At 54.3% G+C, this 57671-nt stretch carries 49 protein-coding genes and 2 pseudogenes (2 of these 51 running past the window's edge); 29 read left to right on the top strand and 22 right to left on the bottom strand.

Annotation, left to right across the window (positions count from 1 at the left end):
- The 5 genes from kduI to ACTG2J_RS11590 all read left to right on the top strand — a co-directional run.
- Window positions 1–66, top strand: partial view of a 5-dehydro-4-deoxy-D-glucuronate isomerase gene (gene kduI / locus ACTG2J_RS11610; RefSeq protein ID WP_224969994.1) — the end only. Its footprint begins 771 nt before the window's first position; the window shows 66 of its 837 coding nt (coding positions 772–837); its start codon lies off the left edge, out of view; it ends in the stop codon at window positions 64–66.
- A 91-nt stretch (window positions 67–157) separates the two neighbouring features.
- Complete coding sequence (gene kduD / locus ACTG2J_RS11605) at window positions 158–919, top strand: 2-dehydro-3-deoxy-D-gluconate 5-dehydrogenase KduD (RefSeq protein WP_005351548.1); 762 nt, start codon at window positions 158–160, stop codon at window positions 917–919.
- 52 nt (window positions 920–971) lie between these two features.
- Window positions 972–1499, top strand: a complete 528-nt coding sequence (locus ACTG2J_RS11600; protein WP_013723795.1) for a YgjV family protein — start codon at window positions 972–974, stop codon at window positions 1497–1499.
- Window positions 1489–2454 carry a sugar kinase gene (locus ACTG2J_RS11595; RefSeq protein ID WP_439988607.1) on the top strand — a complete coding sequence of 322 codons (966 nt, stop codon included), beginning with the start codon at window positions 1489–1491 and terminating at the stop codon, window positions 2452–2454. The genes ACTG2J_RS11600 and ACTG2J_RS11595 overlap by 11 nt, the downstream gene beginning before the upstream one ends.
- A gap of 14 nt (window positions 2455–2468) precedes the next feature.
- Window positions 2469–3098, top strand: a complete 630-nt coding sequence (locus tag ACTG2J_RS11590) for a bifunctional 4-hydroxy-2-oxoglutarate aldolase/2-dehydro-3-deoxy-phosphogluconate aldolase (RefSeq protein ID WP_005351553.1) — start codon at window positions 2469–2471, stop codon at window positions 3096–3098.
- 121 nt (window positions 3099–3219) lie between these two features.
- Here ACTG2J_RS11590 and ACTG2J_RS11585 read toward each other — a convergent pair whose 3' ends face one another.
- Complete coding sequence (locus tag ACTG2J_RS11585) at window positions 3220–4137, bottom strand: IS5 family transposase (RefSeq protein ID WP_439988608.1); 918 nt, start codon at window positions 4135–4137, stop codon at window positions 3220–3222.
- A 143-nt stretch (window positions 4138–4280) separates the two neighbouring features.
- Here ACTG2J_RS11585 and ACTG2J_RS11580 point away from each other — a divergent pair, with 143 nt between their 5' ends.
- Complete coding sequence (locus ACTG2J_RS11580; RefSeq protein ID WP_439988609.1) at window positions 4281–5474, top strand: alginate lyase family protein; 1194 nt, start codon at window positions 4281–4283, stop codon at window positions 5472–5474.
- Window positions 5475–5697: 223 nt separating this feature from the next.
- On the opposite strand, the gene kup is transcribed toward ACTG2J_RS11580, so the two are convergent.
- Complete coding sequence (gene kup, locus ACTG2J_RS11575) at window positions 5698–7566, bottom strand: low affinity potassium transporter Kup (protein ID WP_216948705.1); 1869 nt, start codon at window positions 7564–7566, stop codon at window positions 5698–5700.
- A 494-nt stretch (window positions 7567–8060) separates the two neighbouring features.
- A complete protein-coding gene (locus ACTG2J_RS11570) occupies window positions 8061–9194 on the bottom strand; it encodes a hypothetical protein (RefSeq protein WP_439997508.1) in 1134 nt (377 codons plus the stop codon).
- Between the two features lie 88 nt (window positions 9195–9282).
- Between ACTG2J_RS11570 and ACTG2J_RS11565 the strand changes: the two genes are divergently transcribed.
- A complete protein-coding gene (locus ACTG2J_RS11565; protein WP_101615945.1) occupies window positions 9283–10323 on the top strand; it encodes an IS481-like element ISAs19 family transposase in 1041 nt (346 codons plus the stop codon).
- Between the two features lie 25 nt (window positions 10324–10348).
- Here the strand turns inward: ACTG2J_RS11565 and ACTG2J_RS11560 are convergent, their stop codons facing one another.
- Together ACTG2J_RS11560 and ACTG2J_RS11555 are read right to left on the bottom strand one after the other, a co-directional pair.
- Window positions 10349–10660 carry a hypothetical protein gene (locus ACTG2J_RS11560; RefSeq protein ID WP_439988611.1) on the bottom strand — a complete coding sequence of 104 codons (312 nt, stop codon included), beginning with the start codon at window positions 10658–10660 and terminating at the stop codon, window positions 10349–10351.
- Window positions 10661–10964: 304 nt separating this feature from the next.
- The gene (locus tag ACTG2J_RS11555) at window positions 10965–12698 is read right to left on the bottom strand and encodes a hypothetical protein (protein ID WP_439997507.1); all 1734 of its coding nucleotides are present in this window, start codon (window positions 12696–12698) and stop codon (window positions 10965–10967) included.
- A 488-nt stretch (window positions 12699–13186) separates the two neighbouring features.
- Between ACTG2J_RS11555 and ACTG2J_RS11550 the strand changes: the two genes are divergently transcribed.
- The 5 genes from ACTG2J_RS11550 to fdhD all read left to right on the top strand — a co-directional run bounded on the left by ACTG2J_RS11550 (window position 13187) and on the right by fdhD (window position 19901).
- Complete coding sequence (locus ACTG2J_RS11550; protein ID WP_439988613.1) at window positions 13187–13786, top strand: 4Fe-4S dicluster domain-containing protein; 600 nt, start codon at window positions 13187–13189, stop codon at window positions 13784–13786.
- Between the two features lie 46 nt (window positions 13787–13832).
- On the top strand, window positions 13833–15977 hold the full coding sequence (gene fdhF / locus ACTG2J_RS11545; RefSeq protein ID WP_439997506.1) for a formate dehydrogenase subunit alpha: 2145 nt from the start codon (window positions 13833–13835) through the stop codon (window positions 15975–15977).
- A 98-nt stretch (window positions 15978–16075) separates the two neighbouring features.
- On the top strand, window positions 16076–16474 hold the full coding sequence (locus ACTG2J_RS11540; protein ID WP_439997910.1) for a hypothetical protein: 399 nt from the start codon (window positions 16076–16078) through the stop codon (window positions 16472–16474).
- A gap of 416 nt (window positions 16475–16890) precedes the next feature.
- A complete protein-coding gene (locus ACTG2J_RS11535) occupies window positions 16891–19023 on the top strand; it encodes a sigma 54-interacting transcriptional regulator (RefSeq protein WP_042053803.1) in 2133 nt (710 codons plus the stop codon).
- Window positions 19020–19901: a formate dehydrogenase accessory sulfurtransferase FdhD gene (gene fdhD, locus ACTG2J_RS11530; RefSeq protein ID WP_235657003.1), complete on the top strand. Its 882-nt coding sequence runs from the start codon at window positions 19020–19022 to the stop codon at window positions 19899–19901. The genes ACTG2J_RS11535 and fdhD overlap by 4 nt, the downstream gene beginning before the upstream one ends.
- Before the next feature lie 105 nt (window positions 19902–20006).
- Here the strand turns inward: fdhD and asd are convergent, their stop codons facing one another.
- The 4 genes from asd to ACTG2J_RS11510 all read right to left on the bottom strand — a co-directional run bounded on the left by asd (window position 20007) and on the right by ACTG2J_RS11510 (window position 24615).
- Window positions 20007–21119, bottom strand: coding sequence for an aspartate-semialdehyde dehydrogenase (gene asd / locus ACTG2J_RS11525; RefSeq protein WP_005345266.1), 1113 nt, complete (start codon window positions 21117–21119; stop codon window positions 20007–20009).
- A 361-nt stretch (window positions 21120–21480) separates the two neighbouring features.
- The gene (locus tag ACTG2J_RS11520) at window positions 21481–22788 is read right to left on the bottom strand and encodes a D-amino acid dehydrogenase (protein ID WP_439997909.1); all 1308 of its coding nucleotides are present in this window, start codon (window positions 22786–22788) and stop codon (window positions 21481–21483) included.
- A 142-nt stretch (window positions 22789–22930) separates the two neighbouring features.
- A complete protein-coding gene (locus tag ACTG2J_RS11515) occupies window positions 22931–24451 on the bottom strand; it encodes a cryptochrome/photolyase family protein (protein WP_439997505.1) in 1521 nt (506 codons plus the stop codon).
- A complete protein-coding gene (locus ACTG2J_RS11510; RefSeq protein ID WP_368226273.1) occupies window positions 24451–24615 on the bottom strand; it encodes a DUF2256 domain-containing protein in 165 nt (54 codons plus the stop codon). The genes ACTG2J_RS11515 and ACTG2J_RS11510 overlap by 1 nt, the downstream gene beginning before the upstream one ends.
- A 460-nt stretch (window positions 24616–25075) precedes the next feature.
- Here ACTG2J_RS11510 and ACTG2J_RS11505 point away from each other — a divergent pair, with 460 nt between their 5' ends.
- A complete protein-coding gene (locus tag ACTG2J_RS11505) occupies window positions 25076–26461 on the top strand; it encodes a tryptophanase (protein ID WP_439997504.1) in 1386 nt (461 codons plus the stop codon).
- A 119-nt stretch (window positions 26462–26580) separates the two neighbouring features.
- Here ACTG2J_RS11505 and cdd read toward each other — a convergent pair whose 3' ends face one another.
- The 3 genes from cdd to ACTG2J_RS11490 all read right to left on the bottom strand — a co-directional run bounded on the left by cdd (window position 26581) and on the right by ACTG2J_RS11490 (window position 28702).
- The gene (gene cdd, locus ACTG2J_RS11500; protein ID WP_439988616.1) at window positions 26581–27465 is read right to left on the bottom strand and encodes a cytidine deaminase; all 885 of its coding nucleotides are present in this window, start codon (window positions 27463–27465) and stop codon (window positions 26581–26583) included.
- A 197-nt stretch (window positions 27466–27662) separates the two neighbouring features.
- Window positions 27663–28349, bottom strand: a complete 687-nt coding sequence (locus ACTG2J_RS11495) for an LrgB family protein (protein ID WP_043850903.1) — start codon at window positions 28347–28349, stop codon at window positions 27663–27665.
- Entirely contained in the window at window positions 28346–28702 is a 357-nt protein-coding gene (locus ACTG2J_RS11490) for a CidA/LrgA family protein (protein WP_005333279.1), read from the bottom strand. Before ACTG2J_RS11490 ends, ACTG2J_RS11495 begins: the two co-directional genes overlap by 4 nt.
- Before the next feature lie 160 nt (window positions 28703–28862).
- On the opposite strand from ACTG2J_RS11490, the gene ACTG2J_RS11485 reads away from it, so the two are divergent.
- Window positions 28863–30572, top strand: coding sequence for a glycoside hydrolase family 36 protein (locus ACTG2J_RS11485; RefSeq protein WP_439988617.1), 1710 nt, complete (start codon window positions 28863–28865; stop codon window positions 30570–30572).
- Between the two features lie 78 nt (window positions 30573–30650).
- Here the strand turns inward: ACTG2J_RS11485 and ACTG2J_RS11480 are convergent, their stop codons facing one another.
- Complete coding sequence (locus tag ACTG2J_RS11480; RefSeq protein ID WP_005360277.1) at window positions 30651–31151, bottom strand: hypothetical protein; 501 nt, start codon at window positions 31149–31151, stop codon at window positions 30651–30653.
- Between the two features lie 155 nt (window positions 31152–31306).
- Complete coding sequence (gene sbcB / locus ACTG2J_RS11475) at window positions 31307–32734, bottom strand: exodeoxyribonuclease I (protein WP_113739464.1); 1428 nt, start codon at window positions 32732–32734, stop codon at window positions 31307–31309.
- 377 nt (window positions 32735–33111) lie between these two features.
- On the opposite strand from sbcB, the gene yhfZ reads away from it, so the two are divergent.
- The 8 genes and pseudogenes from yhfZ (at window position 33112) to ACTG2J_RS11435 (ending at window position 41706) form a co-directional block, all read left to right on the top strand.
- Complete coding sequence (gene yhfZ, locus ACTG2J_RS11470) at window positions 33112–34011, top strand: GntR family transcriptional regulator YhfZ (protein WP_439997503.1); 900 nt, start codon at window positions 33112–33114, stop codon at window positions 34009–34011.
- A 58-nt stretch (window positions 34012–34069) separates the two neighbouring features.
- Window positions 34070–34402 carry a hypothetical protein gene (locus ACTG2J_RS11465; RefSeq protein WP_439997502.1) on the top strand — a complete coding sequence of 111 codons (333 nt, stop codon included), beginning with the start codon at window positions 34070–34072 and terminating at the stop codon, window positions 34400–34402.
- Between the two features lie 130 nt (window positions 34403–34532).
- Window positions 34533–35279 (top strand): annotated as a pseudogene (locus ACTG2J_RS11460) (hypothetical protein); the annotation flags it as partial.
- 14 nt (window positions 35280–35293) lie between these two features.
- On the top strand, window positions 35294–35653 hold the full coding sequence (locus ACTG2J_RS11455) for a DUF2620 domain-containing protein (RefSeq protein ID WP_029303224.1): 360 nt from the start codon (window positions 35294–35296) through the stop codon (window positions 35651–35653).
- Between the two features lie 10 nt (window positions 35654–35663).
- Window positions 35664–36965, top strand: a complete 1302-nt coding sequence (locus ACTG2J_RS11450; protein ID WP_113739467.1) for a YhfT family protein — start codon at window positions 35664–35666, stop codon at window positions 36963–36965.
- A gap of 72 nt (window positions 36966–37037) precedes the next feature.
- Entirely contained in the window at window positions 37038–38201 is a 1164-nt protein-coding gene (locus ACTG2J_RS11445; RefSeq protein WP_113739468.1) for an alanine racemase, read from the top strand.
- Between the two features lie 10 nt (window positions 38202–38211).
- Window positions 38212–39429: a phosphopentomutase gene (locus ACTG2J_RS11440; RefSeq protein ID WP_439988618.1), complete on the top strand. Its 1218-nt coding sequence runs from the start codon at window positions 38212–38214 to the stop codon at window positions 39427–39429.
- A 90-nt stretch (window positions 39430–39519) separates the two neighbouring features.
- Complete coding sequence (locus ACTG2J_RS11435; protein WP_113739470.1) at window positions 39520–41706, top strand: carbohydrate-binding protein; 2187 nt, start codon at window positions 39520–39522, stop codon at window positions 41704–41706.
- Window positions 41707–41799: 93 nt separating this feature from the next.
- Here ACTG2J_RS11435 and ACTG2J_RS11430 read toward each other — a convergent pair whose 3' ends face one another.
- Complete coding sequence (locus ACTG2J_RS11430) at window positions 41800–42177, bottom strand: hypothetical protein (protein ID WP_228023714.1); 378 nt, start codon at window positions 42175–42177, stop codon at window positions 41800–41802.
- Window positions 42178–42252: 75 nt separating this feature from the next.
- Here ACTG2J_RS11430 and ACTG2J_RS11425 point away from each other — a divergent pair, with 75 nt between their 5' ends.
- The gene (locus ACTG2J_RS11425) at window positions 42253–42510 is read left to right on the top strand and encodes an ADP-ribosylglycohydrolase (protein ID WP_113739471.1); all 258 of its coding nucleotides are present in this window, start codon (window positions 42253–42255) and stop codon (window positions 42508–42510) included.
- A gap of 38 nt (window positions 42511–42548) precedes the next feature.
- On the opposite strand, the gene ACTG2J_RS11420 is transcribed toward ACTG2J_RS11425, so the two are convergent.
- Window positions 42549–43205, bottom strand: a complete 657-nt coding sequence (locus ACTG2J_RS11420; protein WP_113739472.1) for a HEPN domain-containing protein — start codon at window positions 43203–43205, stop codon at window positions 42549–42551.
- A gap of 119 nt (window positions 43206–43324) precedes the next feature.
- Window positions 43325–43447 (bottom strand): hypothetical protein, encoded by a 123-nt coding sequence (locus tag ACTG2J_RS11415; protein ID WP_265177479.1) that lies wholly within the window; start codon window positions 43445–43447, stop codon window positions 43325–43327.
- Window positions 43448–43748: 301 nt separating this feature from the next.
- Here ACTG2J_RS11415 and ACTG2J_RS11410 point away from each other — a divergent pair, with 301 nt between their 5' ends.
- The 5 genes and pseudogenes from ACTG2J_RS11410 (at window position 43749) to rplY (ending at window position 51095) form a co-directional block, all read left to right on the top strand.
- Window positions 43749–45026 carry an HD-GYP domain-containing protein gene (locus ACTG2J_RS11410; protein ID WP_026035113.1) on the top strand — a complete coding sequence of 426 codons (1278 nt, stop codon included), beginning with the start codon at window positions 43749–43751 and terminating at the stop codon, window positions 45024–45026.
- Between the two features lie 120 nt (window positions 45027–45146).
- Window positions 45147–45569 (top strand): CBS domain-containing protein, encoded by a 423-nt coding sequence (locus ACTG2J_RS11405; RefSeq protein ID WP_005333273.1) that lies wholly within the window; start codon window positions 45147–45149, stop codon window positions 45567–45569.
- A 240-nt stretch (window positions 45570–45809) separates the two neighbouring features.
- A pseudogene (gene hrpA / locus ACTG2J_RS11400) lies at window positions 45810–49708 on the top strand (ATP-dependent RNA helicase HrpA).
- A 95-nt stretch (window positions 49709–49803) separates the two neighbouring features.
- Window positions 49804–50691: a hypothetical protein gene (locus tag ACTG2J_RS11395; RefSeq protein ID WP_274161513.1), complete on the top strand. Its 888-nt coding sequence runs from the start codon at window positions 49804–49806 to the stop codon at window positions 50689–50691.
- Window positions 50692–50807: 116 nt separating this feature from the next.
- Window positions 50808–51095 (top strand): 50S ribosomal protein L25, encoded by a 288-nt coding sequence (gene rplY / locus ACTG2J_RS11390; RefSeq protein ID WP_005333252.1) that lies wholly within the window; start codon window positions 50808–50810, stop codon window positions 51093–51095.
- Window positions 51096–51201: 106 nt separating this feature from the next.
- On the opposite strand, the gene ACTG2J_RS11385 is transcribed toward rplY, so the two are convergent.
- A complete protein-coding gene (locus ACTG2J_RS11385; RefSeq protein WP_005360322.1) occupies window positions 51202–51594 on the bottom strand; it encodes a MerR family transcriptional regulator in 393 nt (130 codons plus the stop codon).
- 122 nt (window positions 51595–51716) lie between these two features.
- Between ACTG2J_RS11385 and ACTG2J_RS11380 the strand changes: the two genes are divergently transcribed.
- Window positions 51717–52892, top strand: a complete 1176-nt coding sequence (locus tag ACTG2J_RS11380) for a thiolase family protein (RefSeq protein WP_274161514.1) — start codon at window positions 51717–51719, stop codon at window positions 52890–52892.
- On the opposite strand, the gene ACTG2J_RS11375 is transcribed toward ACTG2J_RS11380, so the two are convergent.
- The 4 genes from ACTG2J_RS11375 to ACTG2J_RS11360 all read right to left on the bottom strand — a co-directional run.
- Window positions 52889–54112, bottom strand: a complete 1224-nt coding sequence (locus tag ACTG2J_RS11375) for an EAL and HDOD domain-containing protein (protein WP_005333249.1) — start codon at window positions 54110–54112, stop codon at window positions 52889–52891. The genes ACTG2J_RS11380 and ACTG2J_RS11375 overlap by 4 nt on opposite strands.
- 115 nt (window positions 54113–54227) lie before the next feature.
- Window positions 54228–55472 (bottom strand): OmpP1/FadL family transporter, encoded by a 1245-nt coding sequence (locus tag ACTG2J_RS11370; RefSeq protein ID WP_274161515.1) that lies wholly within the window; start codon window positions 55470–55472, stop codon window positions 54228–54230.
- 252 nt (window positions 55473–55724) lie between these two features.
- On the bottom strand, window positions 55725–57041 hold the full coding sequence (locus tag ACTG2J_RS11365) for an outer membrane protein transport protein (RefSeq protein ID WP_201946388.1): 1317 nt from the start codon (window positions 57039–57041) through the stop codon (window positions 55725–55727).
- A gap of 402 nt (window positions 57042–57443) precedes the next feature.
- Window positions 57444–57671: the final stretch of a DUF3379 domain-containing protein gene (locus ACTG2J_RS11360; protein WP_088869005.1), read on the bottom strand. The gene runs 552 nt beyond the window's last position; 228 of the gene's 780 nt are visible here — the last part of the coding sequence; the start codon falls outside the window, past its right edge; its stop codon occupies window positions 57444–57446.

Below are 57671 nucleotides of genomic sequence, written 5' to 3'. Positions count from 1 at the left end.
GGTATGGTCGGTGAAAACCAGGTATTTGGTGACATGGATCATGTTGCTATCAAGGACCTGCGCTAAAACATCGTATATCCATGTTGCCGGTCGATTCGTTTCGACCGGCATCTTACTTTAAATCTGGTGCACGTAATCTCGTGCCATAGGAAATAGCATGATTCTTAACGCATTCGATCTGAAAGGTAAAGTCGCCGTCGTAACCGGTTGTGATACGGGCCTTGGACAAGGAATGGCATTGGGCTTGGCACAAGCTGGTTGTGATATTGTTGGTATCAATATTGTTGAACCAACGGACACAATGATCAAAGTTGAAGCGATTGGCCAAAAGTTTTTGAGTCTCAAGGCTGATGTCAGTAAAGTTAGCGAGCTGCCACTGTTGATTGAGCAGGCCGTATCGCATTTTGGTCACATTGATGTATTGGTTAACAATGCCGGTATTATTCGCCGTGATGATGCGATCAATTTCAGTGAAAAAGACTGGGATGAGGTGATGGACATCAATATCAAGAGCCTCTTCTTTATGTCGCAAGCGGTTGCCAAGCAGTTTATGGCACAGGGAAATGGTGGAAAAATCATCAATATCGCATCCATGCTTTCATATCAAGGCGGGATCCGCGTTCCCTCTTATACGGCTTCAAAAAGTGGAGTAATGGGACTGACCCGTTTGCTGGCCAATGAATGGGCTAGTCATGGGATCAATGTGAATGCTATTGCTCCCGGTTATATGGCAACCAATAACACCGCTGCACTGCGTGCTGATGATGATCGTAATGCTGCCATCCTGGAGCGTATTCCTGCTGGTCGATGGGGGATTCCGGATGACATGATGGGGCCAGTGGTATTTTTAGCATCATCAGCTTCAGATTATATTAATGGCTATACCCTAGCCGTGGATGGTGGCTGGCTGGCTCGTTAATGCTCAAGCATTGCTGCATTACCACCTGATAGGCGTTTTTCTGGAATACTGTATGACTAATTATGTTGAGATGTTAGCGCAATTGATCGGATTGCTGGCTTGTATGATTGGTGCGTTGGCATTTATACAACGGCAAGATATGAAACTGCGATCACTGCTTTGCCTCAATGGTGCGCTTTTATCGATACATTTTTTAATGCTGGGCGCGGTAGCTGCTGCAATTAGTTGTCTGTTATGTGCGGTGAGAACGTGGGTGTCAGGTTATTACCGTACCCAAGCAGTCATGTTGATATTCATGATTGCATCATGTGGTCTTGTAATTCCATATCTGGAACATCCCATGCAGTTTCTGACGGTGTTGGGAACAACGCTCAGTACTTACGCTTTGTTTCGGCTGGATGGTGGGCCCCTGCGGTTATGTATGCTGGCCAGCACTGTCGTTTGGTTGATCCACAATATCTGGGCGGGATCATGGGGGGGAATTTTATTGGAAGGGGGTTTTTTCCTCATCAACAGTTACACGATTTTAACGGTTTATGGGATCCGGATAAACAAGGAGAAAATCGATTATGTTGAGTAAGATTGCCCTGCTCGGGGAGTGCATGATTGAACTCAATGGCACGCCTTTTGGTGACATGCAGCAGGCATTTGGGGGCGATACCCTCAATACCGCCATCTATCTCGCGCGTGCCTCCCAACCCACCGATATTCAGGTGAGCTACCTGACCGCCATGGGCCAAGACCCTCTCAGCCAGCAAATCATCGCGCGCTGGCAACAGGCCGGGATCGACACCAGCGCGGTGCTCATCGATCAACAGCGCCATCCAGGCCTCTATCTTATCCAGCTTGATGAGCACGGCGAGCGCACCTTCCTCTACTGGCGCAATGATTCGGCTGCCCGTTATCTGATGCAGCACCGGCAGTTGCCGCAGCTCAAGCAGGCCGTCAGCAACGTGGATGCGCTCTATCTCAGCGGCATTTCGCTGGCGATCCTGCCCGCCGCAGATCGGCAGGCGCTGCTGCAGTGGCTGGCTGAGCTGCACCGGGCGGGTGTGGCGATCATCTTTGACAGCAACTATCGCCCCGCCCTGTGGCAGAGTCCGGCCGACGCCCGGGCCTGTTACCAGCAACTGCTGGCCATCACTACGCTGGCCCTGGTCACCGACGACGATGAGCAGGCCTTGTGGGGGGACGAGAATATGACCCAGACCCTGCAGCGCCTCAAGGCGGCTGGGGTGCAGCAGGCGGTGGTCAAACAGGGGGCAGCTGGCTGTTGTTACCAGGCCCTGCAAACCGGGGAACCCACCATCACTATTCCTACCCAAGCGGTCAGCAAGGTGGTGGATACCACCTCGGCCGGTGACTCCTTCAATGCCGGTTTTCTGGCTGGCTACCTGCAAGGACAGGCGATCGACGAGTGCGCCCGCATGGGCCACCGACTGGCGGGGATCGTCATTCAGCACAAGGGGGCAATTATTCCGGAAAGTGCCACCCGCAGTGTCACCGACAGCTTCATCAAACCGGCATCACACTAAACGAGGTCAACCGAATGTCATCCATTACTGAACAACTGCAAGCCCTGAAAGTGATCCCGGTGATCGCCATCGAGCAGGCTGAAGACATCATTCCACTGGGGGCGGCGCTGGCCAATAACGGCCTGCCGGTTGCCGAGATCACCTTCCGCTCCGCTGCCGCGGCCGAGGCGATCCGGCTGCTGCGCCAGAGCCAACCTGAGATGCTGATTGGCGCAGGCACCGTGCTCAACCGTGAGCAGGTGATCGCCGCCAAAGAGGCGGGCGCCACCTTTATCGTCTCCCCCGGTTTTAACCCCAATACGGTCAAGGCCTGTCAGGAGCTCGACATCCCGATCATCCCGGGGGTCAATAACCCCAGCACCATTGAAGCGGCGCTAGAGATGGGGCTGACGACCCTGAAGTTCTTCCCTGCCGAAGCATCGGGTGGTAGCGCGATGATCAAGGCGCTGCTGGCACCTTATACCCAGATCACGCTGATGCCCACCGGTGGGATCTCGCCTCACAATATCAATGAATACTTGGCGATCCCGCGGGTCATCGCGTGTGGTGGATCCTGGATGGTCGACAAGAAACTGATCGCAGAGAAACAGTGGGAAGAGATTGGCCGACTCACTCGTGAAGCGGTGGCATTTCTGTCCCAGTGATTTTATAGGGCTGACTAAGCAATGGTGGGTCACATGGTGACGAGGATGAATTTGTGGCCCATTTAGGCGTTGTTTCCCAAATCAACCATCAAGCCACAACTTCCCCAGCCCCAGGTGACAGCTACACTCGGGGCTTTCTGACAGGCAGACCAAGGGCATTCAGTTTGTTCATCGCACACACGTAGGCCATGATCTCTCCCACTTGGCCGTTGTAGTTACGCAGACTGATTTTGCCCGTCATCAACTGCTTGAACCGATACATCGCCGTCTCTGCCAGCGAGCGCCGATGATATCCCGACATCTTCTTCCAGTGCACTAGCCCCTCCTTGCGCATTACCAGCACCGCCTCATTTCTTGGATGTCCCTTTTCCCATAACCCAGCGTTTTTACGAGGCGGAATACAGGCTGTCGCCCCTTTGTGCGAGATAAGCTGATGGCTGGCTTTGCTGTCATAGGCACCATCCGCATAAACACGTCCCAGCTTGCGCCGCAGTGGGTTGAGCAAGGTCGGCAACACCTCGGCATCATGGACATTCTCCAGCGAGACTTCCGCCGCCACGATATCGTGGCTCACCGGGTCTACTGCCAGATGTAACTTGCGCCAGACCCGCCGCTTCTCAGCGCCGTGTTTTCTGACCTTCCACTCGCCTTCACCAAACACCTTCAGCCCGGTTGAGTCGATAACCAAGTCGGTAATGCGCCCCTTTGGGGGCTGTCGATAAGCGACCATCACTGTGCGTGCTCGCTTGCTGACACAGCTGTAATCGGGGGCACAAAGCGGTACGTTCATCAACTCGAACAGGGAGTCGAGTAGTCCCTGAGTGGCCCGCAGAGTGAGGTTGAAAATCCCCTTGAGCATCAGGAAGGTACAGATGGTCTGGTCAGTGTAAAGCTGGCTGCGGCCCCGCCGCCCATGATGGTCGTGGTGAAACCAGTTGCTCATGGCCTCGGCATCAACCCAGAAGGTGAGTGAACCACGGTTAATCAGAGACCTGTTGTATTTAGGCCAGTTGGTGATGGGGTGAAGCGATGTGCCCATGATGCAGACTTGAAGGGGATGGTGGTGATCAGATCACCGAGTCCTCAGTTAGTTCCATTCAAGCTGCATCGATTTGGGAAACAACGCCGCCCATTTACTGTAATTGATGAAGGATTTGTCGCGATAAAGACATTGGAGACGTTATGAAAGTAAAAAAGCTTGTTTTTGTTTTTTCATTACTCTGTGCTGCACATAATGTATTCGCTTTTGAACATCCCGGCGTATTACTTAATAAAACAGACATAGAATTTGTTAGACAAAAAGTTTCCAATGAGGTTGAACCATGGTTCTCATCATATAAAAATATGCTTGTCTCCCCATTAGCTAATCGAAGCTATTTGCCCACTGCCAAATGGGACAGCATGGCGTGTGGTGGTCCTGATGGCGAGGGAATTGCCCAACGCTGCAAAATAGAGAGAGAGGATGCTCGTGCTGCATATACCCAAGCTCTCGCCTGGTTATATAGCGGGGATAATGTGTATGCCGAAAACTCGATAAATATAATGAATGCTTGGTCTGAACAGTTTACAGGGCATCACACTGGGCAAAACCAAGCACTTCAGGCATCATGGGCTGCCGCAGTATGGGCTAGGGCTGCTGAGATAATCAAACATACATATATTATCGACGGCAGTTCAAAATGGAATTCAGATAAAATAAAGAAATTTGAGCATATGCTTAGAAGTCGTTATATTGACGATATAAATGGACAAAAAACAGATTGTCATTTTGGGAATTGGCAGGCCGTCATCACGGAAGCAAAATTAAATTCTGCAGTTTTCCTTGATGATCAAAAACTGTTCGATGAATCTTTAGAACGATTCCATAAGTATTTTCCAACATATGTTTACTTATATTCTGATGGTGGTTTGCCAAAACCAATAGCAGGCTGTTATTCCCATGATGAACTAGATAAATTCAACTCATATTGGAGTATCACTAATAAGACAACACCATTAAAACAAGGTCATGCACAAGAAACGTGTAGAGATTTGGAGCATCTGGCTTATGGAGTAGCTGGGTTTGTTAATACGGCACAAACTGCCTATGTGCAAGGTGTTGATCTATATAGTCAAGAAAAAGAGCGGTTTATCTCGGTTATGGAATTTAATGCTGCATTAGATATGGCCGGGAACCGTGATTTGCTAAACGAATGTGGCATGAATGTTCCTGTTTTAGGTGGATTGAAAGGAACTATGCACATTGCGTATAACCACTTATCTAAAATAAATGGTGTCTATCTCCCCAATACTGAAAAATGGCTCCTTGAAAATGGTAGTCAACGGCCGCAAGGTTTCTTTCATTATTTATGGGAAGAGCTAACTCATACTAAATAACATAAACGTTATGCAGGTTAATAGATGCATAACAAGGAGATGGTACGGCCTGTAAATACAGGCCGTATTTTATTACGATCATGCTACTCAGGTATCAGTTCGGGCTTGTTCTATGACCATTACGGTCTCTTTCATCGACTTCACTACGATATTTAAAACCAGGCATGAAAAGCATAGGGAATTTTAGCTGATTGACATAAGCCACTGGTGTGGCTTGCATCGCTTAAATATCAACCTGCGAACCCAGCTCGATGACCCGGTTGGGCGGGATCTCGAATTGATCCGGCGCCCGCAGGGCGTTGCGCTGCAGCAGCATAAAGAGCTTGCCGCGCAGATAGAGATACCAGGGGCGGTCTTTCATGATGAGCGACTCGTGGGCCATAAAGAACGAGGTCTCCATCATCCGGCAGCTGAGCCCCTCGGCGTTGCAGCGGTGGAAGATCTCCTCCACGTTCGGGGTCTCGCGCCAGCCGTAGCTTGCCACCACCCGCCAGAAGGTGGGGGAGAGCTGCTCGATGCAGACCCGGCGCACATTGTGGACGTAGGGCACCTCTTCCACCCGCAGGGTGAGCAGGATGATCCGCTCGTGCAGCACCTTGTTGTGCTTGAGGTTGTGCAAGAGCGCATGGGGGATCACATTGACCACCCGCGACATATAGACGGCAGTGCCGGCCACCCGGGTCGGCGGGGATTTCTCCAGCGAGGCGATCATCGGCTCAAGGGAGTTGCCGTGCTCGTTCAGGCGGCGAATAAGCTGGAAACGCTCGCTCTTCCAGCTGGTCATCACGGTGAACATCACCGCGCCCAGGGTGAGCGGCAGCCAGCCGCCGGAGAAGATCTTGGCGAGGTTGGCGGCAAAGAGCGGCACGTCGATACAGAGCAGCGCGGCAAACAGGATGGCCACCAGATACTTGTTCCAGTGCCAGCTGTTCTTGGCCACCGAGCAGGAGAGGATGGAGGTGAGCACCATGGTGCCGGTTACGGCGATGCCGTAGGCCGCAGCCAGATTGCTGGAGTGCTCGAAGCTCATGATGACGATCACCACCGAGATATAGAGCATCCAGTTGATGACCGGAATATAGATCTGGCCGGACTCCTGCTCGGAGGTATGAACGATGCGAATGGGGGAGAGATAACCGAGGCGCACCGCCTGCCGGGTCAGCGAAAAGACCCCGGAGATCACCGCCTGCGAGGCGATCACCGTCGCCATGGTTGCCAGCAGCAGCAGCGGCACCAGCGCCCATTTCGGCGCGAGCAGGAAGAAGGGGTTGGCAATGGCGGCAGGGTTGCTCAGCAGCAGCGCCCCCTGACCGAAGTAGTTGAGCACCAGCGAGGGCAGCACCACGATAAACCAGGCGAGGCGAATTGGATTCTTGCCAAAGTGGCCCATATCCGCGTAGAGCGCCTCCACCCCGGTGATGGCCAGCACCACGGCGCCGAGGGCAAAGAAGGAGGTGGTCTGGTACTGGACAAAGAAGCGCACCGCCCAGATGGGGTTGAGCGCCCCCAGCACCTCGGGGTTGTGGATGATGCCGCGCAGCCCCAGCACCGCCAACGTCATAAACCAGATCAGCATGATGGGGGCAAACAGCTTGCCCACCATGGCGGTGCCATGTTTCTGGATGGCAAACAGCAGGGTCAGCACCAGCACCGAGAGAGTGACGATATAGGGGTCGAGGGCGGGGGTGAGAATGCTCAGACCCTCGATGGCCGACATCACCGACATCGCCGGAGTGATCACCACCTCGCCATAGAAGAAGCTGCCACCAATCAGGCCGAGGATGATCAGGAGCGGTGTCCAGCGGGTGGAGGCGTTGCGGGTCGCCAGCGACATCAGGGTGAGAATGCCACCCTCGCCGGCGTTGTCGGCCCGCATCACAAAGGAGAGGTACTTGACCGACACCACCAGGATCAGCAGCCAGAAGATCAGCGAGAGAAAGCCGAGAATGGAGGCCGGCTCGACGCCGAACCCGAATTGACCTGACAGGCACTCGCGCAAGGTATAGAGCGGGCTGGTGCCGATATCGCCATAGACTACGCCAATCGCCGCCAGCATAACGCCGGGAGTGGCTTGTTGTTTATCACAGTTCATGAGTTCATCTTGTCAGTTTGATGTTTACACGTTTGCCAACGCACAGCTGCCCGACCTACCAAGAGAGTCGTGATATTTAATCGGGAGAGAATTAATGGATTGCGATGGGAAAGGGCGCTAACGGAATAGTGATCTGCTTGTCATGGAACACAGTCTGTTCATCTGTCATTAAGCTTATAATGACACACACTCTGCGGGACTATGCTCAGTTATAAATAATCAAAAGTTCAATTTGAGTAAGAGAATTAATTATCCGGCGATTGAAATAGGCCGCGACAATGCAGGCAACTGTTTGTTTTATCTAGCGAAGTGGTTTGGCCACTCTCTTTTACCAAAATGGATAATAAATAGACGATAAAGTAATCACTAATTAAATACTGGCAGGATGGCAAAGGGGAGGGGGATGAGTAGCAATGGAGTCTTTATTTGCCAGAAAGAAATAAATGTAGGGTACAATAAACTGCGCTTATTGTACCCTAATGAACTAAAAGCTATTAAGAGATTTGTTTATATGTGTCAATAATGAAATGCATAGGTATTGGTAATCGATAGTGTCTACAACCTGTGAGTATTAATGGCCAGAAGTTATGTTTATAGGCACTCATTTCATAAATTTTATTTGAGGAGGCGCATTCATCTATTAATTGTTTGATAAAATTTTCTGGTGTGTCGTCTATGCATACGTGTGATAATGTTGAGCCATGCATGGAATCATACTTATAAAAGTGTTTTTCTGAAGACTTATCTAGAAAGAAAACTTGAAAATTACAGTGAGATAAAAACTCATCTTTTATTTTTTTAACATTATCATATGGCTGAATATTATTGGTGATAATGGAAAATAAAGAAATGTATGGATATAAAACAGCTCCTTTAGTGACACTTCTTCTATATTCATTGGAGTTGTCAATAGGGTGTTCAATTAGCTCGGCATAACTCAAAATAGTAGTTGGATATGAGTCGTTTTGATGAAAAAGATGATGTATACCTTGAGTCATATACAACAACCAAGAGCTAATATCATTCCAGTGAGTGGAGTTCATATATAAGAAAAACAATGCCAAAGTTAGATCTATCGCTTGTTCATCTTTGTAAGGTGTAAAGAGTATAGGGTTGTTTACAACAAGTCTCTTTATCGCATTTTGGGTTTTTAATATCGATTCTTCAAATTCTTTCGATAACTCTGAATTAGGTTCTGAATTTGATAAAAACCAGTATAGCCAGAATCCATATAGTGAAATTCGACCTAGTAAATCGAACATTTTTAAATTGACGTCAACAGGACAAGACGGCCTAACTGCATGTGATAAAGCATATAAATTGTCTACATGTGGCAAGATCTTGTCTTCTATGTATTGACTAGATATTTGTAAATTCAGCCTGAAAATAGAGTCCAATGCATTTAATGTCTCAATTGCTATTTTGTTTTTTTTGTCAAAAGCAAACTTAGTCGCATCCCAAGAGTTTAAAATAGTGAATTCAGAAGATAAAAATGCACTCTCTAAATTATTTTGTTCCCGACACCATGAGTATAAAATCCATAAACAAAGATTAAGTTGTCTGATGCGAGTTAAAATCTGGTTAGGTTTTGACTCCTTAACATTTGTATGTATGGAGATGGTATTCACCTGACAGTTGCCCACAAAAGGGAGTGGTCATACGGCTTCAAACCGGATAACAAAACGGTACCCCTACCGTGTTATCCGGAGTCACCGTATGACCACCAACGAGAAAGTAGCACGTCGTAAACTCAGCCTGCTAGAGCTCGCCAAAGAGCTCAATAACGTCAGCAAAGCCTGCAAGCTCATCGGCTACAGCCGCCAGCAGTTCTACGAGATTCGCCGTAACTACCAGACCTATGGCGCCGAGGGCTTGCTCGACAAACTGCCCGGCTGTAAAGGGGCTCATCCCAACCGGGTCGCTCCCGAGATTGAGCAGGCCATCCTCGATTACTCCCTCACCAGGCCTACTCACGGCCCGCTGCGGGTCGCGCAAGAACTGGCTTTGCAAGGCATCAACGTCAGTGCCGGCGGCGTGCGTGGCGTGTGGCAACGTCACGATTTGCTCTCCAAACACGACCGCTTGTTACGTCTCGAGAAAACCCATCGGGAACAAACGATTGAGCTCAATGACGAGCAAATTCGCCTGCTCGAGCGATTCAGTCCCGAGTTCCGAGAACGCCAGATTGAGGTCCACTACACCGGGGAACTGGTGGCGGTCGACACCTTCTTCGTCGGCGCGCTCAAGGGGGTCGGTAAGGTGTATCTGCAAACCGTGCTGGACTGCTATAGCCGCCACGCCTGGGGGCGGCTCTACACCAGCAAGCTGCCCATCACCTCGGTCCATGTGCTCAACGAAACAGTGCTGCCATTCTTTGAAACCCACGAGGCACGGGTCTATACCATCCTGTCGGACAACGGGCGCGAGTTCTGCGGGCGCCCTGACCATCATCCCTACGAGCTGTTCCTGCAACTGGAGGGGATTGAGCACCGAACCACCAAGGTGCGCAGGCCGCAGAGCAACGGCTTTATCGAGCGGCTACATCGAACCTTGCTGGATGAACACTTCCGTATCAAGGGGAGAACGACTTGGTATGAGTCGGTGGAGCAGATGCAGACAGACCTGGATAGCTACCTGGAACACTACAACACCGAGCGGCCACATCAGGGCAGGATGATGGAGGGTCAGACCCCCTACAGCATGTTCAAGAAGGGTCTGAAATTGATACCGAAGGAAGTGCGCACTAAAGTAGCGTAAACAAGACACCGGTTTGAGGCCGGTGTCAGGTGATAACTAGATCTGTACAATTTGTAAGGCTGGCAGCCAGTATTTTGAAGTGTTTAAAAGAAATTTCTGGTTCATCTATCATTGCAAGTGACTTACGTAATAAAACACGACAGTTTTTTGGTAAAAGCTCTTCTCGCAACATGTGTTGTTCAATTAATGTAGCTAATCTGTCCCCATTCCACTCAGAGAAAGACACAGAGTCAGTTTTATGTTTTTCTAAAAACATACTAACGTTAGCTCTAACCTCTTCTTTTACTTCTCCACCAAAGCATAAACAGATTTCTATAGGCTTATCTTTGTATTCCACAGGGATTCTCGTGGGAATAAATACATCTATTATTTCTTCTATTGAGGGTCTCAAATCTTGTGGGTTTCCACTGCTCCAGTCTTTTCTATCTAGATCCCCGGATTTTACGGAAAACAAATATACTTTGCTTTCGATGTCGTCAGCAAGCCTACCAAATGCTCCAACGTCGACACCATATTGTCTGCTACCTATACCTGGTTTTAAAAAACCTCTAATCCAATTTGAGATAATAGGTCTGGTAATAATGAATCAAGTTCACCGCGCTCTTTAAGTGATGCAAGATACTGTCTTACTACTAATTTCATTAATTACATCCCTCTATTTTAAATTGAAATATCATTTTGTTTAAACCATGTGGATCAAGGTTTAGCATAGAAGCTAGCAGCATTGAGTGAGATATTTCTTGAAGAGGAATTTCTTGACGAATTTTATCTTCCCCATGTTGGATATAGTGAATAGATTTATTCCCATATAGAAGAAAAGATTCATTCCCAGAAAATATTGATGAGAAGAAAGATTTAGATCTTGCCTGCTTGATAGAGTCATCCATTAATCTATTTTGATGTCTTCTATAGGTATGACGATCTTGTTCACTAGGAATTAGTTCTTTTAAATCTGTGGCTTTCTCTACTGCATCTTGATATTTATCGAAAGATACTAATATATCTTCAGCTATCTTACGCATTCGATGGTCTGATGAGTTTTTAAGCTGACTTATGCTTTCACGCATACTTCCAGGATAACTTATGAATAAAGGGTTAAATATAATTTCATTGATTTCACCTAAAGCATCATCAGGGGCATAATACATTAACGAGGTAATAAGTCCAATTGCAATCTTGGGTCTAATAAAAAACCAGCCACATGCTCTTTTAGCTAATGTAATATAGGTTTGATGGCTAATTTTAGATAGCATTTCTTTATTGAATTTAATTGATGCATCGGACTCTCTTCTATCAAATAGATTGCTGCAATTTTTACATAGATAGTAATTGTTTGAAATTAGCCATCGTGTAATTAATGATGATAAGTAGGTTTCTGGATGATTGTGTATTTCATTGGTAAAACTATTCAGGTTTTTAATGGAAAGTTTGTACTCCGTTAATGAGAATAGCTTCTCAATATAAGAGACACATTCAGCGAATCCTCCTTGTTTTAATAAGTTCCTTAATGCATAGTCAACAATGTTTACTGTTTGTATATTTTCTGGTTTCACATGGCAGCAGATATCAAACAATACTTTTATTAACTTATCATTCAGAACTTCATAGTTATAGGCGATTATCGTAGCCGCTGTGTTAATATACAGCTCTCCAAAATTGTTAGGGTGTTTACATAGGAATTCTAAAACTAAATTTTCTAAAGAGTTATTTTGAGAATAAATGTTTATTAACGCTCTCAGTGATATTGCTAGGATTTTATCTGATGGCGTAGAAGAAGTTAAATTAATGATCTCAGTTGCAGCTAGTGTTAATAATTTATGGTCTTGATACTTTATTTTACCAAGAGAAAATAATGCTCGCTCAACAACCTTAGAGTTTTTATTCTTTAAAAGATTAATGCCCTTCTCTATATAGTCCTTCTCGTTGATGCACGCACCAGCTTGAAGCGCTATTGATAGTGAGTCAAAATCCGGATCAACATTTGATAAGGAAAAATAAAAGAGTTCATCAGGATAGCTAATGTTTTTTTTACATAGTTCAATCAAAGGATCTATAAGCATATAGGCAGCCATATCTTGGCCTGCTTCCAATGTGATTTTTTTGACACATTCGACAATATCTATGATAGAAGTATCTAAATTAGGTAAGATTTTTTCAAAAATATTCATTTTTGAAAAGAAATCATGGTTTTCCGGTATGTTTTTAAGCGTTGAAAACACTTCAATAATGTTTATCTGTTGTTTGTTATGTAACTCTGAAAGCAAATTTATTAATGACTTGGAATCATCATTATTGTGATCGTAATAATCATCGATAAAATCCAAGAGAGAACCATTTATGTAATTTTCAACTATGCTTTCTTTTAGTTTTTCCATATTACTAGCATCTCCTAGATATTTATTTTTGTACGGGTATTATATTTTTACCGTGGTCGTATTTTGTTATCTTTCTGAATGGAAACGACTTCTAACGAAATTAGTTGCCAACTGAAGCATGCTATCCAATCGGGTAGGGGCTAAAAAGGGCGATCGGTGCAAAATCTGTCCAAGATCAATAAATTAGTCATTGATTGGTTGTTATTTGTTCGCTTGAGCTGAAAGGGCAGGGTGATACGCCTTTGTCAGCCGGTGTCGAGCTCGTCACTTTTGTCGTGTCGATCACACTTCCCACCCCGTCGTCACCCTCGTCAGCGGTGATAAACAGCGCGCTACGTTTTCTGATTACTCCTTTATTTTCAGATGGTTGTGAATTTTTATCGCACCCTTGACCCGTTTTGGTCTGATAAATGCTTTGTGGGGGGCTGGCCGCCTTTTTGCCTGTCGGCGGGCGGCCCGGTGTAACGAACCATTTAGGATCCCTCTCTATGAACAGCTTCGTGATTGCAGATCCCAGTCTCTGTATTGGGTGTCGTACCTGTGAGGTGGCCTGCGCCGTTTCACACCAGTCAGGGTCTTGCAGCGGGACCCTTGAGCGGGAGGGCGGCCTGCATCTTGCCATCGAGGATGGACATCTGGTCTCCAGGGACAGCTACTTTCAGCCGCGCCTGAAGGTGATCGTGGGCAGCAAGGTGACCACGCCGGTGCTCTGCCGCCAGTGTGAAGACAAGCCGTGCGCCATGGCCTGCCCGAACAATGCCATCGTCAGCGAGGATGGTTGCGTCAAGGTGTTGCAGGAGCGCTGCATCGGCTGCAAGTCCTGCGTGGTGGCCTGTCCTTACGGCGCCATGGCGGTGGTGCTCAAAGAGGTGCCCCCGACTGCCGATTCGCTCTTCAAGCGGCAGCAGACCAAGGCGCAGGCGCTCAAGTGCGATCTCTGCCGTCACCGCGAGGCGGGCCCGGCCTGTGTCGAGGTGTGTCCGACCCAGGCGCTGCGGCTGGTCACGCCGGAGCATCTTGAAACCCTGAACCGGCAGAAACAGCTGGCCAGTGCCGAGGCACTGCTGGCGATGCTGGCGCGGGTGTGAGCGAGCTTGCCGAGCCGTTTTTCGTTAACAAACAAGAGTGTGAGTCATGAAAAAAGTCATTACCGTGTGCCCCTATTGCGGCACCGGTTGCAAAATCAACCTGCTGGTTGAAAACGACAAGGTGGTGGGGGCCGAAGGCGCCAACGGCCGGACCAACGAGGGGCAGCTCTGCCTCAAGGGCTATTACGGTTGGGATTTCCTGAACGACACCAACCTGCTGACCCCCCGTCTCAAGAGCCCGATGATCCGCCGCGAGCGAGGTGGCAAGTTCGAGGCTGTCTCCTGGGACGAAGCCATCGAGTTCGCCAGCAGCCGTCTCTCTGCCATCAAGGCGAAATATGGCCCGGACGCCATCATGACCACCGGCTCTGCCCGTGGCCCCGGCAATGAAGCCAACTATGTGATGCAGAAATTTGCCCGTGCGGTGATTGGGACGAACAACGTCGACCACTGCGCGAGGGTGTGACACGCACCCTCAGTCTCCGGTCTGGAGACAACTGTAGGCAACGGCGCCATGAGCAACGCCATTCCCGAAATTCAAGAGACCAAGTGCCTGCTGGTGTTTGGTTACAACGCTGCTGACTCTCACCCCATCGTCGCCCGCCATATCCTCAAGGCGAAGGCAAACGGGGCCAAGGTGATTGTGTGTGATCCCCGTATGGTGGAGACCGCCCGTATCGCCGATCAGTGGCTGCCGCTCAAAAACGGTTCCAACATGGCGCTGGTTAACGCTTTCGCCAACGTGTTGATCAATGAAGGGCTCTACAACAAGGCCTTTGTCGCCAACTACACCGAAGGGTTCGAGACCTTCAAGGCGACGGTGGCCAAGTACACCCCGGAATATGTGGAGGGGATCACTGGCCTGAAAGCCGCCGATATCCGCGCCGCCATTCGCACCTACGCCGAGTCGCCTGCTTCCATGATCCTGTGGGGCATGGGGGTGACCCAGTACGGTCAGGCGGTGGACGTGGTCAAGGGGCTCGCGGGTCTGGCGCTGCTGACCGGCAACTTCGGTCGCCGTGGCACCGGTTGCGGGCCTGTTCGCGGTCAGAACAACGTGCAGGGCACCTGTGACATGGGGATGCTGCCGCACCAGTTCCCGGGTTATCAGTCGGTGGCCGATCCCGCCATCAGCGCCAAGTTCGCCAAGGCGTGGGGCGTGGAGTCACTCTCCCAAAAGCCCGGCTATCGCCTGACCGAGCTTGGCCACAAGGTGGAGGAGGGCAAGTGCAAGGCCTTCTACATCTTCGGTGAAGACCCGGCCCAGACCGAGGCAGATCTCGGTCAGTTCCGTCGCACTCTGGCGGGGATGGAGCTGGTGATCGTGCAGGATATCTTCATGACCCAGACCGTCGAGATGGCCGACGTCATTCTGCCCGCCACCAGTTGGGGCGAGCATGAAGGGGTCTACAGCTCGGCGGATCGCGGCTTCCAGCGCTTCTACAAGGCGGTGACGCCCCCCGAGAACGTGAAACCGGACTGGGCCATCTTCTCGTTGATGGCGACCGCCATGGGTTATCCCATGGAGTACCACAACACCGAAGAGATCTGGGACGAGATGCGTGCGCTCTGCCCGCTCTATGCCGGGGTCAGCTACGACAAGATGGCCGATCTCAAGAGCGTGCAGTGGCCCTGTCCGACCGAGGATCACCCGGGCACCAGCACTCTGTTCGAGGGGAATGTGTTCACCACCCCGAGTGGCAAGGGTCAGCTGATCGCCTCCGAGTGGCGGCCGCCGCTGGAGCAGCCCTGTGCCGAGTACCCGCTGGTGCTCTCCACCGTGCGCGAGGTGGGTCACTACTCCTGCCGCTCCATGACCGGCAACTGCTCGGCGCTGCAGACCCTGGCCGATAAGCCCGGCTATGTGCAGATCCACCCGAGCGATGCCAAAAAGCTCGGGGTGAAGGATCAGGCGCTGGTCTGGATCTCGTCGCGCCGTGGCAAGGTGATCACCCGTGCCAACTACAACGACCGGGTCAACGCCGGGGTGGTCTACATGACCTACCAGTGGTGGATCGGGGCCTGTAACGAGCTCACCATCGAGCACGTCGATCCCGTCTCTCACACGCCGGAGTACAAGTACTGCGCGGTGAAGATCGAGCGCATCGACAATCAGCCTGAGGCGGAAGTGTACGTCCAGACTGAATACAGCGCGCTCAAGGCGAAATTGCGCAGCGCAGCCAAAGGCTGACCCGCCCTAAAAAAGGACGTTCTGCACAAATAAGGGAACCCGACTCGGATTTATCGAGTCGGGCACCCTTTTATTACCCAAAGAAAGGGGAGTAAATGATGCAACATGAAATTGGTCGCTTATTCGGACTTTTCTATATTGGCACCTATCTGGCGGCGATATTGCTGGGAATAGGTTGCTATATTTGGCGCGACGAGATGATATTTCTGCTCGGCTTCGGCTTTTTCGGCTGTTTTATGGCAGCGCGGCTCGCCATGAGCAGCGTATTTTCTGCCTTGAGTATTTCCAGTGCCTGGCTGATCGGGTTTATCTCCACCACCTTGATCAACGGCCTGCTGCTGGGGGTGCTCACCCTGCTGATCTACCTCACGCACCAGAGCGTCGCCGCCGAGCTTGCCGACAACGCCAGCTGGCTGCTGATGGCCTTCCAGAGCCTGTCGGCCCTCTTTATCTTCGGTGGCCTGAAGTGCTGCCACAGCCGGATCATCACCTCATAAACTGCCGATGGATGGGCAGCAAACGCCATCTCGAAACTCGCAGCCAGCGAAGAGGAGAGGCAGATCTGACAGTTGACGGCGGCCCACTTTTCGGGCGCCTTAATTGAGATCAAGAACTGATGAAATAACCGGTTAAATATGGCCATCAGATATATTAAATCGGATTGTAATGAAATTTGAGCTCATCTATGATAAGTCGCCATTCCAATATATCCCCCGATAACGATGTTACTTTTTGTTGTCGTTCGTTAATAACAACTCTGGAATTGCAACATGCGACAATTTTCGTCACCGCTTTTCTTATTGGCAGCCGCTTTTACGGGCTGCGGCTATTTATTTTGGTGACGAGTGCTTGTCGTGATGCGATGGCATGGACAGCCTGACTGGTGACTAAATCGATATAACGTGAGGCCGCAATGCTAAATGTGAGTGCCATCCCCCTGGACGAGATCTCTCCCATCTGGGACGACGGTTTCCTCCTGCTCTCCAAATCCCTCCTGTCGGCCGTGACGCTCGATGATTTTATCCACAAACTCAACAAGATAGATGCCAGCTTCGGCGGCGTGACCCGGGTCAACCTGATCCTCAACATGGGTGCGGACGAGGAGGCCATCTTCTATTTCATGGGACATTCCGGCCCAAAGCATCTGGTCTGCCCCAAGGCAGAGCTGCACCTCTCCCCCCGTCCGACCAAAGAGACCCCGGAACAGGCCATCATTCTCGCTGCCGCCCGCTTTGAGAATCGCTGCCCGGCGCTGGATCGCGAAGGGGTCTACGGGGGGCTGCGCTCCTACTGCCAGCTCCCCATCACCACCGCCCGCAGCCACCTTGGCGGGGTCGAGTTTATCAACACCCAGCTCGACAGCTTCACCATGGAGACCCTGGCCAAACTGACCCAGCTGGCGGCCATTATCGCCATTGCGCTGGAGAACGTGCTCGACAAGGAGCGCACCCTGGAGCAGGCCAACTCCCTGCGTCTTGAGCGCGACAGCTGCAAAATTCTGGTGGATGTGACCAATGCAGTGATCAAACTGGTGCGCATCGCCGAGCTGCCCAAGAGCCTGTTTACCATCCTGCATCACCACTTCGGCATCAGCAGCTTGTGTCTGGCGGAGTACAACGCCACCTCCGACAGCTTCAAGAGCTATCTGGTCAATCAGCACCAGAGCGAGCAGCCGGGCATCATCGATCACTCCTGTTTTGAAAAGAAGTGCCTGCAGGGGGCCCTTGGCCACAGCGAGCCGTTTTTCGTCTATCGCGAACACGGCCACGGCTGCAGCAATCGCTGTCGGTTTACCTCCCAGATCCTGCCCCCCGAGGCCGACAGCTCCTGCATTTTGCCGCTGCGTTATCGGGGCAACCTGCTGGGGGTGTTGATCCTCTCGCACCCCAACGCCGACTTCTTTGCCGATATCGATATCTCATTGCTGGAGCAAGTGGCGGCGCGCACCGCCATTGCCATGAACAACGTGCAGGCGCAGCAGGAGATCTCCAACACCAACGGTGCCAAAGAGAAGACCATTCGCATCAACGAGCCGCAGATGCAGGGGGAGTTCCCGCACATCATCTACCAGAGCGCGGTGATGGAGAGCGTGCTGGAGAAGGTGCGGCTGGTGGCCGAGAGCGACAGCACTGTGCTGATCCTCGGCGAGACCGGTACCGGCAAGGAGCTGATCGCCCAGGCCATTCACGCCCTGAGTGCCCGCCACGACCACGAGATGGTGAAGGTGAACTGCGCCGCCATCCCGACCGGCCTTATCGAGAGCGATCTCTTTGGCCACGAGAAGGGGGCCTTTACCGGCGCCCTGACCCAGCGCATCGGCCGTTTCGAGCGGGCCCACAAGGGCACCCTGTTCCTCGACGAGGTGGGGGATATGCCGCTGGACTTGCAGCCCAAACTCTTGCGGGTATTGCAGGAGCACGAGCTGGAGCGGGTGGGGAACAGCAACCCCATCGCAGTGGATGTGCGGCTGGTGGCCGCCACCAACTGCGATCTGCTCTCCATGGTCAAGAACAAGCGTTTCAGAAGCGATCTCTACTACCGCCTCAACGTCTTTCCCATCGAGCTGCCGCCCCTGCGCGAGCGGCGCGAGGATATTCCGCTGCTGGTCAATTTTTTTATCAAGAAGATCGCCAAGCGGATGCGCCGCACCATCACCTCGATCCCCGCCGATGCCATGAAAATGCTGGTGTCACTCCCTTGGTACGGCAATATCCGCGAGCTGGAGAACGTCATCGAGCGCGCCGTGGTGATGACCCGCGGCCATGTGCTCAACCTCTCGCCCGATGAGCTGATGCCCCTCAAGGGCTACCACAAGATTGAGACCCTGGTTTATGACGAACCCGCCACGCCGCTCTTTACCGAGGAGGGGCCGATTGATGAGCGTGAGGCGATCATCGCTGCCCTGCGTGACTGCAACGGCATCGTCGCTGGCGAGCGGGGGGCGGCCAACCGCCTTGGCATGAAGCGCACCACCTTGCTTTCGAAAATGAAGCGGCTCGGCATCTCAGCCAGAGATCCCGAGATCATCGATGGGGTCGCACCATGAGAGAGGTAATTGAGCTTGAGGTGCGGAGTGAGCGGAGCGAGCAAAAACAGAACGAACAGTGCGAGCAGAGAGAACAGAACGAGCTGGCCCGCTGCGCTATCCACCGCGAGGTGGTGCACTACCGCGCCGATACACTGACCTGCGACAGCGAAATGGCGCTCCCCTCCGAGACTCCGGTGGCGCTGGTCTACAACGGCATCGCCCACAGTGTGATGATGTGTTCGGCCTCCGATCTGGAGGATTTCGCCATCGGCTTTTCGCTATCCGAGGGGATTATCGACAGCCTGCTCGATATCCACGACATCGAGCAGATTGATGGCTGTCAGGGGATTGAGCTGCATATCACCCTGGCCAATCGCTGCGTCCATCGCCTCAAAGAGAAGCGGCGCACGCTGGCGGGCCGCACCGGTTGCGGCATCTGCGGCAGCGAGAGTCTGGAGCAGGTGATCCGCACCCAGCCAAGCTTGCCCGACAGCCAGCGTCTGGCGGTGGGTCATATCGACAAGGTATTGACCGCGCTGCGCCCGCTTCAGCAGCTGGGCCAGCGCACCGGCGCCACCCATGCGGCTGTGCATCTGGACGGGGAAGGCAACATTCTCGCCATTCGCGAGGATGTGGGGCGCCATATTGCGCTGGATAAGCTGGTGGGCCATCTGTGCCGCACGGGTCGCCGTGACGGCGCCATTCTGGTGACCAGCCGCGCCAGCTTCGAGATGGTGCAAAAGTGCGCCAGCGCCGGAGTGGAAATATTGCTCGCCATCTCCGCTGCCACCGAGCTTGCGGTCGAGCGGGCCGAGCAGACCGGGCTCACTCTGGTGGGTTTTTGCCGCCCCGGGCGGGCCGAGATATACAGCGGCTGTCAGCGTATTCTGCTTTAAGTGACTGCAAGAGTGAGAGCCTGCTAAAGGGCTTATAAAAACTGGCAATAAAAAAGGGCGGGGAGTGTGACTCCCCGCCCTTGTTGTATCTGCTTCTGTGGCGGATTAGCGCGCCAGCAGGATACGCAGCATGCGGCGCAGCGGCTCGGCGGCGCCCCACAGCAGCTGGTCACCCACGGTAAAGGCGGCCAGATACTCAGGGCCCATATTGAGTTTGCGCAGACGACCCACCGGAATGCTGAGGGTGCCGGTAACGGCGGCCGGAGTCAGTTCGCGGGCGGTGATGTCGCGATCGTTGGGGATCACTTTTACCCAGTCGTTGTGGGCAGCCAGCAGGGCTTCGATCTCCGCCAGCGGCACATCCTTTTTCAGCTTGATGGTGAACGCCTGGCTGTGGCAGCGCAGGGCGCCGATCCGCACGCACAGACCATCCACTGGAATGACGGCGTTCTCGATACCCAAAATCTTGTTGGTCTCGGCCTGACCCTTCCACTCTTCACGGCTCTGGCCGTTGTCGAGCTTGGTGTCGATCCAGGGGATAAGGCCACCGGCCAGCGGTACGCCGAAGTTGTCCACCGGCAGGGTGCCGGAGCGGGTCTTCTCGGTGATCTTGCGCTCGATGTCGAGGATGGCGGAGGCAGGATCGGCCAGCTCAACCGCCACTTCGTCGCGCAGCATCCCCATCTGGGTGACCAGCTCGCGCATATGGCGGGCACCGCCACCGGAGGCGGCCTGATAGGTAGCCACGCTGACCCACTCCACCAGATCGGCCTTGAACAGGCCGCCGAGGGCCAGCAGCATCAGGCTGACGGTGCAGTTGCCGCCAACGAAGGTCTTGATGCCATCGTTCAGGGCCTGCTCGATGACGTCGCCGTTGACTGGATCCAGAATGATGACGGCGTCTTTCTCCATCCGCAGGGAGGAGGCGGCGTCAATCCAGTAACCCTGCCAGCCGGCGGCTTTCAGGCGCGGATAGACATCCTTGGTGTAGTCGCCGCCCTGGGCGGTGATGATGATATCCTGCTTGGCCAGCGCTTCGATATCGAAGGCGTCCTGCAGAGTACCGGCATCGACGCCGAAGTTGGGAGCGGCCTCACCGGCCTGGGAGGTGGTGAAGAATGTGGGTTGAATATGGGCGAAATCCTGCTCTTCCTGCATCCGGCTCATCAGAACCGATCCCACCATGCCACGCCAACCGACCAAACCTACTTTTTTCATATTGTCCTACCCTGGATTGCTGCTAAAGAAACTCGTGGTGATACCCGTAACCTCTTGTCTGGCGACGCCTGTTTACAAGTGGTTTACAGGCCATTTAAAAAATATGCGCTGCGAAAAATGCGTCTATCCACATTACGGATTGTGGCGGCTTGCGCAAGTCGAATTGCGCAATATTCTGTGCCGTTTGCTGCATTAACCGGCAGCCAGAATACCGCTCAGGCAGACGGGCAGGGAGAAGGTCAACATCAGACGAAAAGGCCACCGTTTATGGCGGTGGCCTGTCAATAAAGCGGTTGAGCACGTCCTCTGCTGCTGTCTGGGGGCGTAGTTGGCGAGTGAAACAATCCGACCTGTTATGCGCTTAGCCGTAACGGGCCAGAGTGAGCCCCTCATCGCTGATGGCGGGCTCGCTGCCGCCGATAAGATCGCATAGAAGCTGACCCGAGCCGGCCGCCATGGTCCAGCCCAATGTGCCGTGGCCAGTATTGAGCCAGAGGCCGGGAATGGGGCTTGGCCCCACCAGCGGGGTACCGTCCGGTGTCATGGGGCGCAGACCGGTCCAGAACTCGGCCTTGCTGATATCGCCCCCTGCGGGGAAGAGATCGCCGACCACCATTGCCAGAGTGTCGTGGCGCCTCGGATTCAAGGCAAGGTTGTAGCCCGACAGCTCCGCCATGCCGCCGACCCGGATCCGCTCGTCAAAGCGGGTGATGGCCACCTTGTAGGTTTCGTCGAGCACGGTACTGCGCGGTGCGGCCTCGGCGTTGATCATCGGCAGGGTGAGGGAGTAGCCCTTGACCGGATAGACCGGCAGCTCCAGCCCGAGCGGGCGCAGCAGCGGCCGCAAAAAGCCGGTGGCATAACTGCCGAGCGCACAGACGATGGCATCGGCGCGATAGCGCTGCTCGCTCGCCCGCACCGCCACGGCGCGGCCGCGGGCTTGCTCAATCTCGTCGATATCGCAGTTGAAGACGAACTTGACCCCGAGCTTCTCGGCTTCAAGGGCAAGGGCCTTGGTGAAGCGGAAGCAGTCGCCGGTCTCGTCGCCGGGCAGACGCAAGCCGCCGACGATTTTTCCGCGCACCCGCGCCAGTGCAGGCTCTGTAGCTTCGCAGCCGCTGGCATCGAGCGACTGGTAGGGGACGCCATACTCCTCCAACACCTCGATATCGCGCTGGCTGGCATCGAGCTGGGATTGGCTGCGAAACAGTTGCAGGGTGCCGAGCTGGCGCCCTTCGTAATCGATGTTCAGCTCGTCGCGCAGCAGCTTCATGCAGTCGCGGCTGTATTCGGCCAGACGCACCATGCGTCCCTTGTTGGTGGCATAGGCGGTCGGGGTGCAGTTGGCGAGCATTCTGAGCATCCAGCGCAGCTGGAAGGGGTCGGCAGTGGGGCGCACGGTGAAGGGGGCATGCTTTTGCAGCATCCACTTGGCGGCCTTGAGGGGAATGCCGGGGGCCGCCCAGGGGGCTGCATAACCCGGGGATATCTGCCCGGCGTTGGCATGGCTGGTTTCAAGGGCGACGCCCCCTTGTCGCTCCAGCAGGGTTACTTTGTGACCCGCTTTGGCCAGATACCAGGCGCTGGTTACCCCAATTACGCCGCCACCGAGAACCACTATCTCCATATCGTCTTTCCTTGACTGATCTCCTGATGTGGCCACCACCATAATCAGCCGCCACAGGATATTCAACTGCTCTGCGCAGGATTGGGATTTCCGTCTGCTTGTCTGTCACAAGCTGGTGTTTGGTGCGATGACGAGCCTGATTGCCAGCGCAAAGCGCTGCGCTGTTGTGAGGGGCATGGCCCGCTTACAACTGCTCCAGCTTGATCAGGTAGTGCTCCGCAGTGGCCAGAATGGTCTGCTGTTGTTCTGCGGCTTGGCCATCCCAGTTGGCATAGGGAAGGGCGAGGCGGGGATTGCCGCCCAGTTTGTCCCGATTGCGCCAAAGAAAGTGCCAGTAGAGGCTGTTGAAGGGGCAACTCCCGTCGCCGTGGCGGGCTTTGACCTGATAGTGGCACCCCTTGCAGTAGTGGCCCATCCGCTCGAGATAGGCGCCGCTGCTGGCGTAGGGCTTGCTGCCCATCAGGCCGCCATCGGCAAACTGGCTCATGCCGCGGGTGTTGGGCAGCTCCACCCACTCGATGGCATCCACATAGATGCCGAGATACCACTGATCCACCTCGTCAGGATCGATCCCCGCCAGCAGGGCAAAGTTGCCGGTCACCATCAGCCGCTGGATATGGTGGGCGTAACCGTGCTCAAGAGACTGGCGAATGGCGTGACGCACGCAGGCCATCCTGGTTTCTCCATTCCAGAAGAAAACGGGCAGCGGTCGGTTGGCCCCGAGAAAATTGGTCTGCTGGTAGTCGGGCATCTTTTCCCAGTAGAGGGCGCGGACAAACTCGCGCCAGCCGAGGATCTGGCGGATAAAACCCTCCACTTGCGCCAACGTGATGGTGGCCTGATTGGCCTGCCAGTGGGCTTCGGCGGCGCGGATCACCTCAAGCGGATGAAGCATCTTGCTGTTGAGGGAAAACGACAAACGGCTGTGAAACAGACTCCAGCCCCGCTCGCTCAGGGCATCCTGATAGCGGCCAAAGTGGGGCAGGCAGTGGGTGAGAAAATGGGCCAGCAGCTCACGACTCTGGCGCCTTGTGATGGGCCACGGCAGTTGGCTGGCATCCGCCTCGCCGATGGTGCTGACCCCGTGGCGGGTCAGCATGGCATCAATCTCGCTCACCTCGTTGGCAAAGGTGAGGGGTTCCGGGATCGGCTGACGCTCCGGCAGCTTGGCGCGGTTCTCGTCATCGAAGTTCCAGCGCCCGCCAAGGGGTTGGCCGCACTCATCGAGCAGCACTTGGTATTGCTTTCGCAGGGCGCGGTAGAAGAACTCCATCCGGCTGTGGGGGTAGCGCTGCCAGCCATCGCGGGGAGTGAGAAAATGCTCGCTCTCCACCTCGGTAGCAGGAATGGCAAGGCCAGCCGCCCAGCTTTTCAACTGGCTGGCGAGGCGCCACTCGTCCGGGCTCTGCCAGGCAAAGCTATCGGCCTGATGCGCCGCGATTTGGGCTGCCAGCAGGCTGGGCAAGTCGGGCCAGTGGGCGCTTTCATCGAGAGTCAGGTAACAGACGCGGTGGCCTGCTTTCCTGAGTGCCGCCGCGAAGGCGCGCATGGCGGCAAAGAAGGCCAACACCTTCTGACGATGGTGGTGGCAGTAGTCGGTCTCCTGACGTAGCTCTGCCATCAGATAGCAGATAGCCGGATCCGGGGTGCGAAACCAGCTGTGACCGGCGTTCAGCTGATCGCCAAGAACAAGACGCAGCTCCATCAGACTCGCTCCCCCTCAGGTTGCTGGCTGCTGTGACGAGCGTGGCGACAACGCTCGCTGCAGTAGCGAACCTCCTCCCAACTGCGTGCCCACTTGCGGCGCCAGCTGAAGGGGCGCAGGCAGACGGGGCAGATCTTCTTGGGCAGATAGGGTTTGCGATGCATGATGGCTTACGGCCTTGGCTGATGGGGGATGTGGCGTGTGGGTAGGGAGAATAACGAAGCGGGGGCGCGGGCGGATCAACCTCACTGCCAGTTTGCCGCTCAGATGCGCACTTTGTGAGCGGGCGCACAGCCCGTCGGTGCGCCCCTTGTTTGCCAATTAACCAGCCGTTAACGTGGCGAGGTTGCCCGTTGGCAGCATCCATCAATGGATCTTGTTGGCCACCGACTGTCTACAACCGATATGGAGGGGAGTGATGCCAATCATGACAGCTACGCCCCGGGCAGCTTGCCTGCTCGCCCACTGGTATACCCGGGATCCCATTCTTACCTTCGACTTTCCTCACCGCTAATTGGCGGCACCCGCCGTTTGAATTTGTCAGCCGGACGACCCTGATCGTCCCGGCCTCTTTGCCAATTCCGATTTCAAACACACTGGCCTTGCGCCGGTGAGGAGTCTTTTATGCGTCGTATACCCGAGCCGTTTCGTATCAAGATGGTCGAGCCCATCAAACAGACCACTGGCACCGAGCGCCGCGCCGCCCTCGAGGCCGCTGGCTGGAACCCCTTCCTGCTGCTGGCCGAGGATGTCTATATCGATCTGCTGACCGACAGCGGCACAGGTGCCATGTCCGACCGTCAGTGGGCCGGCATCATGATGGGAGATGAGGCCTATGCGGGCAGCCGCAACTTCGTCGAGCTGGAGCGCGCGGTGCGCGACATTTTTGGTTACCAGCATGTGATGCCCACCCACCAGGGGCGCGGGGCCGAGCAGATCCTCTTCCCCGAGCTGGTCAAGCGCTGCAAGGGCAAGGCGCCGGTCTTTATCTCCAACTACCACTTTGACACCACCAAGGCCCATGTGGAGTTGGCTGGCGCGCGGGCCATCAACCTGCTCACCCCGAAAGCCCTCGACACCACCGCCCCCTACGCTTGGAAGGGGGATTTTGATCTCCCTCGCCTGACCGACACCATCGAAACCCTGGGGGCCGACAACGTGGCCGGCATCATCATCACGGTCACCTGCAACAGCGCCGGCGGTCAGCCGGTCTCCATGGCCAATATGGAGGCAGTCTCGGCGCTGGCCCGTCGTCACCATATTCCGGTGGTGATCGACGCCGCCCGCTTTGCCGAGAACGCCTGGTTTATCAAGGAGCGGGATCCGGCTTATGCGAAGTGCAGCATCAAGGAGATAGTGCGCCAGATGTTTGCGCTGGGGGACATCTTCACCATGTCGGCTAAAAAGGACGGGCTGGTCAATATCGGTGGGCTCTGTTGCTTTAAAGAGGATCTCGACCTGTTTCGCACGGTGCAGGTGCGCTGCGTGGCGATGGAGGGGTTTGTCACCTATGGCGGCCTTGCGGGGCGGGACATGGCGGCGCTTGCCATCGGCCTGCGGGAGGGGATGGATGAGGAGTATCTCACCTACCGCATCAGTCAGGTGGCCTATCTCGGCGAGCGTCTGGCCGAGGCGGGCATCCCCATCCAGACCCCCACCGGCGGCCATGCGGTGTTTGTGGATGCCAAAAAGCTGCTGCCCCATATTCCGGCCGAGCAGTTCCCGGCCCATGCGCTCGCCTGCGAGCTCTATCTGGAAGGGGGCGTGCGCGGGGTGGAGATTGGCTCCCTGCTGCTCGGGCGCGATCCCGCCACCGGCAAGCAGGAGGCGGCGGACTTCGAGCTTTTGCGTCTCACCATTCCGCGCCGGGTCTACACCCGGGATCACATGGACTATGTGGCCGACTGCCTGATCGCAGTGAAAGCGCGGGCCAGCGACATTCGCGGGCTCACTTTTGACTACGAGCCGCCGCTGCTGCGCCACTTCACCGCGCGGCTGAAACCGGTCTGATCAGCAATCGGTTAGACGGGGTGATCAAACGGCCAAGCGCAGCCCCCGGTTAAACGGCCAAGTAAAAAGCCCCCGCACCTTGGTGCGGGGGCTTTCGTTTATCGACACAAAGCCGGGGGTCAGACCGCCTGATACTCCAGCTCGACCGAGCCCAGCGCCTTGAGGGTGGACTGGGCGGAGTCACGCTGGCTGATCTGGCCGTTTTTGTTCTCCAGCAGTACTGCGCGGCGGATGGTGGCGAGATCTTCGCCATTAAGCACCGCATGGGCGCAGGCCATCTGCATCGGCGGAAGGCTGGGGTTGAAGGCGGCGTTCTCGGCGTAGCGGCCAGAGAAGATGCGGTCATCGGCAAACTGCAGCGCCACCGCGGCATAGCCCTGACTGTAGGGGGCGTAGCTTTGACGGGCGGCGGCCAGCGCGGCCTGCCACAGCGGGTCTTCGCTTTGAAGCGATAGCTCTGCGTGATCCTGCGGGCTCATCAGCGCATCCGTGATGTCGAGATCCGCCGGCCCAAACGAGTGGGGCAGGAAGGATTGCAGGGCGCTCAGGTCATCGGGCAGAGAGACTTTCAGGATCTTGGCGGTGCTCAGCTCGTTCATGAACTGACGGCAGTGGCCACAGGGGGTGTAGTTGACGGTGATTTCAGAGATCCCGGTCTCGCCACCCAGCCAGGCGTTGGAGATGGCGGACTGCTCGGCGTGGACCGAGTGAAACAACCCTTGCCCCGCAAACTCCATGTTGGCACCGAAGTACCAGGTGCCGCTCAGGCCACAGGCGATGGCACCGACATAAAACTTGGAGATGGGCGCCACCGAGCAGGCGGCTGCCAGCGGCAACAGGGCGAGGCGCAGGGCGCGATCATCGAGACCTGTGGCGGCTTTCAGGGTGGCGACTTGCTCCGGCGTGAAGCGGGCGTTGAAGTCGGCACTATCCAGCATGGGCTGCACGGCTGCTTTGAGCGGGGCAGAGAGGGTATCGAATGGCTTGGCAAAACGGGGATGCATAGTGTGTCCTCAAAGGCCAATTGGGCGGCCATTGTAGGGAGCAAGCTCGGGTAAATGTGTGAGCAGGCTCACGCCCTGATGGGCAAACGGAGGGGGATGGTAATGGAAACGTTTGTCTTGTGCAAATTGTGCGGCAGGTCGCACCCCGAGAGGCCAGCAGGCCCCTCGGAATGGTCAACAGGTGGTCAATGGGGTCATCAGGTCAGCCAGTGATAGATGGCAAACAGCAGCGGGGCAACGGCAGCGGTGAGGATCCCGCACACCACCATCGCCAGCGATGCAAAGGCCCCCTGGGTAATCCCCTTCTCGGCGGAGGTGGCGGTGCCGATGGCGTGGGCACAGGCCCCCATGGCGAGCCCTTGGGCTTCCGGATCGGTCACTTTGAACAGTTTGAGCAGCGGGTAGCCGATCAGGGCACCGACAATCCCCACCACCACCACCACGGCGGCCGCGATGGCGGGAATGCCGCCGATGGACTGGCTGACGCTCATGGCGAGCGGGGTGGTGATGGATTTGGTGGCAAGGGAGGCGAGCAGTGCCGGATCTGTGCCCATAAAGTGACCGATCAGCAGGGTTGTGCACACCGAGATCAAGACGGAGGCGAGGGTACAGATTAGGATGGGCTTGAGCTTGGCCTGGATCTGGCGCGCCTGCTGATAGAGCGGCAGTGCCAGCGCCACTACTGCGGGCTCCAGCAGCATGGTAATGGGGCTGCTGCCGCGCTCGTACTGCTCAAGGGGCAGATCAAACCAGAGCAGCAGGCCGATGATCACCGCGGTCGGCACCAGCACAGGGTTGATGATGGGCCAGGGCAGGCGGCGATAGAGGGCGCGGGTGGCGAAATAGAGCGCCAGGGTCAGAGGGATCGCTAGCCAGAAGATCATTTGTTCATCCTCTGGTAGAGCCGACCGACGGTGGCGAGGATCAGCACGATCCCGAGCACGATGCAGAGCATGATGACGCCGAAGGATTGGCGCAGGGGCTCAAGCCAGGCCACCAGCCCGACCGCAACCGGCACGAACAAAACGCCCATGTGGCGCAGCAGCAAGCCTGCGCCCAGCTCGACCCAGTGCAGCTTGATCAGCTGCAGGGAGAGCAGCACAAACAGCAGCAGCATGCCGATGATGCTGCCGGGAAAGGCGAAAGGCAGGATGGCTGCCACGGATTTGCCTGCCAGCAGGCAGGCGACAATGACCATAAAGTCACGAAAGTACAGCAAGGCGCGTTGCGCGATCACGTGAACCTCATCGACTGGGAAGAAAAATCGCAGTTTACCAGAGAGGGCGGGTCGCGGCATTAAAACAATAACAACTGAAATCAGTTCATTTGAGGCTGATTTGATTGGCAATTTTTGAAAATTGTCTGATAGAACCCTTTTCGAACTTCAAGGAGTAGTGATGACATCCCTCTTGTCCCGCGTTCGCCAGATGGCGAACGATAATGCGTTGCCACCCCATCTGTTGCAAACCCGTCAGTGGGACGGGCCCCTGTGTCGGGTGCGACTCGACAACACCGGCGCTGATGCCACTCCGGTTGAGCGCTGGGTGCTGTTTGACGGCAAGCTTGGCCTGCCGGTGGAGAGCGCCATCTATGGCGAAGGATTCCAGATGCTGGCCCAGACCATGGGTTGCTGGCAATCACCGCAACATGTCGGCCGTTGCCCCGATGCCAGCATCTATCGCATCACCGATGACAATGGCTATCACACCATTCACAACCTGTTGCTGGTGGAGCATGGCAAGGGGTGGCTGCTGCTCGCCTTTGCCAGCTGCCACCGTTTTGGCGGGGAGTTTCGCCTCTACCCCGATGGTCGCTTGCAGATCCTGATGAATTGCGAAGGGCGAAAACTCGCGGCCGGTGAGCACTGGCAGAGCGAGGCGCTGATCTGCCTCGAAGGGCCGGAGCGCGAGGATCTGCTGGCTGAGTTGGCACGGTTGATCGAGGCCGAGCACGGCTCGCTGATCGGCAAGGTGAGTGATCGCCCGAGCGGTTGGTGCTCTTGGTATCACTACTACGCCGAGGTGAGCGCTGCCGATATTCGCGAGAACCTGCAGGTCCGTGCCGAGCGTTTCCCGGCCCTGCGATATGTGCAGATCGACGACGGCTATCAGGCCAAGATGGGCGACTGGCTTACTCCATCGGCCAAGTTCGAGCAAGGAGTGGCAACACTGGCTGCGGAGATCAAACAGGCTGGCTGCGAGCCCGCCCTCTGGGTCGCTCCCTTTATTGCCGAACCAAGCTCGCAGGTGTTTCAGGATCATCCCGACTGGTTTGTGAAGGGGGATGACGGCCTGCCGCTCCCCTCCGAGCGGGTCACCTATGGCGGTTGGCGTTGTACTCCCTGGTATGTGCTGGATGGTACCCACCCCGAGGTGCAGGTGCACCTCGAGCGGGTGTTCCGCACCCTGCGCGAGCAGTGGGGCATCCACTACTTCAAGCTCGATGCCAACTTCTGGGGCGCCATCCACGGTGGCCGTTTCCACGATCCGGCTGCCACGCGGGTTGAAGCCTATCGGCGCGGCATGGCCGCCATTCTGCGCGGTGCTGGCGATGGTGCCTTCCTGCTCGGTTGCAACGCCCCCATCTGGCCGAGCCTTGGGCTGGTGCACGGCATGCGGGTGAGCGATGACGTGGAGCGCAACGGCCACCGCTATCGCCAGATTGCTCGCGAAGCCTTCTGCCGTGCCTGGCAGAACGACAAGCTCTGGGCCCTCGATCCCGACTGCATCTGTTTGCGTGATCTACCGAGCCAGCAGGCAAGCAAGGCGGATTACAGCTTCCATCTGGCAGCGCTGGTGGCGAGCGGCGGCATGATGCTGGCGGGTGATCGACTGCAAGATCTCGATGAGGAGCAGGCGGCGCAACTGTGCAAGCTGCTGGGTCTTTGTGCTGTTCGTGCACCCTCTGCCCGTTTCGAGTCGATGGACTTTGCCTGCGGCGAAGTAAGCCTGCCCGAGGGCGGTACTCTGCTCTGCCTGTTCAACTGGGAGGGGCAACCACAGGAGTTTCTGCTGCCGGAAGGGGGAACCGATTTTTGGCAGGAGCAGGCAGTCGGCACAACCGTGACCCTGCAAGGGGGTGAGGGGCGGGTGATCCGCTACACCTGATCACCGCATCACCACATACAATTCAGGCTCCATCACGGAGCCTGAATTGTTTCAATCAGCGGTTATCAGTCACGTTTTTCAGTAACGCCACTCAAAACCGACAGCGTATTTGGCGGAACCATAGCCCGGGATATCACTGCCGGAGGCGATCGCCTTGAGGGTCAGCAACGGGGTGATGGGCACCCCCAGACCAAAACCGATGGCCAGTTGATCATTGGGGTTCCCCATCAGATCGACCCGCATCACTCGATAAAGGGACATATCCTCGCTCAGGTGCATATAGGCTTGCGAAGCGCGGTTATAGACCTGACCAAACACCTCCAGCTGGAAACCTGACTGGGCGCTGATGGCCAGCGGTACCCCGACAAACTTGTAGAGATGGGAGCCGTTGAAGTAGCTGTTGGTGATCAGGGGAGTGAAATCAGTCTGCTGATAAAGGGTATTGAAGTTCTGTTCTACGATGCGATAGGTCTGCTCGGGCAGGCGAGCAAGATAATCCGGCACATCGAACCGGTATGCGGCGTTGGCTGCCAGCGGCAGCAGGGCCAGTAATCCGAGCAGTGCGTGGTGACGAGGCATCAGCAAATGGCTTCCGTTCGGCCAAAGAGATCTCTTGCTTGGGAGACATCCGCTCAGGATGTTGCAAGATATTGGTTTTTGGGGAAATCCCCTTCGTCATTATGACCTGAAGAAGGGGACGGGCGGGAAGGATTTATTGTGAAACTACTCACAACTCATAAATCTTCCAGATAGTGATAGAGACTCTTTAGAATCGCGAAGTTCCGTTCGTTACTCTGGTTCTGCTCGGCCAGCGCCTCGAGACGGGGCACATAGTCCGGCAGACGGCGGCTGAAGTAGTCGCTGCAGTGCAGGCGCCAGCGTTTCTGCTCCGCTTCGCTCAAGGTGTGCGGCCAGTTGCGGGCGCGGTAGCGGAACAGCATCTCCGGCAGCCGGGCGTCGGTAAAGGCGAACTCCCGCTCACCCAGCAGGTCCGCGGGGGTAGCACGCACCAGATCCATGGTGGACTTGTCGCCGTGGCCAAAGAATCCGCCGTAGAGCTGGGTATCGGGGTCGCTCTCATTGCTGCCGGCAAACTCCTGATTGAACACTTCCACCAGTTTTTCCCGTACTTCGGGGTGGGCGCGCAGCAGATCCAGGCTCTTGCGGCACTGCTCCCGATCGATGCCGAGCTCGTCGGCCCGTTCCGCCGTCAGGGTGGCGGCCGGCGCCAGCACCGGGCACTTGTTGATGTGCACCAGTTTCACCGGAATGCCCGCCAGATCCCCTAGCTCCTCTTTTTTGGTATAGAGGCGCTCGCGGATCTCCTCGCTGGTGAGCTCGATGAGCGGGGTGGGGTCACGGGTCAGATCCACCATGATCACCGCGTTCTGGTTGGTGGGGTGCCAGGCAAGTGGCGAGACCCAGCTTGCACAACCCTGCCAGGGGGAGAACATGCCGGAGACGTGCACCAGCGGCTTCATGGTCACCACGTCAATCAGCGCCTTCACCTTGTTTTTGTTACGCAGATCAAAGAGGTAACCAAACAGCTTGGGTTGGGCCTTTTTCACCAGCTTGGCCATCTCGATGGTGGCCAGTACGTCAGAGAGTGCATCGTGAGCATTGGCGTGGGCGACGCCGTTGGCGACCGTCAGCTTCTCCAGCCGGAAACTCGGTTTGCCTTCATCATCAAAGGCCCACTCGATCCCCTCCGGCCGCAGGGCATAGCAGGCCCGCAGCATGTCGAGGATGTCCCATCGGGAGTTGCCGTTCTGCCAGCTGTAGGCATAGGGGTCATAAAAGTTGCGATAGAGGGTGTAGCGGGTCACTTCATCATCGAAGCGGATACTGTTGTAGCCAAGCACACAGGTATTCGGTGTGGCGAACTGCTCGTGGATCTGGCGAATGAAATCCGCCTCGCACAGCCCGTCCTTCATCGCCTTTTGCGGCGTGATACCGGTAATGAGGCACGCCTCCGGATCTGGCAGGTAGTCTGCCGGAGGCTTGCAATAAATCACCAGTGGCTCGCCAATGATGTTGAAATCCGCATCGGTACGAATACCGGCAAACTGCGACGGCCTGTCCTTGGCGGGGCTGATGCCGAAGGTCTCGTAGTCGTGGAAGTAGAATGTTGGCTCGTTGCCCGCGTGTGCTGTTTTGCTCATGTTGCTCGAGATGAGGTATCCGATGACGGTAGCGCCTGGCGCTAGGGTGGGCGGTGCCAGGCACCACAATTGTGTGCATGGTAAACCATAGCGCAGGCAGAACGAAGGGCGAGCCGTGTAGGTGGCGGTTTATTGGGCGGAAAGAGACCTCATAGAGTTAGAGGGGAGTCAGCCAATCAGGTGGCCAAATTCACTATGTCACTAGATCCAACGCTTCAGTCGGTCGGAGACATGGCGCTCTTGGGTCGCGCCCGTGGTTTTTTTGCAAGGATCCTCTCTCATCCGATTTGTTATGAAGGCGCTCACAAAATTGAGCAATCGTTTAGTTTTGGGCGAAATCTCTGGTGTATCATTTGTTCAAAATAATGAAGATATAAATGATGACAAACCCATACATCAGTAAAGAAGGCATGGCAGTGATATGTCTTGCAAAGTATCTCATGACGACACGGCCTGACGACCGTCTGAGAACCATAGATTCCTTGTCAGACGAGATTGGTGTATCGGTTGGATTTATACAGAAGGCGTTTACCACGCTGGAAAATGACAAGGCGGTCAGCTTGAGTAAGCGGGGGCGTAATGGCACTTATATTCGGCAGCTCGATTATCAAAAGCTTGTCCGTTACTCCGGCATCAGCCATGTGGTGTGTGCCATGCCGCTGCCTTATACAAAGCACTACGAGGGCCTAGCCAGTGGATTGAAGGCGCAACTTGGCAGCCTGCCACTCTATTTCGCCCATATGCGCGGCGCTGATGTTCGTGCCGAATGCTTGAAAAAGGGTGTCTACGACCTAGCCATTATGTCCAAGCTTGCTGCTGGAACATTGGGTGGTAGTGTTAAGATCTTGGCGGATCTGGGGGCAGAATCCTATTCACTCGAGCATCGCTTGATTTATCGGGAAAACGAATATGAGACTATCAAACGCGTGGGGGTCGATCCGGCATCTCCTGACCAGCGAATTCTGACCGAGAAGGCGTTTGCAGAAAAAGAAATTGAAATTGTCGAGATCAACTATTCCAACAGCTTGAGTTATCTCGTTTCCAGGCAGATAGATGCGGTCGTGTGGTTGCCCGAGGCCATCGATATGAATGTATCAGGGCTGTGCGAAAAATCGCTCCAGCATATTGATGAATGTCGCCAAGCATCCCAGGCGGTCATTCTTGTCAGTCGCCAGAGCCAGCATGTCAGCGAGCTAATTAGTAAATTACTTGATGTTCATCAACTGTTGGTCCATCAGCGTTTAGTAATTGAAGGGAAGTTGATACCAAGTTATTAATATTTGAATATGGAGATATGCAGTGATAGCGCGATTACAGTTACTCCGGTCAGCCGATGTGATCAGTCATGATGCATTAAAAGCATGTTTAGTGGTAATGGAAGACCTCAGGGAAAATTTTCCAGTTGGTGATGATAACGAACAATTCCAGATGATGATTGTCCATCTGGCCAGGGCATTTGATCGGATTAAGTCAGGAACACCAATAGAGCAAGGTATGGATCCAACCCTATTTGATGAAGTACAGGAAGATCCATTCTTCCATGATATTGATGTTCTCAACAGAAGACTGCTTGATAAAATTGATCTTGCGACAGCTCCGGAGAGTGAAAAGTCATTTATGTTGAGTAATCTTTTATCACTGCACTACTCATGTCAGGAGGGTATGTAATGTCGATTAGCCTCGATGGTTACACCTATTGTCATGAACATCTGCACATTGACCTATCCTCACAGAAAAGGGATGAAGATTGTCTTCTTGATAGTTATGCGTCGATCCGGGATAGCTTGTTGCACTCAAACAGCATGGAGTGCTTAATCTCATCGAGATGACAAATCGTTTTATGGGGAGAAATCCTCATTTTATTGAAAATATAATGCAAGATACCGGCATGAATATCCTGATGTCGACAGGTTATTACATCGAAGGTTTCTTCCCCGAGAAGCTATACCGTATGTCAGCTCGCGAGATATGCGGTGAGATGGTGCATGAAATCACGGTGGGTATCGATGACAGTGCACTTAAAGCTAGTGTCATTGGGGAAATTGGTAGTAGCGAGAACGCATTTACCGAAACCGAGCGAAAAGTCTTTGAAGCTGCAGCAATGGCGCATTATGAGACCGGCCGCCCAATCTCGACCCACCTTTCCATGAGCACCATGGCAAGAGAACAGGTGAAGTTATTCAAGTCGTATGCGGTCGCAATGGAAAGGGTCACTATCGGTCATTGCGATCTTAAAAATAATCTGGATGACATCTTGTGGTTGATCGAACAGGGTTGTCATGTTCAGTTTGACACTATCGGTAAGAACAGTTACTTCCCTGATTCGTCGAGAATCAACATGCTGAAAGAATTGGCTAGCAGGAATTTGTTGGATAGAGTCATGCTGTCTATGGATATAACTAGAAAATCACACCTTAAAAAAAATGGAGGCCTTGGATTTTGTTATCTGGTGGAAAGTTTTATTCCACAGTTACTTGAGTCAGGTATTAGTAAAACTCAAATAGAACAAATGTTACGTCTTACCCCTTACCACTTTTTTAAATGAGGCTGGATATAAAAATGAAAAAAATAGGGATTGCTGGATTGCAACGTGAGCAGATAAAGGCGCAGATTGAACAAGCTGCACCGGGGGAGTTTGAATGTCATATTCTCAATGACATGGATGCCGCCATGAAGGTAAAAGCGGGAGTCCTGGATTATTACATCGGGTGTTGTAATACCGGTGCTGGGGCTGCACTATCAATCGCTATCGCTATTATCGGTTATCCGAAAAGTTGCACTATTGCTAAACCTTCCATCAAAGCTAAGTCCGAAGAGGTGGAGAAGTTTATTCAAGAGGGCAAGGTGGCGTTTGGCCTTTCAGTGGAACATGTCGAACATGCCATTCCTTTATTAATTACCAAGCTTGCCGCCAATTGAGGGCACAAAAATGGACATTATTCAATTAGGGTTAGTCACTCTGTTGTGTGCCATGACAGCTCTGTTGGCCAATATGAGTGCATCGGTATTTCATGACGGAATCAGGCCGATTCTACCCCAAGTCGTCGAAGGAAATATGTCGCGGCGTGATGCGGGATCCGTGGCGTTTGGCTTGTCGATTGGTTTCGTCGCCTCAGTCGGTATTTCGTTTACGCTTTCCACTGGTCTTCTAAACCCTTGGTTGCTCTTTTTACCGACCGACATTCTTGGTGTGATGATGGCTCGGCGCTGGCAAGCCGCATTAGCTGGCGGTTTGTGGGGGATTCTGGTTGTTACCTCTCTTTCCGGTGTGAATGCTGTATTGACAGGCTTGCCTGTCGATGCGGTTGGCGCGTTAGGTGAATTGGGTACGCCAGTGATGACCGCTTTTGCACTGTTTCCGCTGCTCGCCATCTTTTATCAGTTCGGTTGGAAAGCTGGTGCTATTTCGGCTGCAGTTATTGTGCTGGCTCGGCTTGCCACGATGAAATTTACCACTATTTATCCTGAGTCCCTGCAAATTTTCGTTGGGATGATGATGCTGGTGGGGACTGCCATATACAAAGACATCAACGATAAGAAAAATGGTATCGCGCCGCCTGATATGTCGGGTATGCACAGTTTGTTTGAAGAACGCACCAAGCGCATCATGAAAAACCTGCCGTTCCTAGCTGCAACCGGTGCGCTGGTAGCTGTGGTTGTCAACGCTGGTTATTTTGCTGGTTCTGAAGTCTCTATCTATCCGCTTGCCGATGCCTACAAGTTGACCGATCCTGTCGCGCAGCAGACGGCAATCAACCAGGTTGCTCTTTCTGAATTCATGCGCGGGCTTGGGTTCGTACCTCTGATTGCGACCACTGCACTGGCCACTGGTGTATATGGTGTGGTCGGGATGACTTTTGTGTTTGTGGTTGGTTACCTCTCACCTAACGTACCTGTTGCTGCGGTGCTGGGGGCCCTGACCATTTGTGCGGAAGTATTCTTGCTGCGTCGGATCGGCCATTTCCTGGAACAATTTCCGTCTATTCGTAATGCTTCGGATAATATCCGTAATTCGATGAACACGCTGATGGAGTTTGCACTCCTGATCGGTGGGGTACTGGCGGTGATGAAAATGGGTGGGACCACCGGGATTACCATTTTCACTATCTTGTTCTTCCTCAATGAGGTGATGGGCCGTCCTGTACTAAAAATTGCTGCTCCGGCTCTCGCTGCCATATTAACTGGTGTTGCACTCAATATTTTCCATATCGTCGGAATTTTTAATATCTGACCCCAGGGTCACCCGGTTTGACAGCCTGAAAACTATCGGGCCGGGTAAGCTACATTTATAAGGTGAGCGAAGATGTTTCTTGATGCTTTGAAAAGACAAAATCCGAGATTTATAGAGTGTGCAGCTGAATTATTAAAATCCAACCAGGTTTTGCCTGACACTTATATTATTGATGTCGACCAGTTTGTTGAAAATGCGAGGGTGATCAAGAAAACTGCAGATGAGTATGGGATCACACTCTATGCGATGACGAAGCAATTTGGACGCAATCCCGTTTTAGCAAAATTGCTGATCGATGAGTTAGGTTATGATGGTATTGTCTGTGTTGATTTCAAAGAAGCACGCCATTATTCAGACCTGGGAATAAATGTTAGTCATGTTGGGCATTTGGTTCAACCACCTACTGGGATAGTCCATGAATTGGTGAGTGTCACCAAACCAGAGATTATAACCGTTTATTCTATTGAAAAGGCCAAGGAGATTTCATCTGCTGCAGTTAATGCGAATGTAGTTCAAAAGATTATGGTCAAGTTTTATCAGCATGGTGACATTATTTATCCCAGTCAGGAGTCTGGATTTTTACTAAGTGAGCTGGATGAGGTTATCCAATCATTGTCAGCACTACCGAATATCGCTATAGCGGGGGTCACTCATTTTCCCAGCTTTCTCTATGATGAAGATAAAGATGTGACCGTGGCCACACATAATTTCAGGACAACGATGATTGCCAAAGAGCAGGCTGAGCGAATGGGTTGCCGGATAACACAGGTCAATGTTCCGTCTTCAACTAGTTGTGAAACAATACCGCTAATTGCCTCTCGAGGTGGGACGCATGGCGAACCGGGACATGCTTTGACCGGTACAATTCCATCAAATCAGAATGGGGATCAGCCAGAAAAGATTGCAATGCTTTATTTGAGCGAGATATCTCATCAGCATAACGGAAATAGTTATTGCTATGGTGGTGGATATTATCGGCGTGGACGTATTCGTGGCGCACTGGCAATGGATGGCTCAGATCCACACGGACGCTTCATGCCATTTGTGGCAGGTGATGATGGCAGCATCGATTACCACATCCAGTTGGCGGGAACGTGTCCCGTCGGCACACCCGTTATTATGGCTTTCCGCTCCCAGGTGTTTGTGACCAGGAGTGATGTTGCGCTGGTTTCAGGAATATCGACAGGGACCCCGAAAATCATCGGACTCTATGATTCGCAAGGGCGAGAGTTGTAAGGGAGGGATTATGGCAAGGTTTATTGTTGTCGTCCTCGATGGCTTTGGTATCGGCGAAATGCCGGATGTACTGGCCGAGCGACCACAGGATCACGGTGCCAATACAGCAAGAAAGCTCATTGAGCATTTTTCAGATAAACATCTGCCGACGTTGGCACGGCTTGGATTGTTGAATACGGTGTATCCCGTCAACTCAGTGATGCAACGTAGCCAGGCTGCAAACTGGGGTAAGTCAATGCTGGGCCATGAAGGGTGTGACACCTTTATGGGGCATCAAGAGATCATGGGGACCAAACCGAGAGCACCGCTACAAGCCCCCTTTAGTACATATATCGAAAAGATAGAGGCAGGGTTGATTGCCGCAGGATACCAGGTCAACCGAATATATCGCGATGCGCTTGCCCTACTGGAGGTCAACAGCTGTGTCGTGATCGGGGATAACCTTGAGGCCGAGTTGGGACAGGTTTATAACATTACAGCCAATTTGAACTTGATATCATTCGATGACGTCGTGAAAATCGGAAGAGTAGTCAGGAAATATAATGATGCTGGACGAAACATAGCGTTTGGTGGACTGATTGATTCAATGGATGACATCTATTCAGCCATAGAAACCAAACCAGATAAAAACGGAAATATAGCATTTATTGGGGTCAACGCTCCACGTTCTGGAGCCTATAATAACGGATTTAAGGTTATTCACCTTGGCTATGGAGTCGATCCATCGACACAAGTGCCACACTGTCTTAATCAGGTTGGAATCAAGACGTTCTTATATGGTAAGGTCGCCGATATCGTAGAGAATGAACACGGTGTTTCATATCCAGGAGTAGTCGATACCGATACACTGTTTGATTTATTGCTGCGGGATGTTGTTCGGAAAGATAATGCATTTTTCTGCCTCAATGTTCAGGAAACGGATCTTTCTGGTCACCAACAAAATGCTAGGCGTTACTGGAATACGCTCGAGAGAGCTGATGCCGGATTATCAAAGATATTAGACGCTATGTCCATAAGCGACCTCTTGATTGTTATGGCTGATCATGGCAACGATCCCTTTATCGGACATTCTCTTCATACAAGAGAAATGGTGCCAATATTGTTATTCAGCCATGAATTAAAGGGGCTTGAGTTAGGTGTTCGCGATACCCTATCTGATGTGGGGGCCAGTGTTGCCAAATTCTTTAATGCTCCCATGCCAGAATTTGGCTCGCCCATAAAGTTCTAGTTCGACGATATATAAACACTAATTATGTTCTTTACACCTCACTTTTTATGTTGGTGAGATAGGCTTATATTATTAATCAGGAGTTGCTAGATGAAACATGGATTAAGTCTTTCATTATTAGGTGGCATATTTATTGCGACCACGGCATCTGCCTCAACTGGGGGAATGCAAGAGTTTCTCGATAGTCTCAGAAATTTTGAGTCCGGTATCAATCCGGCACTGAGTCCGTTTTACCTCGATAATCTGGATAACCCCGTTTATACCTACGCTAAGGTCACCAAGCCGGGTCGCCTCGTCAGGGACTGCGCCACAGGGAGTATGGTGCAAGAGCCTACAACGATAAGGCAGTACTTTACCAAACTGGGTCTTGGCAGCATCTATAACGAAAATACCCCTCATGACCCGGGCATGTTCAAGTTGATGCAGTACAGCTCGATGAATGCGTGGGGCTTTGTCGGGTATCAGCTGGGTGAAGCGGTATTGATCGATGGAGGCTATTACAGCCCGCCGACAGTACAGATTGCAGGTAAGGAATACGACAGCTTTTATATGTTCGTGCCCGATTCGACCTGGATCGGTTGTAAAACCGAGGCGCTGGCTGAAATCCCGGGATCAGGCGGTAATCAGGTGTACGTAACGGATATTAACCGCTGGCAAGGGCATTTTATCGGCAAGAACGGGGTCAACAATTTCACCGATTTCATCAAGCCCGATAAACAGGAGTTGGTGATCCGGGATGTCATGCACTTCAACTACAAGGTCATCAGCAAGCTCCTACAAGATGCCAATATGACCTGGGCACAGGCCTTGTCGAAAAGCTGGACCGATACGGATGATAACGGGCAGCAGGTAACGGTCAAGGCAACTATGTCCGGTATCCTGGCCGCTGCTCACTTGCGTGGAGCGTGGGGAACCGCCGAGCTGTTGACCAAAGACAAGATCACGTGTGACGAGCAGGGAACTTGTATCACCAAATATGTGCATAAGTTTGGCGGTTACAACACGCTGTTTGATGTACCGGGTGACAGCGTCACTCAAGGCTCCCCTTACGATGAAGTTCTGATGGCGGGGTGGGGGAATGACACCGTTATCTTGGGGGGTGGCAAAAACCAGCTGCTACTCAATGAGCAGAAGGGCTCTATCACCACGGTTACCGACTTTGTTATCGGCAAGGATAAGATCGTGCTACGTGGCTGGTCCAGCGAATCACCTCTGGCGTCCATGGTGGTCACTCAGGGGAAAAATGGCGCTGAAATAGATGTGGCTGGACAAAAAATCATTCTGAACAACATCAATGCTGGCGATGTACTGGCCAATCCTTCACAAGTGGTCATTCAGTCTATGGTGTACACGCTGGCGTGGAATTCAGGCAAGCAGGTCGTCGCCCAGTTTGACCCCAAGGTGGATCGTATCGAGGGTTCGTCGGGGATCGGGTTCAAGCATCTCAAAGCTTATGAGACTAGCTCTTCGGTGGTTATTGGTCCCCAAGCCGATGACGGCGGCATTTATGCTTCGTATGAGCTGATGGGATTGACGTTGGCCGACCTGTCGCCTGATATGTTCCTCAACGTGACCGGCAGCTTTGATCGTCTGGGTTTTATCGTGCCGCTTGATCACAAAACCTGGGGCTGGAATATGTCGCTGGTGGTGAACAGCTTCAATCCGCAAAAAACGGTGCTGACCGTTCCAAGCAATCAGCCAGTGCCATTTTCTGCTGTAAAGTTGACTCAAAATGGTGCCAACACCGAGCTGACCTTGCTCGAGCCGTTTGCCAAGGGTGACAAGAAGATCGTTATCCTGCGCAATACCGATGTGAAGAGTCTCTCTGAACGGAACTTCTCCGGCTTCAGCGGTCAGTACAAAGAGGTGACGATCGATATTCCCGTGATGTTTGACATTCGTGCTAGTGTCGTCGGCACCGGTGGCTCTATCTCTCCTGCACCGGATACTGCAGGTATTATTCAGGCAAAAGGGGGAAGTGCACTGACAGTTGCGTTCATTCCTGATCCCGGATATCGAGTGAAGAGTATCACCGTCGATGGCGCGGCCCAGCCGGTGGCGAGCGCTTATACCTTCCCCAGCTTGGCGGCCAATCACCGCCTTGAAGTGAGCTTCGAGAAGGGTAGTGCCTGTCCGGCCTCCTGGAACAGCACTCAGGTGTACAACACCGGTGACAAGGCGACCTATGTCGGCAACATCTATGAGGCCAAGTGGTGGAACACCAATAACCAGCCGGACCAAGGTGGTCCCTGGAAGCTGCTAGGCGCTTGTCAGTAAAGTGTGTGCTGACACGTGACCCTAACGCGGTCGCTTCTTATCTAAAAATTCCCGAGCATTGCTCGGGAATTTTTCTTTTGAATTTCATTCCCTTTACCCGTTGTTACTCTTGTGTCTGTCAGACGAGCTGTGTTGTGTCAGCAAATCCGCACTCTTGAGCTTGAAGGTACAGCCTTGCTGGATGAGCTCCTCCCGGTTGGCCAGTACCAGCGGGTAGAGCAGGGGATGTTGTTGATGTTCTCCGTTGTAGCTCACCTGCATCCGCTCCAATGCGTAGTGCATCAAAGGGATGCGCTGGTTAATCAACAGCTGGTTCCCTGTCATGGCATTGTCTCTGGCAATGATTGCCTGCTGACCCTCGCTGAGGCCTGGATTGGGAACGACTACCGCATGGGTGTTCCACTCCAGATCCTGCTCCCGGCCGTGAGGGGAGGCATCCAGCAGATCCGGTTCGCCGCGAAAACGACTCATCACAAAGTCCAGATATTCCCCTTTCTTCTCGCAGTAGGCACGAACGTGCCAGCGGATCCCGTCATAGACCAGAGTGTGAGGCTCGATATTGCGGCCACATCCCCGAATAGCTGCGCCGTGGTGCGCGGCAGCTGGCGGCGAAAGTCACGCAATCAGCTGGGCCATGCCAGCTGGTTGGATGTAGTGGAGGCAGCCCTCTGGTGCTTCTGGCATGGTGACGATTTGGCAAGCGGCGAAGTGTTACTCGGTGTGCTGCTGGGCAGGGATGAGCGGGTGCGGTTGGTCTATGGACTGTTAGCCGGGGCTTTCTATCTGTCAGATCGGACAGATTGAAGCCGCGGCGCCATCGTATCCCGCCATCCTGCGGCTGATTAACCAGCCAGCTCAACCACCGGATAACAGGCATCTCCCCACAGGGTATCGGGATGGGTCATCATCAACTCGATGATCACCGGCACCAGTTTGCCGAGCAGGTTGGCACAATCCTTCAGTTGTTTGCGATTGACCGAGCTGTTCCAGGTCGCACCGCCATGAATTAGCTGGTTGCGCAGGGTATAGAGGCGGTTAAACACCACGCCCAGCAACTGTGGGGTGTTGCTGCTGGCGAGGGCCTGGTTTGCCATCTTCTTGCCTTGTGCCAGCCGCTCCTTCCACTGGGCTTCGCTTATTTTGCCGCTGTGATAATCCCAGAAGCCTTGCAGTACAAACGGGGTATCCAGCAGTATGCGGATACTGCCAGAGAACTCCTGCCAAACCAGATGCTCGATCTTTTTGTGCTCATCCAGGTCGCACAGTTTCTCCAGAAAGCCTTTGAAGGTCTCCTGTTCAGAGAGGCGACGATCGTCCTCGATTTCAGTGGCATAAGCCGCATTGAACGCAATCCAGAGAAAGATAAAGCGGCCATCTTCATCTTCGGCCATTTCAGCACGTTGCAGCCAGCTTAGGGCACGATGAACTCGCAGGTTGAGGTTGCTGGGAGAGTGTTCACGCAGCGTCCGGTGATGGTTTTTCAACTGTTCAAAATTCAACGACGATCTCCTTCTCAATCAGATGAATAGCCAGCTTTGACAACCATACTCTCTGTCCTGCTGCTTGATCATCAGGTTTAGAAGAACTGGCTGGAATAGCAATGTGGTGATAGCAGCGGCTACTTGCGGATGATACCCTTCAGCGTTGCAATGGCCAGCTCCGCCATGGTGGCCGACGATTGTTCCAGTGGGGCATGGTGGCACTCGGGACAGGCCTCAAACCAGGTGTGGCCACGTACCATAACATCGCTCTTGTGAACAACCGTCTTGTGCTAGCCACATGTTGGGCAGCGATAAGTCGAAGGGGGGGGGGTATCGGCATGATATCCTTCAGACAAGTTCCATCTGGCCTAAAGTAACACGACTCAAATTATTGCAGTGAGTTCCTAGTTCACACTCCTTTTAGAGTCAGGAAAATACCATATCCATACACATAAATGACTATAAAACAAGGTAAAAGGCTCAGCTATTGACTAAGTTGATAGAAGGCGAAGGATAAAACAGCGCCAGTTTGATACGACAACATCGCATGGGACCCGGATCATGGACAGAGCGCAGGGCGCAGCCCCCTTTTCGTTGCAAGTGGATCTAAGGCAGGTGGTGTATGCCCTGTCAGCCTCGCTGGATCTGGTGGGCATTGGCGATGTGGCCCACGGTAAACGGGTCGGGATTATGGCTGCCGAGTGCAGCCGGGAGCTGGGGATGAGTGAGGCCGAACGCTGTCTGCTGTTCGAGCTGGGGGTGCTGCATGATATCGGTGTCTCCTCGACCATCACCCATCATCATCTGGTCAGCGAGTTCGATTGGGAGTCCTCCCAGCGCCACTGCGAGGTGGGATATCAGCTGCTCAAGGATTTCCGTTTGCTGGCCCCGCTGGCCCTGCCTATCCGTTATCACCATACCCACTGGCACCTGTTGCGCGAGATGGCCGATGTGGACCCCAATGTAGCCCGTCAGGCCAACCTTATCTTTCTGGTGGATCGCTGCGATGCGTTGGCGGCGCCCTACTATGGTGATGGTTCATTGTTGATGCATACCAACGAGATCCGCGCACGCCTGCAGGATTTCCGTGACGAGTTCTTTGCCCCCGAGCTGGTGGATGCCTTCCTCAAGGCGTCTCGCTCTGAGGCATTTTGGCTGCAGCTGGAAGCGCGCTCCATCAATGATTACATGCTGGAGATGCTGCAGGTGCGGGAGCCTTGCCTGACCTTCAACGGGGAGCTTAAAGCGCTGGCGCAGATCTTCTCCGGCATTGTCGACGCCAAAAGCCCATTCACGATGACGCATTCACTCGGTGTGAGCAGGTTGTCTCGGGCATTGGCCGAGCAGATGGGAGTCAGTGCCATCCATTGTGACATGCTGGAGATCGCCGGTTTGCTGCACGATTTGGGCAAGCTCAGGGTGCCGGACGAGATCCTCGACAAGCCTGCCTGCCTGACGAAAGAGGAGCGGGCCATCATCAATACCCACAGCTTCGAGACTTACCAGATCCTGCGTCATATCGAAGGGTTTGAGGAGATTGCCTGTTGGGCGGCCTATCACCATGAGGAGCCTGATGGGGAGGGCTATCCGTTCCACCTGCCGGCATCCGCCATGGCGCTTGAAGCGCGGATCCTGCGGGTCGCTGATATTTTTCAGGCAATGGTGCAGGACAGACCTTATCGGCGCGGCCTGCCTGCCCGTGACGCATTGACCTTTATGCAGCAACTGGCGGATCAGGGGCGGGTCGATCCCGCTGTGGTAGCGGTGCTGGCCGATCACCTGCCGCAGATGATGATGGCAGCCATTCCGGATCGCGAGCCGGATCATGCCATCAATTGAGGGAGAGGCTGGCCGCTGACTCATACCGCCGCGAGCCAGCTATGCTTGGAACAAGCCGAGCATGGTGCCGGTACCGGCGCACAAGACGCCAGCTTGATGGACTACAGTAGGGGAGCAGATATGGAATCGCTAAAAGCCAAGGATTATATGCAGAGCAGACCCATCACCTTCACTGCCGACATGATGGTGCAAGCTGCGGTCGAGAAATTTCTGAACAGTCATCAGCTCGGTGGCCCGGTGGTGGATGGGCAGGGCCATCTGATTGGCTGGATCTCCGAGCAGGATTGCATCGCAGTGCTGCTTAAAGAGGCCTATCACTGCGAACAGGTGGCGCAGGTCAAGGATGTGATGCGCAAGGAGGTGTTGTCGGTGGGGCCAGATACCAGCATTTTGAGCCTGGCGGAGATGATGATGGGGCAAAAGCCGAAAATCTATCCGGTAGTGGAGGAGGGGCGTCTGCTCGGGGTCATCAATCGTCACAATGTCATGCAGGCCATTCACGCCCAGCTCACCACCTGTTTTGTCCATCACACCCACGGTTAATCCTGTTTTTCTCTCTCCCAAGGCAAGCTTCGGCTTGCCTTGGCTATTTCATATGCTGCGATTTATTCATGTTATGCCATCTTACAATGATTGTTTTGTCATGTTTGAGGATCGGCCAATCTCTCAGTCTTCCCATATATAACGCTACGTTAAGGCTTGCACCGCCCCCGCTCGCTCTTTAGGATCGCTCCCAGCTTATCGATATGGCCCCTCTGGGCACCTATTTAAGGAATTCGTACCTTGTCTCTCTCTATCGAGGCGCTGCGCCGCCGTCTCTCTGCCTGCATGAACCTCGACGCTCGCCGCCTTTCCAGCCGTCTGCACGGGGTCAAGAAGCTGCCTGAAGGCAAACAGGCTGCCGTGCTGGAGACCATCGCTGCCGATCTGGATGCCGCGCAAGCGCGCTATCAAACCCGTCTGGCCGGTGTGCCCAAGGTCACCTATCCGGACAACCTGCCGGTCAGCCAGAAGCAGGCTGAGATCGCCAAGGCCATTCAAAAACATCAAGTGGTGATCATTGCAGGGGAAACAGGCTCGGGCAAAACCACCCAGATCCCCAAGATCTGTCTGGCGCTCGGGCGCGGGGTGAAGGGCTTTATCGGCCACACCCAGCCGCGCCGTCTGGCAGCCCGCACCGTGGCGGCTCGTATTGCCGAGGAGATGGAGTCCGAACTCGGCCACTACGTGGGTTACAAGGTGCGCTTTACCGATCAGGTGAGCGAGCAGACCCACATCAAGCTGATGACCGACGGTATTCTACTGGCGGAGATCCAGAACGACCGGATGCTCACCCAGTACGACACCATCATCATCGATGAGGCCCATGAGCGGAGCCTCAACATCGACTTCATTTTGGGCTATCTCAAGCAACTGCTGCCCAAGCGCCCCGATCTCAAGGTGATCATCACCTCGGCCACCATCGACCCGCAACGTTTCTCCCGCCATTTCAACAAGGCGCCGGTGATCGAGGTCTCTGGCCGCACCTATCCGGTAGAGGTGCGCTACCGCCCGCTCACCAGTGATAAAAGTGAAGGGCTGGAGGAGCGTGACGAGCTGCAGGGGATCTTCGATGCGGTGGAAGAGCTGGCACGCGAAGGGCTGGGGGACATTCTTATCTTCATGAACGGCGAGCGGGAGATCCGCGATACCGCCGATGCCCTGCGCAAACTCAACCTGCGCAATACCGAGGTGCTGCCGCTCTACGCTCGCCTCTCCAACGCCGAGCAGAACAAGGTGTTCCAGCAACATGCCGGACGGCGCATCGTGCTCGCCACCAACGTGGCGGAGACCTCGCTGACGGTGCCGGGCATTCGCTACGTCATTGACCCGGGCACCGCCCGCATCAGCCGTTACTCCTGGCGTACCAAGGTGCAGCGACTGCCCATCGAACCGGTCTCCCAGGCCAGCGCCAACCAACGTAAAGGGCGTTGCGGTCGGGTGGCGGACGGCATCTGTATCCGCCTCTACTCGGAGGAGGATTTTAACAGCCGCCCTGCCTTCACCGACCCCGAGATCCTGCGCACCAACCTGGCCTCCGTCATCCTGCAGATGCTGGCGCTCGGCCTTGGCAATATGGAGGCGTTCCCCTTCGTCGAGCCGCCCGAGTCGCGCCATATCAAGGATGGTCTGACTCTCTTGAAAGAGCTGGAGGCGGTGCGTGAGCTGCCTGCCAACGGCGAGCGCGAAGCCAAGTTGCAGCTGACCGAGACTGGTCGCCAGCTCTCGCGCATCCCCCTTGATCCGCGTTTGGCGAAGATGGTGATCAGCGCGGCGCAGACCGGCTGCCTGAGCGAGGTGATGGTGATCACCGCGGCCCTCAGCATTCAGGATCCCCGCGAGCGGCCCATGGAGAAGAAGCAGGCTGCCGACGAGCAGCACAGACGCTTTGAGGACAAGGATTCCGACTTCCTCGCCTTCGTCAATCTGTGGAATTACCTGAAAGAGCAGCAGGATGCCCTTGGCAGCAACCCGTTTCGCCGCATGTGCCAGAAGGAGTTTCTCTCCTACCTGCGGGTGCGTGAATGGCAGGATATTCACTTCCAGCTGCGTCAGACGGTCAAGGAGCTGGGTTTTAAAGCCAACCATGAACCGGCGGATTTCAAGACGGTGCACTGTGCCCTGCTGACCGGCCTCTTGAGCCATATCGGCAACAAGGATCTGGAAAAGCCTGAATTCCTTGGTGCTCGCAATGGCCGTTTCCACCTCTTCCCGGCCTCGGGTCTGTTCAAGAAGCCGCCCAAGTGGGTGATGGCCGCAGAATTGGTGGAAACCTCGCGTCTCTACGCCCGTATCAACGCAAAAATTGAGCCCGAGTGGGTGGAGCCGCTGGCAGGCCACCTCATCAAGCTGCACCACAGCGACCCTCACTGGTCGAAGAAAAACGGCGCCGTAATGGCCAAGGAGAAGGTGACCCTCTATGGTCTGACCCTGGTCAACGAGCGCACCATCAACTTCAGCCGTATCGATCCGGCGCTGTGTCGTGAGCTGTTTATCCGCCGCGCGCTGGTGGAGGGGGATTTCGAGACCCGTCACCGTTTCTTCAGCGATAACCGCAAGCTCCTGGCCGAGGTGGAGGCGCTGGAGCACAAATCCCGTCGGCGCGACATCTTGTGGATGACGAGGATCTGTTCCGCTTCTACGATGCTCGTTTGCCGGAGGAGGTGATCTCCTCCCGCCACTTCGACAAGTGGTGGAAAGAGGCGCAAAAGCGGGATCCCGAACTGCTCAACTTCGAGAAAGAGATGCTGATGAAGGGGGATGCGGCCCACATCAGCGATCTCGACTACCCCAACTTCTGGCAGCAGGGGCGGCTCAAGCTCAAGCTGACCTATCAGTTCGAGCCGGGGGAGGCCGCCGATGGCGTGACCCTGCATATTCCGCTGCCGCTCCTGAATCAGGTGGAGGTGAAGGGGTTTGAGTGGCTGATCCCCGGGCTGCGTCACGAGCTGTTGGTGGCCCTCATCAAGTCGATGCCAAAGCCGATGCGCAAAAACTTCGTGCCAGCGCCCAACTACGCCGACGCGTTGCTCGCCAGCATCAACCCCGAGCAGGGGCAGCTCTTGGACGAAATGGAGCGCCAGCTGCGCCGTATGACCGGCGTGACCGTGCCCCGTGAGTCCTGGGACTGGTCTGCGGTGCCCGATCACCTGAAACTCACCTTCCGGGTGGTGGACGACAAACACAAGAAGGTGGCGGAAGGTAAAGATCTGGAGGCCTTGAAAGAGTCGCTGCGCGGCAAGGTGCAGGAGACCCTGTCACAAGTGGCGGACGATGATATCGAGCAGTCTGGCCTCACCCTGTGGAGCTTTGGCGAGTTGCCGCAGGAGTACAGCCAGAAGCGTGGCGGCTTCGAAGTGAAGGCCTATCCGGCGTTGGTAGACGAGAAAGATTCGGTCGCCATCCAGCTGGTGGAGAGCCCGGTGGTGCAGCAGCAGCTGATGTGGGCCGGTCAGCGTCGGCTGGTGCTGCTCAATGTGCCATCACCCATCAAGTATCTGCAGGAGAAGCTGCCCAACAAGGCCAAGCTCGGGCTCTATTTCAACCCGTTTGGCAAGGTGGCGGAGCTGATTGACGACTGCATCGCCTGTGGCTGCGACAAGCTGATCGAGCAGCATGGCGGGCTGGCTTGGGACGAGGCCGGTTTCGAGGCGCTCAAGGAGTTTGTTCGCGCCGAGCTCAACGATGCGGTAGTGGAGGTGGCCAAGCAAGTGGAAGCCGTGCTGACGTTGTCCCATGAGATCAAGAAGCGGCTCAAGGGCAAGATGCAGCTCGATACCGCCTTTGCCATGTCGGATATCCAGCAGCAGCTCGGCAACCTTATCCACAAGGGCTTTGTCACCGAGACCGGCTGGCAGCGGTTGCCTGATTTGCTGCGCTATCTGCGGGCCATCGAGCGTCGCCTGGAGAAGCTTGCCATCGATCCCAACCGGGATCGGGTCTACATGCTCAAGGTGCACAGTGTGGAGTCGGAGTACAAGGCGCTGCTGGCCAAGATCCCCAAATCCCAGCTTGTTCCCACCGAGGTGGCCAATATTCGCTGGATGATCGAGGAGCTGCGGGTATCGTTCTTTGCCCAGAATCTGGGGACCCCTTATCCGGTCTCCGATAAACGGGTGCTTAACGCCATCGCTCAGTGCTAAGCTGCTATCTAACTGTTTTAACAGCATGATAGCGGGTGCTGAGAAGGGGTTGCCGGTCAGGTAGCCCCTTCAAACCGCAAGTCAGGGAGGCAAGGATGCTGGGGATCTGGTTGAGTGTGGCGCAGGTGGTGATCAGCGGTTATCAACCCATCGCGGAACAAACCTGGGTGCAGTTGAACCCGGAATATTACCCGCTGGCGCGCACCCCGCCTGCGATGTTTGTGGCCTGGCGTGGCAATCAGTTTCCGCCGCTGGCCCAAAAGCAGAAGCAGGGTCGCTGGCAGATCCTCTTTCCAGCCAGGTTGGTGCCCCCCTTCGATCTGTTCGAGGGGGAGGCGCAGCTCTCCAAAACCTATCTGGCAAGGCTGCGGCGCATCGACGAGATGGCTTACGGGGTCGTCCCCGCGCAGGCTGTTGCTGCTGGTGCAATCGTGCTCCAGGGGAGTGGTTTCTCTGATTATCTCGCGCAACCTGTCGCGCCCTTTATTGCCGAGTTCCGCACACCTCAAGACGCGTTCAGTGGTGTTGATATGCTCACCGACCCCGCCGAGAGCGAACCTCTACTGGCTCAGCTGGGGGTGACGTTTCGCACTGCGGGGATGAGTGGTGCCCAAGGAGATGAGGGAGTAGCGATCGCCGATATGGCCTTGGCCAGTCACACGGCTAGCTTATCCGCAGGCAGTGACGTCATGCTTACCCTCTCGGCTCCTGCGGCCGGCGGTTCACAAACCGTGTGTCATCAGGTCGCAGCAGGGGAGACCCTGTGGCGCATTGCCAACCAGTTATCCAGTGCCCGGGGAGCCGATACCTACAGCTATTTGCTGGCGCTGGTGGCAGAGAACCAGCCGCGGCTTGGCAAGAGCATTCGGGTCAGAACGGGGGAGGGACTCTACTGCCCGCGCGCCGAAACCCTGGCGCGGTTTGATGCCCTGAGCCCGGCCCAGCGTCAGCAGCAATTCGCCCGGTTGGAGCAGGGGCACTAAATGCAGAGTCGGTACCTTGTATCCGAATTTGGCCCGTGGTAGTATTCGCGCTCGTTTTGCGAGGTGCTGACCGGTCGCAGTTAGCACCATAAATTCATCCAAAAGAGATACATACTATGTCTTTCGTATTCCAAGCTGAAGTCCGTTCTGACCTGGGGAAAGGTGCGAGCCGCCGCCTGCGTCAAGCTGACCAAGTTCCTGCCATCGTTTACGGTGCAGGCAAAGAAGCCCTGTCCATCACTGTTGACCACAAGAAAATGATCCTGGCTCAAGAGAAGCCGGAATTCTATGAGTCTGTACTGACTCTGGTTATCAACGGTGAAGAAGTTAACGTAAAAGTGAAAGCTATCCAGCGTCACCCGGTACGTTACAAGCTGATCCACCTGGACTTCGTTCGCGTTTAATAGCGAACCGTCAGGTTGAAGAAAAGCCACTCTCAGGAGTGGCTTTTTGCTATCTGGCATCTTGTGATCGGGCTGAAAGAGCTACCTGGTCAGCACAGCAAGCCGGTTATCCCAGCTGGCTAAGGGCTTGTTGGCAACGCTGCTCGGCGGCATCCAGCTCCAGCAGCACCATCCTGATATCTTCCATCTGCTGTTGCAGTGTCTCCCGTTTCTCCTCAACCAGTCCCAGCATGGTCTGTAACTGGGTGCGGCTGCTCTTGTCGGCATCATAGAGATCAAACAGCTCGCGGATCTCGGCGAGGCTGAATCCGAGCCGCTTGCCGCGCAGGGTGAGCTTGAGGCGAACCCGATCCTGCTTGCTGTAAATGCGGGTCTGTCCCTCTCTGGCGGGATTGAGCAACCCCTGATCCTCGTAGAAACGGATACTGCGCGTCGTAATATCAAATTCCCGGGCCAGCTCACTGATGCTGAAGCGCCGTCCTTCATCCTTGTTGTTCATACAGACTTCTTGGCGAACTAAATCCTGTCTGCACCTTACCTAAACGTAAACTGCACTGCAACTCTTGTTCCATCGCGTCAGAACCCCTATGTTATGGCCATGTAACAAACAGAGGCAGGCAAATGGATATTGCAATTGTGGCGGCAAAACGGACTCCGATGGGGGCGTTTCAGGGGGCATTGGCAGAGGTAACTGCGCCTGAGTTGGGAGCCTGTGCCATCGAGGCGGCACTACAGCAAAGCGGGCTGAGTCCGGAGCAGGTCGATGAAGTGTTTATGGGCAATGTGCTGGCGGCGGGCGTGGGGCAAGCGCCAGCCCGGCAGGCGTTGTTGAAAGCAGGGTTGCCAGATAGTGTGCCTGCTACTACGGTCAACAAGGTGTGCGGTTCCGGCATGAAAGCAGTGATGCTGGCGGCGGATACCATCCGCCTTGGTGACAACAGGGTAGTGGTCGCGGGGGGGATGGAGAGTATGAGCCGTGCCCCCTATCTGCTGGATAATGCCCGCAGCGGCTTTCGGATGGGGCATCAAAAGGTGCTGGACCACCTATTCCTCGACGGTTTGCAAGATGCCTATGATGGCCAGCTGATGGGGGTACATGCTCAGCGCAGTGCCGATCTTGCCGGTTTGACCCGCAGTGCCATGGATGAGTTTGCCCTGGCGTCATTGCAGCGTGCCCGCGATGCGCAGCACGCCGGTGCGTTTGTGTCCGAGCTGACAAGCGTCTATCGCGGTGAGCGCTTGTTGCTGGTCGAAGACGAGCAGCCCGGCAAGGGCAGACCGGAGAAGATCCCTACCCTGAAGCCAGCGTTTGGCAAGGAGGGCACCATTACAGCGGCCAATTCAAGCTCCATCTCGGATGGTGCGGCGGCGCTGATATTGATGGATGGCGCCACGGCGCAAGCCTGGCAGGTACAAGTGCTGGCACGGATCGTCGGTTATCAGAGCCACGCGGCATTGCCCGCCGAATTTACCTCTGCGCCCATTGGCGCCATTTCACGCTTGTTGGCGAGTCTGGCATGGTCGGTGGAAGAGGTGGATCTCTTCGAGATCAACGAGGCCTTCGCCATGGTCACCATGCTGGCCATGAGCGGGGTCGGCATCCCTCATCACAAGGTCAATGTCCATGGAGGGGCCTGTGCACTTGGTCATCCGTTGGGGGCGAGTGGCGCACGCATTCTGGTGACGCTGATCGCCGCGCTGCGGCAACGGGGTTTGCGGCGAGGCGTGGCAGCGCTCTGCATCGGGGGCGGGGAAGCGACCGCTATCGCGGTCGAGGTGAATGACGAGACGAATTAATTGGTGGCTTCCATCGCCAGCAGTTGTTCCGTGACCCAGGTGGTGGCGGCCAGATAGAGGTGACTCACCTTATCCTCGCTCAGCCCCAGGCGGGCTGTTCTGGCCGTTACCCGTGACCAGTTGGCGCTCTCGTAATCTTCACAAAACGCGAGGTAGAAACCCAGATTGCCTTTGCGCTCCAGCAGCGCCAGCCGAATATCGTCGATAAGAGGGATAGTGCCGAGCAGCTTGTCCATCGGCTGCTCCATCAGTACATCCAGCAGGGAGAAGAGACCGGTGATAAAGGCTTGTTGTGCCTGCTGGCTCGGAGCGTGGGCGTGGGCCAGCAGTTCACAGAATCGGGCTCGGATCATCGACATCTGGTAGAGCTCGGCGCTCTTGCCCTTGCCGGCGCTGGTCGCGGCTACCAGCGAGACAAAGCGCTTTAGCTGGGTGTTGCCCAGATAGATGGCAGCCTGGCGAAATGACGAAATAGGGTTGGTGTGACCTTTGAGATGGTTGACATAGCGCAACAGCTTGAGAGAGAGGGAGATATCCTGACCGAGTAGCTGCTCAATCTTGTTGATATCAGGCTCTGCCTCGTTGACCACGTTGAGCAACTGCATCACCACGACTTGCGCTGGCTCCATGGTGGCTTGCTTGACCATCTCGGGTCTGCTGAAGAAAAAGCCCTGGAACAGCTGGATCCCCAGCTGTTTGACCCGCTCGAACTCCGCCTTGTCCTCTACTTTTTCCGCCAGATAGGTGAGCCCTAGGGTCTGATGCCGCTGGATAAACACTTTGATCTGCATCAGGGGGGTGGCACGAAGATCAAACTTGATGATGTGGATAAAAGGGAGGAAGCGCTCCCAATCCGGTGACATGGTGAAGTCATCGAGTGCCAGCTGATATCCCAGCTTGTGCAGCTGTTTCACCTTTTCCAGCAGGGCATCATCCGGTGGGGAATCTTCCAGGATCTCAATCACCACTTTTTCGGGCGGCAGGCACTCTGCCAATCCCTCCAGCAGCAGTGAGTGGGGGAAGTTGATAAAGCAGGGGCGGCCGCCCAAGAGCTGATCGATATTTTGTTGCAGGAACTGTTCGACCACCAGGCGTGACGTCGCCTGTTGGGAGGAGATGCTCGGGAAGACATTATTCAGACTATCGCGAAAGAGCAGCTCATAGGCATGAGTTTTGAGGTCTCTGTCGAGGATCGGCTGTCTTGCTACGTAGGAATACATGCCTTGCTCCAGTAAAGGTACTGGGTTGATTTTATGGTGTTGCAGAACACTATGCCAGTGTTCACCTTATTGAGTAAGGCAATAATTGGCATAGCGTTTTTTGCAGGGAAGGAATTTAGAAGAGATAGCTCAATTGTGCACCAGCCAGCCAGGCATCCCCTTCGGAAGTGCCCTGGAAGGTGGAGGTCGTCATCGGATTACCCGGTTGCAGCTCCATTTTTTCAGTGACATCCACCTTTTTGCCATCGATCAGGGTCAGCCCCAGATCCACGGTCAGGTTGGGCGTGAACTGATACCCCATTCCCAGGCTGTACCAGAGCCGATCGGCATCCGGGATGGAGATGGTACGACGATCGGCTGGCACCGGGCTGGCGTCATAGGCCACACCGGAGCGCAGTTGCCACTTGGGAGTGACCTGATAGGTCATACCGATGGCGTAGCGCCAGCTATCTTCCCAGTGCTCGTCCTTGATGTGCATTGAGCCTTGGTGATCCAGCTCTGCTTCCAGTTGCACAAATTTACTCCAGTTGGTCCAGTTCAGGCTGCCATGGAGTGCGAGTTTGTCGGTCAACTGATGGAAGAGAGCCAATTCAGCGGTTGCAGGCAATGGTAAATCAAGGCGTCCGGTATCCTCGTATGGAGTCAATCCGTTTGCTCCTTGAGCATTACCTTCGAGCGTCAGTGTTGTATCGTGGCGATATGACAGCCCTACCCGTGTATTTTGCGATGGAGTTAGCAGCATCCCCGCGTTCCAGCCTAAAGCCCATCCATCGCCTTCCAGATGTTTCACTATCTTATGTGGGCCGACATTAAATACACCGCCAACCTCGCCTTCGCCCTGAATAGCAGAGATCCCGGCACCAATTGACCACATCTCATTGATGCGATAGGCGAGTGAGGTACCCAGATCCATGGTCTTGATATCGGAGACATTGCCAAAGTGGCCAGCGCTGTAGTTATCCGGCATCTTGACACCAAGACCATAGTAAGAGGTTGCCGAGAAACCGAGGCGCCACTGCTCGCTGAGTGGAATGATGAGATAAGCGTTGGGAACCCAGGCTGCGGCGGCGATATCGTGTGCTGTAGCATCAGCATGAGTTAGTAAACCGGCCGTTTTTCCTTCGATATTGACGTCAGGACTGACATAGATAGCGCCGCCAGAGAGCGCCATCTTATCGAAGCGGGTCATGGTTGCTGCATTGCGGGAGAGCACACTGGCGTTGTCCGCGATGGCGGCCTCACCGGCAAAGGCGCGTCCCAGTCCTGTAGCGGACTGTTCAGCCAGCTGGAACCCGGCGGCATGAGTCTGACCTGCGATCACCAGCAGGGCGATGGCGGACGGTTTGATGATGGGATGCATGGCAAAATCCTTGCTGTTACCCGAAGGTTCAATCGGTCATATGAATGGAGGCAGGATTTTATATGGTATGACCAGTAAGGCAACGGTAATGGCCAGTATCTGGATAAAACAAGATTAAATGCTGCAAGGATGCATTCTAATAGCTTGATTAAAAAATAAAAATAAACAGGTGTGTGCTACATGTGTGCGCTGAACTGGCTTTTCCGGATAAAAAAAGAGCGCCTGACGGCGCTCTTTCAATTCTATCAATAATCAGAACTTCATGTTGAACTGGGCAGAGGCCAGGAAGGCGTTGCCGTGGGAAGTACCTTTCCAACGAGACTGGCCTTTGTGGTCAGAGGTCAAACTCTCGTCTACATCAACTTCTTTGCCGTCCAGATAAGCCATACCGAAGTCAACACTCATATCAGTGTTGATATGATAGGTGGCTCCGGCGCTATACCAGATGCGGTCTGAGTCGGGGATGCTCAGGCTGCGGTATTCAGGTTCGATAGGGCTGTTGTCATAGGCAAAGCCCAGACGAGCTTCCCAAGCAGGGTTGACATACCAAGTACCGCCGATTGAATAACGGAGTGAGTCTTTAAATTTTTCTGGTTTTTGCAAACAGACACCCGGGTTGGCTGTACCAACACCACACTGGGAACCAGTTGCTTTAAGTTCTTCAAAGGCACTCCAATCAGTCCAGTTAACTGAATAGTGCACTGCAAATTGTTGGTTTAGACGATGGTAACCTGCGAACTCAGCTTGAGCAGGCAAATCAAGGTTTAGTTGTCCATCAACAGTTTTACCTCCAAGGCCACCTAAACCTGGGATTAGTGGGTTAATGTCATTGCTGTAATCACCTTTAAATTTGAGGTCAACTTGAGAGCGATATGTGAGAGCTAAACGGTTGTTTTCGTTGATCTCATAAAGTGTCCCAATGTTCCAGCCAAAGCCCCAAGTATCACCTTTCATCGATGAAATTTTGGAGTCGGTGTTTAAGCCAGGGATCGGTAATGAGCCTTTGTATCGATTCAGCTCGGCCGCGCCGTAAACTGCGTTGATACCCGCACCAACACTGAACTGTTCATTAACCCTATAGGCGATATTCGGGTTTATGTTAAAAGTTACCAATTCTGTATCGCCAGCAGCCGAGCCTGCTGTGAAGGTTTTGGAGTATTCGGTGGAGAGACCGTAGTTGGAGAAAAGGCCAATACCCCAAGCCCATTGGTCATTCAATGGTTGGATAAAATAGGAGGCAGGTACGAATGCTGCGGGAGCAATGCCACTTTGACTGGCATCCTTACCGTTTAGAAGGGGGCTTGGAGATGAAAGCTTACCCTCCACATCCACATCCGGTTTGATGTAGGTGCCGGAGACAGAAACTGCCATCTTGTCGAAGGTGGTCATGGCCGCCGGGTTACGGGCCAGGACGGAGGCGTTGTCGGCGATAGCTGCTTCACCGGCATAGGCGCGACCCAGACCGGAGGCCGAGTGCTCGTTCAACTGGAATGCCGCGGCATGGACTTGACCGGTGGCCAGCGCGATGGTGGCGGCAATCAGGCTCTTCTTGAAAATAGTTGTCGTCATGGTGTTCTCTCTTGTAGGCAGATTTTTTTGCCGATATTGGCTGCACGTTCAATGCAAACCTCGACAAAATCCGTTTTTATTTCAGCTTCTTCCCAATCAATTCTGGCGTGATTCTATGGATCTGGTAGGAGGTAAGAAATCAGACCAGTGACAGCAGAATACATAAAAGTGATCGATGTGTTAATCATTTGTTTTAACCTGCTGTTTAATTCATCATTTTCAGGGTCTAAAGGTGGATTATTGACCTGGATTGCCGATCTCCGTCACAAAAATAATTTTGTCAATTTTTCGAAATCTTGAGGCAAATGAGTGACAAAGGGGAGTAAACAGGGAGAGAACAGGCTGCGGCTCGTGACCGCCGCCTGCTATTGAGGATGGTTCTGAGGTTGTTAACCGGCGATGTTAAATGTCCCACTGCAGACGTGACTGCAGAGCATTGGCAACGGGGGCAAGTGGCTCTTTCATCTCGCCAATCAGTACCATATTGGCGCCTTTGAGCTGGACAATCTCCCCTTTGAGGGTGCCATCTTCAAAGGTGGCCTGTTGCAGGGTTAATGGAACATGTTTGGGCACTAAAAAGAGGGTGACTGGCCCCATCTTTCCCTGGATCACCATGTGCAAGGCCGGTCC

It is taken from the genome of Aeromonas sp. 6P (assembly GCF_051919525.1).
GTDB lineage: Bacteria > Pseudomonadota > Gammaproteobacteria > Enterobacterales > Aeromonadaceae > Aeromonas > Aeromonas veronii.
This window is presented reverse-complemented; position numbering and strand designations above follow the sequence as displayed.

Coding starts and splice junctions, on each gene's coding strand:
- ACTG2J_RS11405 (WP_005333273.1), top strand. CDS start 45,147: ATGGAATCGCTAAAAGCCAAGGATTATATGCAGAGCAGACCCATCACC.
- ACTG2J_RS11600 (WP_013723795.1), top strand. CDS start 972: ATGACTAATTATGTTGAGATGTTAGCGCAATTGATCGGATTGCTGGCT.
- ACTG2J_RS11415 (WP_265177479.1), bottom strand. CDS start 43,447: ATGGTACGTGGCCACACCTGGTTTGAGGCCTGTCCCGAGTGCCACCAT.
- ACTG2J_RS11550 (WP_439988613.1), top strand. CDS start 13,187: ATGAACAGCTTCGTGATTGCAGATCCCAGTCTCTGTATTGGGTGTCGT.
- ACTG2J_RS11410 (WP_026035113.1), top strand. CDS start 43,749: ATGGACAGAGCGCAGGGCGCAGCCCCCTTTTCGTTGCAAGTGGATCTA.
- ACTG2J_RS11435 (WP_113739470.1), top strand. CDS start 39,520: ATGAAACATGGATTAAGTCTTTCATTATTAGGTGGCATATTTATTGCG.
- ACTG2J_RS11380 (WP_274161514.1), top strand. CDS start 51,717: ATGGATATTGCAATTGTGGCGGCAAAACGGACTCCGATGGGGGCGTTT.
- ACTG2J_RS11495 (WP_043850903.1), bottom strand. CDS start 28,349: ATGATCTTCTGGCTAGCGATCCCTCTGACCCTGGCGCTCTATTTCGCC.
- ACTG2J_RS11510 (WP_368226273.1), bottom strand. CDS start 24,615: ATGCATCGCAAACCCTATCTGCCCAAGAAGATCTGCCCCGTCTGCCTG.
- asd (WP_005345266.1), bottom strand. CDS start 21,119: ATGAAAAAAGTAGGTTTGGTCGGTTGGCGTGGCATGGTGGGATCGGTT.
- ACTG2J_RS11385 (WP_005360322.1), bottom strand. CDS start 51,594: ATGAACAACAAGGATGAAGGACGGCGCTTCAGCATCAGTGAGCTGGCC.
- ACTG2J_RS11485 (WP_439988617.1), top strand. CDS start 28,863: ATGACATCCCTCTTGTCCCGCGTTCGCCAGATGGCGAACGATAATGCG.
- ACTG2J_RS11540 (WP_439997910.1), top strand. CDS start 16,076: ATGCAACATGAAATTGGTCGCTTATTCGGACTTTTCTATATTGGCACC.
- ACTG2J_RS11590 (WP_005351553.1), top strand. CDS start 2,469: ATGTCATCCATTACTGAACAACTGCAAGCCCTGAAAGTGATCCCGGTG.
- ACTG2J_RS11365 (WP_201946388.1), bottom strand. CDS start 57,041: ATGACGACAACTATTTTCAAGAAGAGCCTGATTGCCGCCACCATCGCG.
- ACTG2J_RS11585 (WP_439988608.1), bottom strand. CDS start 4,137: ATGGGCACATCGCTTCACCCCATCACCAACTGGCCTAAATACAACAGG.
- ACTG2J_RS11595 (WP_439988607.1), top strand. CDS start 1,489: ATGTTGAGTAAGATTGCCCTGCTCGGGGAGTGCATGATTGAACTCAAT.
- ACTG2J_RS11580 (WP_439988609.1), top strand. CDS start 4,281: ATGAAAGTAAAAAAGCTTGTTTTTGTTTTTTCATTACTCTGTGCTGCA.
- ACTG2J_RS11535 (WP_042053803.1), top strand. CDS start 16,891: ATGCTAAATGTGAGTGCCATCCCCCTGGACGAGATCTCTCCCATCTGG.
- ACTG2J_RS11450 (WP_113739467.1), top strand. CDS start 35,664: ATGGACATTATTCAATTAGGGTTAGTCACTCTGTTGTGTGCCATGACA.
- ACTG2J_RS11565 (WP_101615945.1), top strand. CDS start 9,283: ATGACCACCAACGAGAAAGTAGCACGTCGTAAACTCAGCCTGCTAGAG.
- ACTG2J_RS11555 (WP_439997507.1), bottom strand. CDS start 12,698: ATGGAAAAACTAAAAGAAAGCATAGTTGAAAATTACATAAATGGTTCT.
- ACTG2J_RS11505 (WP_439997504.1), top strand. CDS start 25,076: ATGCGTCGTATACCCGAGCCGTTTCGTATCAAGATGGTCGAGCCCATC.
- ACTG2J_RS11440 (WP_439988618.1), top strand. CDS start 38,212: ATGGCAAGGTTTATTGTTGTCGTCCTCGATGGCTTTGGTATCGGCGAA.
- ACTG2J_RS11455 (WP_029303224.1), top strand. CDS start 35,294: ATGAAAAAAATAGGGATTGCTGGATTGCAACGTGAGCAGATAAAGGCG.
- yhfZ (WP_439997503.1), top strand. CDS start 33,112: ATGATGACAAACCCATACATCAGTAAAGAAGGCATGGCAGTGATATGT.
- ACTG2J_RS11370 (WP_274161515.1), bottom strand. CDS start 55,472: ATGCATCCCATCATCAAACCGTCCGCCATCGCCCTGCTGGTGATCGCA.
- kduD (WP_005351548.1), top strand. CDS start 158: ATGATTCTTAACGCATTCGATCTGAAAGGTAAAGTCGCCGTCGTAACC.
- ACTG2J_RS11445 (WP_113739468.1), top strand. CDS start 37,038: ATGTTTCTTGATGCTTTGAAAAGACAAAATCCGAGATTTATAGAGTGT.
- ACTG2J_RS11395 (WP_274161513.1), top strand. CDS start 49,804: ATGCTGGGGATCTGGTTGAGTGTGGCGCAGGTGGTGATCAGCGGTTAT.
- ACTG2J_RS11515 (WP_439997505.1), bottom strand. CDS start 24,451: ATGGAGCTGCGTCTTGTTCTTGGCGATCAGCTGAACGCCGGTCACAGC.
- ACTG2J_RS11520 (WP_439997909.1), bottom strand. CDS start 22,788: ATGGTGGTGGCCACATCAGGAGATCAGTCAAGGAAAGACGATATGGAG.
- rplY (WP_005333252.1), top strand. CDS start 50,808: ATGTCTTTCGTATTCCAAGCTGAAGTCCGTTCTGACCTGGGGAAAGGT.
- ACTG2J_RS11375 (WP_005333249.1), bottom strand. CDS start 54,112: ATGTATTCCTACGTAGCAAGACAGCCGATCCTCGACAGAGACCTCAAA.
- cdd (WP_439988616.1), bottom strand. CDS start 27,465: ATGCATCCCCGTTTTGCCAAGCCATTCGATACCCTCTCTGCCCCGCTC.
- ACTG2J_RS11480 (WP_005360277.1), bottom strand. CDS start 31,151: ATGCCTCGTCACCACGCACTGCTCGGATTACTGGCCCTGCTGCCGCTG.
- ACTG2J_RS11430 (WP_228023714.1), bottom strand. CDS start 42,177: ATGAGTCGTTTTCGCGGCGAACCGGATCTGCTGGATGCCTCCCCTCAC.
- sbcB (WP_113739464.1), bottom strand. CDS start 32,734: ATGAGCAAAACAGCACACGCGGGCAACGAGCCAACATTCTACTTCCAC.
- kup (WP_216948705.1), bottom strand. CDS start 7,566: ATGAACTGTGATAAACAACAAGCCACTCCCGGCGTTATGCTGGCGGCG.
- fdhD (WP_235657003.1), top strand. CDS start 19,020: ATGAGAGAGGTAATTGAGCTTGAGGTGCGGAGTGAGCGGAGCGAGCAA.